Annotated in this window: 51 protein-coding genes (2 of these 51 running past the window's edge); 32 read left to right on the top strand and 19 right to left on the bottom strand. The window is 72.8% G+C overall.

All coding sequences use genetic code 11. The annotated features are described in order from the left end of the window. Positions 1-371: the 3' portion of an ammonium transporter gene (locus ACLBXO_RS04130; protein ID WP_331313517.1), read on the top strand. 1,129 nt of this gene lie to the left of the window's left edge; the window shows 371 of its 1,500 coding nt (coding positions 1,130-1,500); its start codon lies off the left edge, out of view; the stop codon is at positions 369-371. 141 nt (positions 372-512) lie between these two features. On the opposite strand, the gene ACLBXO_RS04125 is transcribed toward ACLBXO_RS04130, so the two are convergent. Next, entirely contained in the window at positions 513-1,682 is a 1,170-nt protein-coding gene (locus tag ACLBXO_RS04125; RefSeq protein ID WP_331313518.1) for a phosphoserine transaminase, read from the bottom strand. 352 nt (positions 1,683-2,034) lie between these two features. Beyond that, positions 2,035-2,799: a tRNA (guanosine(37)-N1)-methyltransferase TrmD gene (trmD, locus tag ACLBXO_RS04120; RefSeq protein WP_447684585.1), complete on the bottom strand. Its 765-nt coding sequence runs from the start codon at positions 2,797-2,799 to the stop codon at positions 2,035-2,037. Between the two features lie 74 nt (positions 2,800-2,873). Between trmD and ACLBXO_RS04115 the strand changes: the two genes are divergently transcribed. Beyond that, positions 2,874-3,602, top strand: a complete 729-nt coding sequence (locus ACLBXO_RS04115; RefSeq protein ID WP_447684584.1) for a class I SAM-dependent methyltransferase — start codon at positions 2,874-2,876, stop codon at positions 3,600-3,602. A 7-nt stretch (positions 3,603-3,609) separates the two neighbouring features. Here the strand turns inward: ACLBXO_RS04115 and ACLBXO_RS04110 are convergent, their stop codons facing one another. Both ACLBXO_RS04110 and ACLBXO_RS04105 read right to left on the bottom strand, forming a co-directional pair. After that, the gene (locus tag ACLBXO_RS04110) at positions 3,610-4,647 is read right to left on the bottom strand and encodes a Rieske 2Fe-2S domain-containing protein (protein WP_447684640.1); all 1,038 of its coding nucleotides are present in this window, start codon (positions 4,645-4,647) and stop codon (positions 3,610-3,612) included. Between the two features lie 480 nt (positions 4,648-5,127). Then, positions 5,128-5,757 carry an ATPase gene (locus ACLBXO_RS04105; protein ID WP_447684583.1) on the bottom strand — a complete coding sequence of 210 codons (630 nt, stop codon included), beginning with the start codon at positions 5,755-5,757 and terminating at the stop codon, positions 5,128-5,130. 301 nt (positions 5,758-6,058) lie between these two features. On the opposite strand from ACLBXO_RS04105, the gene ACLBXO_RS04100 reads away from it, so the two are divergent. Genes ACLBXO_RS04100 through rimM form a run of 5 tightly spaced genes read left to right on the top strand, consistent with a single transcriptional unit; the run spans position 6,059 to position 9,301 of the window. Next, a complete protein-coding gene (locus tag ACLBXO_RS04100) occupies positions 6,059-6,277 on the top strand; it encodes a glutathione S-transferase (protein WP_447684582.1) in 219 nt (72 codons plus the stop codon). An 18-nt stretch (positions 6,278-6,295) separates the two neighbouring features. Further along, a complete protein-coding gene (gene ffh, locus ACLBXO_RS04095; RefSeq protein ID WP_331313522.1) occupies positions 6,296-7,870 on the top strand; it encodes a signal recognition particle protein in 1,575 nt (524 codons plus the stop codon). Further along, on the top strand, positions 7,867-8,199 hold the full coding sequence (locus tag ACLBXO_RS04090; RefSeq protein WP_012320554.1) for a chorismate mutase: 333 nt from the start codon (positions 7,867-7,869) through the stop codon (positions 8,197-8,199). Before ffh ends, ACLBXO_RS04090 begins: the two co-directional genes overlap by 4 nt. Before the next feature lie 7 nt (positions 8,200-8,206). Then, on the top strand, positions 8,207-8,569 hold the full coding sequence (gene rpsP / locus ACLBXO_RS04085) for a 30S ribosomal protein S16 (protein ID WP_447684581.1): 363 nt from the start codon (positions 8,207-8,209) through the stop codon (positions 8,567-8,569). Positions 8,570-8,581: 12 nt separating this feature from the next. Further along, positions 8,582-9,301 (top strand): ribosome maturation factor RimM, encoded by a 720-nt coding sequence (gene rimM / locus ACLBXO_RS04080; protein WP_447684580.1) that lies wholly within the window; start codon positions 8,582-8,584, stop codon positions 9,299-9,301. Between the two features lie 52 nt (positions 9,302-9,353). Here the strand turns inward: rimM and ACLBXO_RS04075 are convergent, their stop codons facing one another. Together ACLBXO_RS04075 and ACLBXO_RS04070 are read right to left on the bottom strand one after the other, a co-directional pair. Next, positions 9,354-11,018 (bottom strand): DHA2 family efflux MFS transporter permease subunit, encoded by a 1,665-nt coding sequence (locus ACLBXO_RS04075; RefSeq protein ID WP_331313524.1) that lies wholly within the window; start codon positions 11,016-11,018, stop codon positions 9,354-9,356. Next, positions 11,015-12,292 (bottom strand): HlyD family secretion protein, encoded by a 1,278-nt coding sequence (locus ACLBXO_RS04070; RefSeq protein WP_447684579.1) that lies wholly within the window; start codon positions 12,290-12,292, stop codon positions 11,015-11,017. The genes ACLBXO_RS04075 and ACLBXO_RS04070 overlap by 4 nt, the downstream gene beginning before the upstream one ends. Before the next feature lie 193 nt (positions 12,293-12,485). Here ACLBXO_RS04070 and ACLBXO_RS04065 point away from each other — a divergent pair, with 193 nt between their 5' ends. Both ACLBXO_RS04065 and ACLBXO_RS04060 read left to right on the top strand, forming a co-directional pair. Continuing rightward, on the top strand, positions 12,486-13,148 hold the full coding sequence (locus tag ACLBXO_RS04065; protein ID WP_447684578.1) for an HdeD family acid-resistance protein: 663 nt from the start codon (positions 12,486-12,488) through the stop codon (positions 13,146-13,148). A 160-nt stretch (positions 13,149-13,308) separates the two neighbouring features. After that, entirely contained in the window at positions 13,309-15,771 is a 2,463-nt protein-coding gene (locus ACLBXO_RS04060) for a PBP1A family penicillin-binding protein (RefSeq protein ID WP_447684577.1), read from the top strand. A 4-nt stretch (positions 15,772-15,775) separates the two neighbouring features. Here the strand turns inward: ACLBXO_RS04060 and ACLBXO_RS04055 are convergent, their stop codons facing one another. Beyond that, positions 15,776-16,204 (bottom strand): DUF1810 domain-containing protein, encoded by a 429-nt coding sequence (locus ACLBXO_RS04055; protein ID WP_331313528.1) that lies wholly within the window; start codon positions 16,202-16,204, stop codon positions 15,776-15,778. A 114-nt stretch (positions 16,205-16,318) separates the two neighbouring features. On the opposite strand from ACLBXO_RS04055, the gene ACLBXO_RS04050 reads away from it, so the two are divergent. Continuing rightward, positions 16,319-16,696 carry a hypothetical protein gene (locus ACLBXO_RS04050; protein ID WP_447684576.1) on the top strand — a complete coding sequence of 126 codons (378 nt, stop codon included), beginning with the start codon at positions 16,319-16,321 and terminating at the stop codon, positions 16,694-16,696. A gap of 55 nt (positions 16,697-16,751) precedes the next feature. On the opposite strand, the gene ACLBXO_RS04045 is transcribed toward ACLBXO_RS04050, so the two are convergent. Continuing rightward, positions 16,752-17,021 carry a hypothetical protein gene (locus ACLBXO_RS04045; RefSeq protein ID WP_331313530.1) on the bottom strand — a complete coding sequence of 90 codons (270 nt, stop codon included), beginning with the start codon at positions 17,019-17,021 and terminating at the stop codon, positions 16,752-16,754. 205 nt (positions 17,022-17,226) lie between these two features. On the opposite strand from ACLBXO_RS04045, the gene ACLBXO_RS04040 reads away from it, so the two are divergent. Further along, on the top strand, positions 17,227-17,499 hold the full coding sequence (locus ACLBXO_RS04040) for a DUF2061 domain-containing protein (protein ID WP_331313531.1): 273 nt from the start codon (positions 17,227-17,229) through the stop codon (positions 17,497-17,499). A gap of 82 nt (positions 17,500-17,581) precedes the next feature. Then, positions 17,582-18,379, top strand: coding sequence for a 3-oxoadipate enol-lactonase (gene pcaD / locus ACLBXO_RS04035; protein ID WP_447684575.1), 798 nt, complete (start codon positions 17,582-17,584; stop codon positions 18,377-18,379). A 73-nt stretch (positions 18,380-18,452) separates the two neighbouring features. Here pcaD and ACLBXO_RS04030 read toward each other — a convergent pair whose 3' ends face one another. From ACLBXO_RS04030 to ACLBXO_RS04000, 7 genes are all read right to left on the bottom strand, one after another. Then, the gene (locus ACLBXO_RS04030) at positions 18,453-18,767 is read right to left on the bottom strand and encodes a hypothetical protein (RefSeq protein ID WP_447684574.1); all 315 of its coding nucleotides are present in this window, start codon (positions 18,765-18,767) and stop codon (positions 18,453-18,455) included. Between the two features lie 364 nt (positions 18,768-19,131). After that, positions 19,132-19,545 carry an EF-hand domain-containing protein gene (locus ACLBXO_RS04025; protein WP_331313534.1) on the bottom strand — a complete coding sequence of 138 codons (414 nt, stop codon included), beginning with the start codon at positions 19,543-19,545 and terminating at the stop codon, positions 19,132-19,134. A 195-nt stretch (positions 19,546-19,740) separates the two neighbouring features. Further along, complete coding sequence (locus tag ACLBXO_RS04020) at positions 19,741-19,986, bottom strand: hypothetical protein (RefSeq protein ID WP_447684573.1); 246 nt, start codon at positions 19,984-19,986, stop codon at positions 19,741-19,743. 98 nt (positions 19,987-20,084) lie between these two features. Continuing rightward, on the bottom strand, positions 20,085-21,704 hold the full coding sequence (locus ACLBXO_RS04015; RefSeq protein WP_447684572.1) for an ABC transporter substrate-binding protein: 1,620 nt from the start codon (positions 21,702-21,704) through the stop codon (positions 20,085-20,087). Between the two features lie 153 nt (positions 21,705-21,857). Beyond that, positions 21,858-22,919, bottom strand: coding sequence for an MBL fold metallo-hydrolase (locus ACLBXO_RS04010; protein ID WP_447684571.1), 1,062 nt, complete (start codon positions 22,917-22,919; stop codon positions 21,858-21,860). Positions 22,920-23,036: 117 nt separating this feature from the next. Continuing rightward, positions 23,037-23,273 (bottom strand): DUF6894 family protein, encoded by a 237-nt coding sequence (locus ACLBXO_RS04005; RefSeq protein ID WP_331313538.1) that lies wholly within the window; start codon positions 23,271-23,273, stop codon positions 23,037-23,039. A 592-nt stretch (positions 23,274-23,865) separates the two neighbouring features. Beyond that, entirely contained in the window at positions 23,866-25,092 is a 1,227-nt protein-coding gene (locus tag ACLBXO_RS04000) for a transglycosylase SLT domain-containing protein (RefSeq protein WP_331313582.1), read from the bottom strand. Between the two features lie 349 nt (positions 25,093-25,441). On the opposite strand from ACLBXO_RS04000, the gene ACLBXO_RS03995 reads away from it, so the two are divergent. The 11 genes from ACLBXO_RS03995 to ACLBXO_RS03945 all read left to right on the top strand — a co-directional run bounded on the left by ACLBXO_RS03995 (position 25,442) and on the right by ACLBXO_RS03945 (position 38,177). Beyond that, on the top strand, positions 25,442-26,632 hold the full coding sequence (locus tag ACLBXO_RS03995; RefSeq protein WP_331313539.1) for an inositol-3-phosphate synthase: 1,191 nt from the start codon (positions 25,442-25,444) through the stop codon (positions 26,630-26,632). 244 nt (positions 26,633-26,876) lie between these two features. Next, positions 26,877-27,806 (top strand): hypothetical protein, encoded by a 930-nt coding sequence (locus tag ACLBXO_RS03990; RefSeq protein ID WP_447684570.1) that lies wholly within the window; start codon positions 26,877-26,879, stop codon positions 27,804-27,806. Positions 27,807-27,850: 44 nt separating this feature from the next. Next, positions 27,851-29,032, top strand: a complete 1,182-nt coding sequence (locus ACLBXO_RS03985; protein WP_331313540.1) for a class I SAM-dependent methyltransferase — start codon at positions 27,851-27,853, stop codon at positions 29,030-29,032. Continuing rightward, on the top strand, positions 29,032-30,027 hold the full coding sequence (locus tag ACLBXO_RS03980) for a Gfo/Idh/MocA family protein (RefSeq protein ID WP_447684639.1): 996 nt from the start codon (positions 29,032-29,034) through the stop codon (positions 30,025-30,027). Before ACLBXO_RS03985 ends, ACLBXO_RS03980 begins: the two co-directional genes overlap by 1 nt. 182 nt (positions 30,028-30,209) lie before the next feature. Continuing rightward, entirely contained in the window at positions 30,210-31,811 is a 1,602-nt protein-coding gene (locus tag ACLBXO_RS03975; protein ID WP_447684569.1) for a YcaO-like family protein, read from the top strand. Next, the gene (locus tag ACLBXO_RS03970; RefSeq protein WP_331313543.1) at positions 31,808-32,680 is read left to right on the top strand and encodes a sugar phosphate isomerase/epimerase family protein; all 873 of its coding nucleotides are present in this window, start codon (positions 31,808-31,810) and stop codon (positions 32,678-32,680) included. The genes ACLBXO_RS03975 and ACLBXO_RS03970 overlap by 4 nt, the downstream gene beginning before the upstream one ends. A 310-nt stretch (positions 32,681-32,990) precedes the next feature. Then, a complete protein-coding gene (locus ACLBXO_RS03965) occupies positions 32,991-34,229 on the top strand; it encodes a glycosyltransferase family 4 protein (protein ID WP_331313544.1) in 1,239 nt (412 codons plus the stop codon). Positions 34,230-34,268: 39 nt separating this feature from the next. Further along, on the top strand, positions 34,269-35,027 hold the full coding sequence (locus ACLBXO_RS03960) for a PIG-L deacetylase family protein (RefSeq protein WP_331313545.1): 759 nt from the start codon (positions 34,269-34,271) through the stop codon (positions 35,025-35,027). Continuing rightward, positions 35,017-35,646 carry a uracil-DNA glycosylase gene (locus ACLBXO_RS03955; RefSeq protein WP_447684568.1) on the top strand — a complete coding sequence of 210 codons (630 nt, stop codon included), beginning with the start codon at positions 35,017-35,019 and terminating at the stop codon, positions 35,644-35,646. The genes ACLBXO_RS03960 and ACLBXO_RS03955 overlap by 11 nt, the downstream gene beginning before the upstream one ends. A 151-nt stretch (positions 35,647-35,797) precedes the next feature. Beyond that, positions 35,798-36,886, top strand: a complete 1,089-nt coding sequence (locus ACLBXO_RS03950) for a lysylphosphatidylglycerol synthase domain-containing protein (RefSeq protein WP_331313546.1) — start codon at positions 35,798-35,800, stop codon at positions 36,884-36,886. 19 nt (positions 36,887-36,905) lie between these two features. Next, positions 36,906-38,177 (top strand): ATP-binding protein, encoded by a 1,272-nt coding sequence (locus tag ACLBXO_RS03945; protein WP_447684567.1) that lies wholly within the window; start codon positions 36,906-36,908, stop codon positions 38,175-38,177. Here ACLBXO_RS03945 and ACLBXO_RS03940 read toward each other — a convergent pair. Next, positions 38,159-38,770: a glutathione S-transferase family protein gene (locus ACLBXO_RS03940; RefSeq protein WP_447684566.1), complete on the bottom strand. Its 612-nt coding sequence runs from the start codon at positions 38,768-38,770 to the stop codon at positions 38,159-38,161. The two genes, ACLBXO_RS03945 and ACLBXO_RS03940, sit on opposite strands and share 19 nt — an antisense overlap. Before the next feature lie 174 nt (positions 38,771-38,944). Here ACLBXO_RS03940 and ACLBXO_RS03935 point away from each other — a divergent pair, with 174 nt between their 5' ends. The 4 genes from ACLBXO_RS03935 to chrA all read left to right on the top strand — a co-directional run bounded on the left by ACLBXO_RS03935 (position 38,945) and on the right by chrA (position 44,455). Next, positions 38,945-41,422, top strand: a complete 2,478-nt coding sequence (locus tag ACLBXO_RS03935; RefSeq protein ID WP_447684565.1) for a heavy metal translocating P-type ATPase — start codon at positions 38,945-38,947, stop codon at positions 41,420-41,422. After that, entirely contained in the window at positions 41,419-41,877 is a 459-nt protein-coding gene (gene cueR, locus ACLBXO_RS03930; RefSeq protein ID WP_447684564.1) for a Cu(I)-responsive transcriptional regulator, read from the top strand. Before ACLBXO_RS03935 ends, cueR begins: the two co-directional genes overlap by 4 nt. 65 nt (positions 41,878-41,942) lie before the next feature. Continuing rightward, the gene (locus ACLBXO_RS03925; RefSeq protein ID WP_447684563.1) at positions 41,943-43,115 is read left to right on the top strand and encodes a M20 aminoacylase family protein; all 1,173 of its coding nucleotides are present in this window, start codon (positions 41,943-41,945) and stop codon (positions 43,113-43,115) included. Continuing rightward, entirely contained in the window at positions 43,073-44,455 is a 1,383-nt protein-coding gene (chrA, locus tag ACLBXO_RS03920; RefSeq protein WP_447684562.1) for a chromate efflux transporter, read from the top strand. The genes ACLBXO_RS03925 and chrA overlap by 43 nt, the downstream gene beginning before the upstream one ends. 37 nt (positions 44,456-44,492) lie before the next feature. Here the strand turns inward: chrA and ACLBXO_RS03915 are convergent, their stop codons facing one another. Then, complete coding sequence (locus tag ACLBXO_RS03915) at positions 44,493-45,893, bottom strand: leucyl aminopeptidase family protein (protein ID WP_331313549.1); 1,401 nt, start codon at positions 45,891-45,893, stop codon at positions 44,493-44,495. Between the two features lie 129 nt (positions 45,894-46,022). On the opposite strand from ACLBXO_RS03915, the gene ACLBXO_RS03910 reads away from it, so the two are divergent. From ACLBXO_RS03910 to ACLBXO_RS03890, 5 genes are all read left to right on the top strand, one after another. Continuing rightward, on the top strand, positions 46,023-46,838 hold the full coding sequence (locus ACLBXO_RS03910) for a tetratricopeptide repeat protein (protein ID WP_419539320.1): 816 nt from the start codon (positions 46,023-46,025) through the stop codon (positions 46,836-46,838). Positions 46,839-47,252: 414 nt separating this feature from the next. After that, positions 47,253-49,952, top strand: a complete 2,700-nt coding sequence (gene acnA / locus ACLBXO_RS03905; protein ID WP_331313551.1) for an aconitate hydratase AcnA — start codon at positions 47,253-47,255, stop codon at positions 49,950-49,952. Positions 49,953-50,263: 311 nt separating this feature from the next. Further along, positions 50,264-50,950: a metal ABC transporter permease gene (locus ACLBXO_RS03900; protein WP_331313552.1), complete on the top strand. Its 687-nt coding sequence runs from the start codon at positions 50,264-50,266 to the stop codon at positions 50,948-50,950. A 258-nt stretch (positions 50,951-51,208) separates the two neighbouring features. Then, positions 51,209-52,870: an OFA family MFS transporter gene (locus ACLBXO_RS03895; protein WP_447684561.1), complete on the top strand. Its 1,662-nt coding sequence runs from the start codon at positions 51,209-51,211 to the stop codon at positions 52,868-52,870. Positions 52,871-52,946: 76 nt separating this feature from the next. Further along, on the top strand, positions 52,947-53,864 hold the full coding sequence (locus ACLBXO_RS03890) for a LysR family transcriptional regulator (protein ID WP_331313553.1): 918 nt from the start codon (positions 52,947-52,949) through the stop codon (positions 53,862-53,864). A gap of 399 nt (positions 53,865-54,263) precedes the next feature. On the opposite strand, the gene rpmG is transcribed toward ACLBXO_RS03890, so the two are convergent. Both rpmG and ACLBXO_RS03880 read right to left on the bottom strand, forming a co-directional pair. Further along, positions 54,264-54,431, bottom strand: coding sequence for a 50S ribosomal protein L33 (rpmG, locus tag ACLBXO_RS03885; RefSeq protein ID WP_020092568.1), 168 nt, complete (start codon positions 54,429-54,431; stop codon positions 54,264-54,266). Positions 54,432-54,537: 106 nt separating this feature from the next. Then, a protein-coding gene (locus tag ACLBXO_RS03880; RefSeq protein ID WP_331313554.1) for an MFS transporter crosses the window boundary here: on the bottom strand, positions 54,538-55,508 show its 3' portion. 214 nt of this gene lie beyond the right edge of the window; only the last 971 of its 1,185 coding nucleotides appear in the window; its start codon lies beyond the right edge, outside the window; the stop codon is at positions 54,538-54,540.

The following is a 55,508-nucleotide window of genomic DNA, read 5'->3' as shown; positions in this document are numbered from 1 at the left end:
GCTTCGTGATGTGCTCCACCGTGAAGAACGCGCTGGGCTACGACGACTCGCTGGACGTCTTCGGCGTCCACTGCATCGGCGGCATCCTGGGCGCCCTGGCGACCGGCATCCTGGTCGACCCGAACCTCGGCGGCGTCGGCATCCCCGACTACACCTCGAAGCCGGGCGAGCTCGCGGTCGGTGCCTACGACATGATGAGCCAGCTCATCGTCCAGGCCGAGGCGGTCGGCCTGACCCTGCTGTGGTCGGGCATCGGCTCGGCGATCCTCTACAAGCTCGTCGACGTGACGATCGGCCTGCGCGTCACGCAGGAGGAGGAGCGCGAGGGTCTCGACATCGCCGATCACGGCGAGCGCGCCTACAACTACTGAGACGGACGGCGCGGCCCCGCGGGGCCGCGTCTCCCGCACGGAAAACCCCGGCTCCGAGAGGACCGGGGTTTTCTTTTGCGTCAGGCCGTCATCGCGAGCGGAGCGATGCGGGGCGGCGATCGGGCATCGAGCCCGAGGCCTTCACGCCGCCCGTGCCAGGGCCGCCTTCTCCTCCGCGAAGGCCCAGTCGAGCCAGGGCGTCAGGGCTTCCAGATCCGACGTCTCCACGGTGGCGCCGCACCAGATCCGCAGGCCCGCCGGCGCGTCGCGATAGGCGCCGATGTCGAGGGCGACGCCCTCGCGGTCGAGGCGCTCGACGATCCCCGCCGCGAAGGCCGAGACCGCCGCGTCGCCGCGGGCGAGCACGTCCGGATCGGCGATCACGAGGCAGACGCCCGTGTTCGAGTAGGTCGCGGGGTCGGCGGCCAGCGGCGCGATCCAGGGCGTGCGCGCGACCCAGTCGTAGACGGCCTTCGCGTTGGCGTCGGCCCGCGCGTGCAGCGCCTTCAGGCCGCCGATCCGCTCGGCCCAGTCCAGGGTGTCGAGGTAGTCCTCGACGGCCAGCATCGACGGCGTGTTGATCGTGTCGCCCTTGAAGATGCCCTCGATCAGCGTGCCGTCCTTCGTGAGGCGGAAGATCTTCGGCAGGGGCCAGGACGGCGTGTGGCTCTCCAGTCGCGCCACGGCGCGGGGGGAGAGGATCAGCATGCCGTGCGCCGCCTCGCCGCCCATGACCTTCTGCCAGGAGAAGGTCACGACATCGAGCTTGTCCCAGGGCAGGGGTTGGGCGAAGGCCGCCGAGGTCGCGTCGCAGATCGTCAGGCCGTCGCGGTCGGCCGCGATCCAGTCGCCGTCCGGCACCTTCACGCCGGCCGCGGTGCCATTCCAGGTGAAGACCACGTCGCTGTTCTTCGTGTCGATCGCCGCGAGGTCCGGCAGGATCCCGTAGGGCGTCTGGTGGATGCGCGGCGCGATCCTGAGCTGCTTCAGGGCGTCCGTGACCCACTCCTTGCCGAACGCCTCCCAGGCGGCGACCTCGACGGGCTTCGGCCCGAGCATCGTCCACATCGCCATCTCGACGGCGCCGGTGTCGGAGGCCGGCACGATGCCGATCCGGTAGTCGGCGGGCACCTGCAGGACCGCGCGGGTCAGGTCGATCGCCCGGCCGAGCTTGGCCTTGCCGAGGGGGGAGCGGTGCGACCGGCCGAGCGCGGCGTCGGCCAGGGCGGCCGGGGTCCAGCCCGGGCGCTTGGCGCAGGGGCCGGAGGAGAAGTGGGGCACGCGCGGGCGCTGCGTGGGGCGGCTGGTCATGGCGGATCCATCCTTGCAGAGGGCCGCGCTCCCGCGGGGAGGCGCGTCCCGGCTCGCGCATGCGCCGAAACCGGCCGGCTTGCAAGCGCCTGTCCGGACAGCAGTCTTCGCGGCGCTGCCCCCGGCCGGGACAGGGCCCCGGGCGGCGAGGAACAGTCGATTAATCCGGGCCCGTTAGCCTTAATGAGGTGCCGCGTAGCGTTTGAGGTGCGCCGATGACTTTCCACAGCGCCGCGATATTGGCGGTCTGGTCCGTTCTACTCTTGGTTATTGGAGCCTTAATTCCGCGATTCCTGCAGGCGAGCCGGACGCCGCGGCTGGTGCCGCAGCCGCTGCAGCTCGACCCTCTGGATTACGACCGCGACGGCCCGGTGATCGACCTCGAGCCGGCCTGACCGGGGCTGCCGTCGGGGCGCAGGTCCGGGCGCCGCTCGGCGGTGATCCGCTCCGCCTCCGCCCGCCGCCAGCGGGCGATGGCGGCGTGGTTGCCGCCGGAGAGGACGTCCGGGATCGCGCGGCCCTCCCAGTCGCGGGGGCGCGTGTAGTGCGGGTACTCGAGGAGCCCGCCCTCGAAGCTCTCCTCGACGCCGGATTCCATCCTGCCCATCACGCCGGGCAGGAGGCGCACGCAGGCATCGAGCACCACCAGGGCGGCGATCTCGCCGCCGGACAGCACGTAGTCGCCGATCGAGACCTCCTCCAGGCCGCGCCCGGCGATGACGCGCTCGTCGACGCCCTCGAAGCGGCCGCAGACGATCAGCGCGCCCGGTCCCGCCGCGAGGTCGCGCACCCGCGCCTGGGTCAGCGGCCGGCCGCGGGGTGACATGAGCAGGCGCGGGCGCGGGTCGACGGCCCCGGTCGCGGCGTCGACGGCCGCGGCGTCGATGGCGGCGCCGAGCACGTCGCAGCGCAGGACCATCCCGGCCCCGCCGCCGGCCGGCGTGTCGTCCACCGAGCGGTGGCGGCCGAGGCCGTGCGCGCGGATGTTGCGGGCCTCCAGGGTCCAGTCGCCCCGCGCCAGGGCGTCGCCCGACAGGGACAGGCCCAGCGGGCCCGGGAACATCTCCGGGTAGAGGGTGAGGATCGTGGCCCGCCAGGGCGTGTCCGCGCGCGTCATGGCGCTTGATGGCGCGCGGGGTGCGACACCGTCAACGGGCCCGGCACCGCCGGCGCGCCCGCCGGTTGTCGGCCATGATCCGCGCGCTCGCCCTCCTCACCGCCACCACTGCCATCCTGACCGGCCCGGTCCGCGCCGCCGAGCCCCTGGCGCCCCCGGGCGCGCCCGCCGCCGCCTTCCCCAGGCCCGACCGGCCCGTGGCCGAGATCGTCGCGCCGCGCTGGTCCTCGGAGGCCGAGCGCGACCGGGCCGGCGAGTTCGCGCAGGTGGCCGAGGGGATGGGCATCGCCCCCGGCGAGACGGTGGCGGATATCGGCGCCGGCAGCGGCTACTACGCGGTGCGGCTGAGCCCCCGGGTCGGGCCGCGGGGCCGCGTGCTCGCCGAGGACGTGACGCCGTCCTACCTCGCGGCCCTGGAGGCCCGGGTGAAGGCGCTCGGGAACGTCACGGTCGTGCGCGGCGAGCCGCACGACCCGCGCCTGCCCCCGGCCTCGGTGGACGCGGCGATCCTCGTCCACATGTACCACGAGATCACCCAGCCCTTCGGCCTGCTCCACAACCTCGCCGCCGCGATGCGCCCGGGCGGCCGGGTCGGGATCGTGGATGCCGACGCCATCCCGTCGCGGCACGGCACGCCGCCGGCGCTCCTGCGCTGCGAGCTGGCCGCCGCGGGCTACCGCGAGACCGGCTTCCGGCCGCTCACGGACGGGGCCTACCTGGTGGTGTTCGCGGCGCCCGCGCCGGAGGCGCGCCCGAGGCCGGAGACGATCCGGCCCTGCCGTGACGACGCCACGGCGCGGTAGCGGCGCCTCAGGAGCGCCAGCGCAGCTCGCGGCGCTCCAGCGGGTTGACGAACGGGCGCCCGTCGCGGGCCGATTCCAGGGCCTCGCGCTTCAGCCGGAAATACCATTGCGAGGGCAGGTCGCCCTGGCCGAACAGCACCATGGTGGGCTTGCGGTCGAGCCCGTCCTGCGCGTGCTGGAGCACCTGCTGGTCCTGGGTCAGGAACTGCCGCATCAGCGGGCGCGCGACCGGCTTGAGCAGGTTCAGGGCCGGCATGCTCCAGTAGAGGGCGTTGGTGAGCAGCGTCCGGTCCGGCGAGAGCGGTGTCGCGAAGGTGTAGTTCGCCACCCGCTTCCCCCCCGCGCGGATGCGCTCCAGGCGCACGCCGGGCAGGCGGAACTCGATCTCGACCTCGGGGACGCCGCCGAGCAGGCGGTAGACCGGCGAGCTCGTCGTGGTCGCGTGGCTCGTCATCACGAAGCCGTGGGGCACCGGCTGGAAGGTCTTCACCTTCTCGCGGAGCTGCTTCGAGGGCCGGAACCACCACGAATCGTGGACGAAGGCGACGTGCCCGGGATCGACGAGGCTCAGCGTCGTCAGGTCGAAGGAGGCCTCGACCTCCAGCGCGACCACGAGGGAACCGGCCGGCTCGAAATCCAGCGCCGGCACCTCCGGCACCGCGCCGCCGGCGGGGCCGAGATGCGGGTTGACCCAGAGGAAGCCGGCGCTCTCCCGGACGGGGAAGCGCTGCACCTGGATGCGCGAGAAGTCGGCCGCGTCGTGCTCCGACAAGGTCGGGACGTCGCGGCAGCGCCCGTCGGTGCCGAAGCGCCAGCCGTGGAACGGGCACATCAGGGTGTCGCCGTCGAAGCGGCCCTTCGACAGGGCCATGCCGCGGTGGGGGCAGCGGTCGCGCAGCGCGAAGGGCGCGCCGTCGGGGGCGCGGCCCAGCACGATCTGCTCGCCGTTCAGCGCCACGGCCCGCAGGGCCGATCGGCCGCCCGCCCGGCCGAGGCTCCGGGACGGCCCGACGCAGTACCACGCGTTGCCGAGCGGCTGGCGCATCGCGTCGGGGTCGAGCGCGGCCTCGTCGGCGGGGCGCGGCGGGTTGGCGAAGGGCGCGTTCAAGGCGGTTCGGGCAGACCTCGGGGCGCCCGTCATACGCCCGGCCGCCGGGACGGGGAAGCGCCGGGCCCTCGGAGCGCCCGGGCCGGCGCGGCGCCGGTTCCGCACCGACCCGGGGAGGACAAACGGGCGCAGGCGCGGGGCTTCACAAGCCGGCCGCGGCCACCTACCTTCGCCTCACCCGCAACCAACGAAAGGAGGTGATCCAGTGTCTCATTGTCATCAGCCGTGTGTCTCGGCTCATCGGACCTGGACCGTCGCCTCCGGCGCGTCGCTCTAAGACGCGTCAGAGACCCGATCTCGGGACAGTTCCGCCGGACAACACGGTTCGGCAATGGAAGGGCCACCCTCTCGGGTGGCCCTTCGGCGTTTCAGGGTCCGGTAGTGGGGCCGGCGCCGCCATGCGCCGCCCGGCGTCGCTCAGCGCCGCTGGGACTGGAACAGCGGCTGGGCCAGCGCCTCGGTCCGGGCGCGCCAGAGGTCGCGCTCCTCGCGCAGGGCGTCGCGCTCGCCCGCCAGGGCCAGCCGCTCCGCCCGCAGGGCGTCCCGCTCCGCGATCGCCCGGTCGCGCTCGGCGCGCAGCTCCTCGCGCTCGGCCCGGAAGCGCTCCCGCTCGCCGCGAAACTCCTCGCGCTCGATGCGGACGTCCTCCTGCTCGGCCCGGAGATCCTCCAGGGAGCCGATCTCGTCGCGGATATGCTCGCGCAGGGTCCGGATCTCGTCGGCCAGGAGGGCTTGAAGCTCGTCCTGGCGCTCGGCCTCGACGCGGAGCTTGGCCTTGAGCATCAGGTTCTCGGCCATCAGCTCGGCGATGTCGGGATCCTCGGCCGCGGCCCGCGGGGCCTCGGGGGCGGGAACGACGCGGGGCGACCACGCCGTCTCGCCGCCGCGGGCCCGCTTCACCTCGGGCAGGACCTCCGCCGGCCGCGGCTCGCCGCGGGCCTCGGACGGCGCCTGAGCCTTCATCGCCGTCAGCCAGTCGCGGAGCGGACCGGTCGCGGGAAAGCTGCCGGACTCGGTCGGCGAGTGAGAGCGGGCGGGTTCCGACATCGGCGGGCGTCCTGAGCGAATATGGCGTGAAGACAATCCCAACATGCTTAACGATCGGTAAAAAGTTAACACCGATCGGCCGCCCGTTCCGGCACCGCCGCGGCGCCGGCCGGGCCGAAAAATTGACTTTCCGGCCGGCTGCCGCTACGCCCCGGCCTCCCGATCCGTAGCAGATCGACCGATGCCAAGCCGACCGGTCCCGCGAGGCCGGAGGTCAACGCCCGACAGCGCGTCCGCGCCCTCGGGCGCGATGGGCGTTGGCCGATCTGCGGGGACGGGATCCGCCGGCCGAGGCACCCGCATGACGCGAGATCACGAAGCGTTGACCATCGAGGACGCGATCAACGAGACCTGCCCTTGGTCGGGCAAGCCGATCTCGGCCGACGCGCTGACGCTCTACAACGGCGCCGTGGTGGGCTTCTGCAACCCGGAGTGCCGGGACAAGTTCGCCAAGGCGGTGCGCAGCTTCGAGGCCGCCCTCCAGGCGCGCCGCGTCGAGCGCGCCGGGCTCGAGCAGTAACGGCGGGGCGTCTTTAACATGTTCGAAGGCCTGTCCGACCGCCTCTCCGGCATCCTCTCGGGGCTCACCCGCCGCGGTGCCCTGACCGAGGCCGACGTCACCGCCGCCATGCGCGAGGTGCGCCGCGCCCTGCTGGAGGCCGACGTCGCCCTCGAGGTGGTCCGCGGCTTCACCGACCGGGTGAAGGAGAAGGCCGTCGGCGCCGTGGTGCTCAAGTCGGTGACGCCCGGCCAGATGGTCGTGAAGATCGTCAACGACGAGCTCGTGGCGATGCTCGGCACCGACGCCGAGACCGTCGATCTCAACGCCCCCGCCCCGGTCCCGATCCTGATGGTCGGCCTGCAGGGCTCGGGCAAGACCACCACCACAGCCAAGATCGCCCGGCGCCTCTCCGACCGCGAGAAGCGCAAGGTGCTGCTCGCCTCCCTCGACACCCGCCGTCCGGCCGCCATGGAGCAGCTGGCGGTGCTGGCCAAGCAGGTCGGCGTGGAGAGCCTGCCGATCATCGCCGGCCAGTCGGCGGTGCAGATCGCCAAGCGCGCCATGGACGCCGCCCGCCTCGGCGGCTTCGACGTGGTGATGCTCGACACCGCCGGCCGCACCACGGTGGACGAGGGCCTGATGGCCGAGGCCGCCGAGGTGAAGGCCGCGACGAGGCCCCACGAGGTGCTGCTCGTCGCCGACGCGCTCACCGGCCAGGACGCGGTCAACACCGCCCGCGCCTTCGACCAGCGGCTCGGCGTCACCGGCATCGTGCTGACCCGCATGGACGGCGATTCCCGCGGCGGCGCGGCGCTGTCGATGCGCGCCGTCACCGGCAAGCCGATCAAGCTCGTCGGCGTCGGCGAGAAGGTCGACGCGCTGGAGGAGTTCCACCCGGCCCGCGTCGCCAACCGCATCCTCGGCATGGGCGACATCGTCTCGCTGGTCGAGAAGGCCGCCGAGACCATCGACCACGAGCAGGCGCTCCGCACCGCGGAGAAGATGCGCAAGGGCAAGTTCGATCTCGAGGACTTGTCGATGCAGCTCGGCCAGATGGAGAAGATGGGCGGCATCGGCGGCCTGATGGGCATGCTGCCCGGGATGGGCCAGATCAAGAAGCAGGTCGAGGGCGCCAACCTCGACGAGAAGATGTTCAAGCGCCAGCGGGCGATCATCTCGTCGATGACCCCGCAGGAGCGGAAGAACCCCGACCTCCTCAAGAACAGCCGCAAGAAGCGCATCGCGGCGGGCTCCGGGGTCGACGTCTCGGAGATCAACAAGCTCCTGAAGATGCACCGGACCATGGCCGACATGATGAAGGCGATGGGCCAGGGCAAGCGCGGGATCGGGCAGGCGCTCGGCTCGATGTTCGGCCTGGGCGGCGGCGGGATGGGCGGCGGCATGGGCGGTGGAATGCCCGGCCTCCCGCCCGGCATGCCGGAGCCGACGCCGGAGCAGATCGCGCAGCTCGAGAAGCAGTTCGGCGGCAAGCTGCCGCCGATGCCGCCGGGCCTGGGCGGGGGCGGGATGCCCAAGCTTCCCGGACTTCCGGGCCTCGGCGGCCCGAAGCTGCCGGGTCTCGGTGGGTTCATGCCGGGGAAGAAGAAATGAGCGTGCTCGCGGCCCAGGCCGTCGATCCCGAACTCGCGCGCCTGCGGGACAGCATCGACAATTTCGATGCGGCGCTGATCCATCTCCTCGCCGAGCGTTTCCGCTGCACGCAGCGGGTCGGCGAGCTCAAGGCCCGAAAGGGGATCCCCCCTTCCGATCCGGACCGGGAGGCCCGTCAGGTCGCCCGGCTCCGCAAGCTCGCGGTCGAGGCCAAGCTCGACCCCGACTTCGCCGAGAAATTTCTGGCCTTCGTGGTCAAGGAAGTCATTCGGCACCACCAGTCGATCAAGGCGGACCACGAGTCCCAGATCGAGCAACAGCGAAAGTAGTCAGACCATGGCCCTCAAGATCCGTCTCACCCGCGGCGGCGCCAAGAAGCGCCCCTACTACCGCATCGTCGTCGCCGACGCCCGCGCCCCGCGCGACGGCCGCTTCATCGACAAGGTCGGCGCCTACGACCCGATGAAGGCCAAGGACGACCCGGCCCGCATCGTGCTCGACAACGAGAAGATCCAGAGCTGGCTCGCCAAGGGCGCGCAGCCGACCGACCGCGTCCTGCGCTTCCTCGACCAGGCCGGCCTCGCCAAGCGCCCGTCCCGCAACAACCCGCAGAAGGCCGAGCCGGGCGAGAAGGCCAAGGAGCGCGCCGCCAAGCGCGCCGAGAAGGCCGCCGCCCCCGCCGAGGACGCCGCCGCGTAAGGCGCCCCGGTCATGGCGCGCCGCCCCGCAGGTCCCACCTCCCGCGACGGCGGCCGCCGAGGCCGCACGAGCTCGGCGATCGGCAAGATCGCGCCCGAAGCGTCGACCTCGCCCAAGGCACCGGGCCCCAAGCCGGGCCCCAAGCCGGGCCCCAAGCCGGCGCCGTCTCCCGTGCCGCCCGATCCGAATCTGGTCCTGCTGGGCGAGTTCGGGCGGGCGCACGGCCTCAACGGCGAGGTCCGGCTCAAATCCTACACCGGCGATCCGCAGGCGATCGCCGGCTACGGAACGCTCCAGACGGCCGACGGCCGGACGCTGACGCTCGCCGACGTGCGTCCCGCCCCCGGCCCGTCGCCCGACATGCTGATCGCCCGGGTCAAGGGCGTCTCGGGCCGCAGCGCCGCCGAGGCGCTCAACCGCGTCGCGCTGTACGTTCCCCGCGAGCGTCTGGCCGCGCCCGAGGACGACGACGAGGTCTACGCCGCCGACCTGATCGGCGCCGCGGCGGTGGACGAGGCCGGGACCCTCGTCGGGACGATCGTGGCCGTGCCGAATTACGGGGGCGGCGACCTCCTGGAACTGCGCCCGCCGAACGGCGGCGCCACCGCGCTCCTGCCCTTCACGAAGGCCTTCGTGCCGGTCCTCGACGTGGCGCAGCGCCGTGTCACCGTGGTCGCACCGGAGGACCTGTTCGCGGCGCCGGGCGAGAAGCCGGCCGACGATCCGGGCTAGGGACCGGGGGCCGGGCCGCGCGCCGGCGGCGCGTCCGGTGTCCGGGCGGGCCTCAATGCCCCCCGGCCGGCGCCCCGCCGCCGAGCTTGACGCTCTTCAGGCTCAGCGCCAGCGGGACCGCGCAGGCCGCGACGAGGCCGAGCACCCAGAACACGTCGATATAGGCCCAGTAGGCCACCTGCGTGCTGAGCACGCTCCCGATCCACGCCGTCGCCTGGTTCTGGGCCTCGATCCCGGCGTAGCCGTGCTCGGAGAAGTACTGCGTCGCCTGCCGCATGGTCTCCTGATAGGCCGGCGAGGCCGGGTTGACGCTCTCCACCAGGCGGCTCTGATGGAACTGGCTCCGGTAGGCCAGGATGTTCTGGGCGAGCGAGACACCCATCGAGCCGCCGACGTTGCGGGCGACGTTGATCAGCGCCGAGGCCTGGTCGGTCTGGTCCTTGCGGATCCCCTCGTACGAGGCCGAGGTGATCGACAGGAACACCATCGGCAGGCCGATGCCGATATAGACCCGCGACCACGCGAAGAACGCGAAGGTCGTGCTGCCGTCGATCCGCGTCAGGTCGTACATGCCCAGCGCCACGATGGTCATGCCGGTGGCGATCAGCCATTTGGGCTGGACGTAGGACGAGATCCGGCCGGTCAGGAACATCATCACCACCGTGACGATGCCGCCCGGGCCGAGGACGAGGCCCGACAGGGTGGCGGTGTAGCCGTAATATTCCTGCGTGATCTGCGGGATGAACTGCGTGGTGGCGATCAGGATCGCCCCGGTGAACATCATCACCAGGAAGCACGAGCCGAACTGGCGGTTGCCGATCAGCCGGAGGTCGACGGCCGGGTTCTCCCGGGTCAGCAGCCACGGGATCATGGCGATGAACGAGACGACCATCAGCGCGCCGGACACGTTCATCAGCGTCGAGGTGCCGAACCAGTCCTTCCGCTGGCCCTCGTCGAGGATCACCTCCAGCGAGCCGAGGAACAGGGCGACGAGCACGAAGCCGACAATGTCGAAGCGGATGCCCTTGCGCACCAGGGCGCGGCGCTCCTTCTTGGCCGCCTCGCTGTCCTCGATCAGCCAGTACATCAGCCCGAGCGCGACGACGCCCACCGGCCCGTTGATCAGGAAGCACCAGTGCCAGGAGGCGTTGTCGGAGAGCCAGCCGCCCAGCGTCGGGCCGATCACCGGCGCCACCACGATGGCGACCCCGTAGAGCGCGAAGGCCTGGCCGCGCTTCTCCGGCGGGAAGGAGTCGGCGAGGATCGACTGCGCGAGCGGCGCCATGCCGCCGCCGCCGAGGCCCTGCATCACCCGGAACAGCAGCAGCGATTCCAGGCTCCAGGCGAAGCCGCACAGGATCGACGAGACGGTGAACAGCGCCACCGACCACATGAAGAAAGCCTTGCGGCCGTAGCGCTTGGCCAGGAAGCTCGACGCCGTCAGGGTGATCGCGTTGGCGACGAGGTAGCTCGTCACCACCCAGGCCGCCTCGTCCGGACCGACCGCGAGGCCGCCCGAGATGTAGCGCAGGGCCACGTTGGCGATGGTGGTATCGAGCACCTCCATGAAGGTCGCCAGCGCGACCACGCCGGCGATCAGCCACGGATTGTGGCCGCCCGGCGCCTTGCCGGACCCGGCCCCGCTTCCTCTGGCCTTGCCCCCACCCGACCCGCGCCCGGGCGCGGCCGCGCTCCCCTGGCCGGCCACGGCGCTCACCGCACCGTGACGGTCGGGACGATCGACATGCCCGGGCCGATCGATACGTCCGTCGGCCAGCTCTTGACCACGATCTTGACCGGGATGCGCTGGGTCACCTTCACGTAGTTGCCGGTGGCGTTCTGCGCCGGCAGCAGGCTGAAGGCGGTGCCCGAGCCCGGCTGCACCGAGGCCACCGTGCCCTGGATCTTGCGGCCGGGATACGCGTCGATCTCGATGGCGACCGGCTGGCCCGGCCGCATGTCGGTGATCTGCGTCTCCTTGAAGTTCGCCGTCACCCAGATGTCGTCGGGCACGAACATCGCCAGGGTCTGGCCGGCCTGGGCGAGCTGGCCGACGCCGCCGGTGAGCCGCACGACGCGGCCGGCCTGCACGGCGCGGACCGTCGTGTAGCCGAGGTTCAGCTCGGCCTGCTCGACCTGGGCCCGGTCGCGGCCGAGCTGCGCCTGGGTCGAGGCCTTCTGGGCCTGGAGCGAGCCGACCTGCTTCTGCGCGGCGACCACGCTGGCATTGGCGCTCTGCACGGCCGCCTGCCGCTGCTGCAGCGTCGAGGTCGCCGACTGCGACTGCTGGACCGAGCCGGAGCCGCGCTCGGCGAGGTCCTTGTAGCGGGCCGCGTCCTCCTGGGCGAACTTCAGCGCCGCCTCGGCGGTGGCGACCTGCGCCTTGGACACCTCGATGTTGGCGTACTGCGCCTGGATCTGCGCGTCGATGTTCTTGATGCCGGCCTCGTCGGCGGCGACCTGCGCCTTCGCCTGGTCGAGGGCGATGTCGTAGTCGCGCTGGAAGACCTGGAACAGGATCTGGCCGGCCTCGACGTGCTGGTTGTCGGTGACCGGCACGTCGACGAGGTAGCCGCCGACCTTCGGCTGGATCGAGATGCTGCGGGCGTCGACGAAGGCGTCGTCGGTGCTCTCGTACGGGTGCATGTAGAGCAGCCAGTAGAAGAACACCCCGACGCAGAGCGCGACGACCGCGAGCCCGCCGAGCAGGAACGCGAGCGGGTGGCGCCGCAGGACGTTGGGGCGCCGCGCCTCGTCCCCGTCGTCGTCGGATCCCGCCGCGTCGTCGTCGGCCTGCCCGTCCTGCGCCTCGGACGCGTCGCCGGCCTCGTCCGCGCCGGGCTCGCGCGCGGTCTCGCGGTCGGTCCCGCGGTCCGCGGCCGGCGCGGCGCGGCCGAGATCGAGCACGTCGCGCTCGCGCGCGACGGCCCGGCCGTCGGCAGGCCGCGGGCGCGCCTCGTCCTCGGAGAGGTGCCGCTGATCGTCAAACATGGGAAGTCGTCGCCCGATGGGCCGGCCACCCGAAAGTGACCGGGCTTGTCGCATCGCCCGCCTCAGGCAGCAAAAGCCGGCCGCAGGCTCAAGGTTCCATGCGCAGATCAGCCCGCCTAGGAACGCATGCCGCACTGCGGCGTTCTGCGCCCGGAACCTTTGCCGTTCCCGGCCCAAGGCCCAGGAGTTCGCCATGACCAGCAGCCCGTCCCCGACGCCGAACCGCCCCGGATCCGGTCCCGCGACCACGCCCTCCGGCATCCCGCTCGTCGGGGTGGCGCGCCTCGACGCGATGAGCGCGGCGCTCGCGCGGAACTGGTGGCTCGTCGCCCTGCGCGGCGTCATCGCGATCCTGTTCGGCGCGGTCGCGTTCATCGCCCCGGGCGCCTTCGTGCTCTCCCTGGTGCTGTTCTTCGCCGCCTACATGCTCGCCGACGGCGTCTTCGCCGTCGTGGGCGCGGTCCGGGCCGCGCAGCGCCACGAGCGGTGGGGCTTCCTGCTGATCGAGGGCCTCGTCGACATCGTCGTGGGCGTCGCGGCAGTGCTCATGCCGGCCGCCGCCGTCTGGGCGTTCGTGCTGCTGCTGGCCGTCTGGGCGCTGGTGACCGGCGGCCTGATGATCGCCGCGGCCTTCCGCCTGCACCTCCATTACGGGCGCTGGTGGCTGGTCCTGGGCGGCGTCGTGTCGATCCTGTTCGGGCTCGCGCTGCTCATCAACCCGGGCATGTCGGCGCTGGTGCTGACGTGGTGGATCGGCTCCTACACCTTCGCCTTCGGCATCCTCCTGCTGATCCTGGCCTTCAAGCTGCGCAGCCAGCACGGGGCCGTCGGTCCGGGAGCGCCGCTCGGCCGGTGAGCCGGCCGGGACCGGATCGGCCGCCGTGGCCCGATCCACACGGTCGCGGCGCGATCGACGCCCCGCCGGTCCCGCGACCCCGCACCGGCGGGACACCGGGACGGATGCGGCTTAGAAGGCTCGGTCGGCCGGATCGGCCGGTCCCGGAACACGCACCACGATGACGCCCGACGCGCCGGAACGCGCCCCGGCCGACGGGCCGAAACCGCCGAAGCCGGATCCCGCCGCCGATGCCCCGGACCCGCGGCTCGCCGCCCGGGAGGCCGGCCGCGCCGCGCGCGACCTCGCGCGCCATCTCCGGACCCTCCTCGCCGCGGCCGGGCTCGGCCTCGCGCGGGCCGGCCGGGCCCTGTCGGCGCGCGCGGCGGAGCGCGCGACGCGGACGCGACCGGCCCCGGCGGAGCGCCCGTCTCCCGTCGCCGGGACGGACGCGCGCGTCCTGAACCGGCGCGCGCGCCCGCTCCTCGGCCGCCGGCACCCCGTCCTGCTCGCCGCCGCCGCGGTGGTCCTGCTGCCGGTCCTGGCGCTGGCGATCTACCTGTTCGCGGCCTTCGTGAGCCTGCCGCCGCTGGGCGGCGCCGTGGTCGAGACCGGCCAGAGGGCGATCACCGTCGAGGCCGACGACGGCCGGGTCTTCGCCACCCGCGGCAGCTTCCGCGGCGAGAAGCTCACCGCGGCCGACCTGCCGCCGCACCTCGCCCAGGCGATCGTGGCGATCGAGGACCGCCGCTTCTACAGCCACTGGGGGATCGACCTGCGCGGCCTCGCCCGGGCGGCGTGGCGCAATCTCCGCGGCGGCGGCGTGCGGGAGGGCGGCTCGACCATCACCCAGCAATATGTCCGCCTGATCTCCCTCAACCAGGAGAAGACGCTCTGGCGGAAGGTGCAGGAGGCCTTCCTGGCGCTGCGGGTCGAGTCGACGATGAGCAAGGACGCGATCCTGCTCGGCTACCTCGACGCTGCCTATTTCGGCGCCGGCGCCTACGGCGCCGACGCGGCGGCCCGGCGCTATTTCGGCAAGCCCGCCAAGGCGCTGAACCTGCCGGAATCGGCCATGCTGGCCGGGCTGGTGCGCGCGCCCTCGCAGCTCGCCCCGACCCGCAATCTCGGCGGCGCCAAGGAGCGCGCCGACGTGGTGCTCCAGGCCATGGTCGAGACCGGCGCCATCACGCAGGGAGAGGCCGACGCCGCGCGCAAGCAGAGCGTCACCCTGAAGTCGCCCCCCGAGGCGCCGCCCGGGACCAACTACTTCCTCGACATGATCGCGGGCGACGTGAAGCGACTCGCCGGCACCGACGGCGACATGACGGTGCGCTCGACCCTCAACCTCGACCTGCAGAGCCTCGCCGAGGGCGTCGTGGCCCGCCGCCTCGACAAGGACGGCGCCCGCCGCAAGGTCGGCCAGGCCGCCATGGTGGTGCTGTCGAAGGAGGGCGCGATCCTCGCCATGGTCGGCGGCCGCGACTACGAGGACAGCCAGTTCAACCGCGCCGTCCAGGCCAAGCGCCAGCCCGGCTCCCTGTTCAAGCTGCTCGTCTACCTGACGGCCTACGAGAAGGGCTACACACCGGAATCCGTGATGGTCGACCGCCCGGTCCAGATCGGCGACTGGCAGCCCGAGAACGACGACGGGCGCTATCGCGGGCCCGTGCCCCTGCGGACCGCCTTCGCGCTCTCGATCAACACCGTGGCGGCCCAGCTCGGGCAGGATGTCGGCATCCCGGCGGTGATCGCCACCGCCCGCAAGCTCGGGATCCAGTCGGACCTGCCCAACGTGCCGAGCCTCGTCCTCGGCTCGGGCGCCGTGAGCCTCCTGGAGATGACCCGCGCCTACGGCTCGGTCCTGTCCGGACGCACCCCGCTCCAGGCCTACGGCATCCAGGCGATCCGCGGGGCCGCGCCGCAGCCGCTCTACGTCCGCGCCGACGCGGCCCCGGGCCCGATGCTGGCTCAGGAGCCGCGCACCATGATGCTCGACTCGCTGCAGGCGGTTGTGGAATCCGGCACCGGCCGCGCCGCGCGGGTGCCGGGCCAGATCATCGGCGGCAAGACGGGCACGAGCCAGGATTTCCGCGACGCGTGGTTCGTCGGCATGACGCCGGACCTCGTGGTCGGGATCTGGGTCGGCAACGACGACGACAGCCCGATGAACCGCATGTTCGGCGGCGAGATGCCGGCCGGGATCTTCCACGACTTCGTCCAGCGCGCCGCCGAGAAGCTCGCGAAGGGCAAGCCCCGCCCCTCGGCGGAGCGGGCCGAGCCGGCCCGGGCGGCGGCACCCGCGCCCGCGGCCGAGCCGGCCGCCGTCGGCGAGGTCCGCGGCGTGCCCGAGGTGATCGATACCGGCACCCTCAACCTGCGCGGGCGGGTCGTGCGCCTCCTCGGCGTGGTCGGCGAGCGCGGTCACCTCGCCCGCCAGCTCGCCAGCTACCTGCGCCGCCGCGAGGTGGTGTGCACCGGCCTGTCCGACGGGCCCACGGCCCGCTGCCGCATCGAGGGCGACGACCTCGCCGGGCTGATCCTGGCGGCGGGCGGCGCCCGCGCCTCGGAGGACGCGCCGCCGGACCTCCTGGGCGCGGAGGAGCAGGCCCGCGCCGAGCGGGTCGGCCTGTGGGGCCGGTGAGATCCTAGTCCGCCCCGAGCGCCGCCATGGTCCGCGGGTCGGGAACGCCGTCGAAGTAGCGCGCCAGCGCCTCGGCGAAGAGCGGCTCCCCCGGCACGGCGCGGGCGAACAGCGTCATGCTGGAGCGGAACTTCAGGTCGTCGGGCGAGCCGAAGATCGCGTGGGCCGAGCGCCCGGCGACGGCGTTGACGGCCGCCGTGCAGGCGCGCAGGCGCGCGCCGAGCACCGGGTGCGCCGCGTAGGCCTCGGCCTCGGCGAGGGACCCGATGGCGTAACGCTGGGCCATCGGGCTCGCGCCGAGCCCGGCGATCTGCGGGAAGACGAACCACATCCAGTGGCTGCGCTTGTCGCCGGCCTCCAATTCCGCCAGGGCGCGCGCGTAGACGCCCTCCTGCGCGGCGACGAAGCGGCCGAGTTCGTAGGTGTCGGTCATGCGCGGCTCCGATGCTCCGGTCCTGCCCGGTCAACCGCGCGGCGCCGGTCGGGGATGCAGGCGCGCGGCCGCGCCGCCGCAGACGCCGTCCCGGGATTGGTGTATGCGCCGCCCATGCTCGGAGCGCTCGTCGCCTTCATGGTCGCGAACCCGGCGGTGAGCCACGCGCTGACGGCGATCCCCGAGACCGCCGGAGTGGCGGCCGCGCTGATCCTGCTGCGCAGTCCCCGCCCGGAAGGCGTCGCGGCGCTCGTGGTCTCGACCTACTATTACGGCCGCGAGGCCGGGCAGCGGGAGCACGACATCAAGCACGCCGGCTGGGACGCCGTGCAGGCGCATCTCGGCGCCGAGTTCCTGTACGGCTGGTCGCTGCCGAACCTGCAGCAATGGGTGGCGCCGACCTGCGCGGCCTGGGCGGTCGCGGCAACGATCTACCTGATCCGGTCGCGGACGGCCCGTGCGGCGCCCCTTCGGCCGCCGGGGTGCCGGTGATCCTGACGGGCAGCTCGCCCGGCCCGGCGCGCGATCGCGTGCGCCGGTGCCAGGTTCAGGCGCGGGTGAACGGCCCGTCCGACGGCCCGATCTCGCTCCGGTCCCCGAGCAGCCGCCGGCCCGAGGCGATGATCTGGACCGTCTCGCGGCTGCTGCACTGCCGCCGTGCCAGGGCCTCCAGGTCGCGCAAATAGTCGATCACCGGGCTGCGCTGCCTGTCGGCCCGGCCGATCACCGGCTCGACCTTCGCGGTTACCAGACCGCCGACCGTGTCCCAGAACTCCGCCGGACGGATCGCGGCGTCGCCGATCGCGGGCTCGTGCATCGCTGACCTCCTCTGGCCTCGTCACCGCACTTGTCGAGCGTTTCGGCCGGCGGTGCATTAGCCCATGTTGGAGACGGTCCTCCGGATCGCCGGGCTCGCGGCATCGTCATCCGCGCGCCCGGAGATCCGGCGGGGCGGCCTCGGGTGCGTGCCCCTCATCGACCGCGCCGCCGCCGGTGTTTCGAATGGACAGCAGGGAGCCCGCATGCCCGCAGACGACGTCCCGACCCAACACGTCCGCGCGCCCGAGCCCGCGCGGACGCGCGCGCCTCCGGCCGGGGAGAGCCGCCTCCGCTCGATCGCGAAGGCCGTGAGCTGGCGCGTCGTGGGGAGCCTCGACACGCTGCTGCTGTCCTATCTGTTCACCGGAAGCGTGCTCGTCGCCGGTTCGATCGCCTCGACCGAGACCGTGACCAAGACCGTGCTGTACTACCTCCACGAACGCGGCTGGGGGCTGATTCCCCTGGGGCGCACCTGAGAGCCGTTCGGGCGGCCGCGAGGCCGGCCCGCTCAACCCCGCCGCCGCGACATCCTGAAGAGCCCGGACCGGAGAGAGCCGTATGCCGCAGATCACCGTCGGAGGACTCGGCCTCCGCTACCACCTCGACGGGCCCGAGGGCGCCCCGGTCGTCGCCTTCTCGAACTCGCTGGGCGCGACCCTGGAGATGTGGGACGCGCTGATGCCGGCGCTCGCGGGACGTTACCGGACGCTGCGCTACGACACGCGCGGCCACGGCGGATCGGAAACGCGCGACGGGCCCGCGGCGATCGCGGACCTGGCCGGAGACCTCGCGGGCCTGCTGGACGCCCTCGGTCTCGGCCGGGCCCATCTGGTCGGGCTGTCGCTCGGCGGGATGACCGTGCAGGCGCTCGCGAGCGCCGACCCGGGGCGGGCGCTCAGCGCCACCCTGATGGCGACGGCGGCCTGCTTGCCGAGCCGCCAGAGCTGGGACAAGCGCGCCGCCACCGTGCGCGCGCAGGGGACGGCGGCCGTGGTCGAGGCGACGCTGGGACGGTGGTTCACGCCGGATTTCGCGGCGCGCGACCCCGAGGCGGTGCGGGCGGTCCGCGCGCGCTTCCTGGCCTGCGATCCGGCCGGCTACGCGGTGTGCTGCGGGGCGATCGGGCGGATGGATCTCCGGCCGGCGCTCGCCGCCATCACCGCGCCGACCCTGGTGATCGCCGGCCGCGACGATCCCTCGACGCCCCCGGCCATGGCCGAGGAGATCTGCGGCGGCATCGCCCAGGCCGAGCTCGTCGTGCTGCCCCGCGCGGCCCACCTGCTCGCCGTCGAGCGCGCCGACGCGGTCGGCGGCTACCTGCGCGCCTTCCTCGACCGCGCCGCCCCGGGCACGTAGCCGGGGGGCTTCTCGGCATCGACCGCGCGGTCGCCTCAGGGGCGGGGATCGCGCGCCGCGAGCGCGCCGCGCCTCAGTGACAGGCGATCCCGACATCGGCGGGCGACATGCCGTGCGCCAAACGCCGCCCAGTGCGCAGCAGCGCCTGTCCGAGCAGCGCGACGGTCAGCCGGTCTCCGTCCTGCTCGGCCAGCCGATAGGCGGCGAGCAGCGCGTCGCCGAGTTCGCCGAGCAGGTCTGACGATTCCGCATCCGCGGCCTCGGCGTCGCTCGCGGCACCCGGGTCGCGCGCGTCGACCGCCGTCGAACCGTGAGTCCCGTCCGCCAGCGCGCACAGTTCCGCGCGGCGCCGCGCGTTCGCTTCGTCCTCGGGTGAGCCGTTGCGCATCGTGTTGGTCCCTCAACCGTCGCGAGGGTGCACCTACAGGTTGCGAACCGTCAACTCCCCCCGAAGGTGCAGGGCGAGCGGTCGAGCGTCGCATCTCCCCGGGGGGCTCAACAACGCGCCGGACGCTTCGCCGATCTGTTCGCCGGCGCGCCCGACCGGACGCTGCGGCGCTGCCGCCCGGCGTCCGGTCGCGGCGGGAGCCGGATCGGAACAGTCGCGGCAATCCACAACTTTTACGTGAAAAACCGACGGGTTCGCGCGGCTCGACGAAGGTGAAGGGTCGGTCAAGACGCAGCGAGGCCCCCGCGATCAGCGCCGCGGGGGCCTCGCTCATCGACGCTCCATCGGGAACGTCCGGTCGGTTTTACTTGATCAGGGCGAGGAGAGCCTTGCCGGCCTTGGAGTTCAGCTCCTTGGCGTCGAGCGTGCCGTCGTTGTCCGGGTCGGCCAGCTTGAAGCGCTCGGCGACGGCCGCGAGGTACTCCTTCTTGTCGAGGGTGCCGTCGCTGTCCGGATCGGCCTGCTTCACGCCGGCCGCGCTCAGGCGGCCCTTCAGCTCCTTGGCGTCGAGCGTGCCGTCCGAGTCTTTCTCGAGGCGGTCGAAGGTCGCCGAGGCCACCGCCTCCACCTCCTTCATGTCGATCGTGCCGTCGCTGTCGGTGTCGATCATCTTGACGGCGCTCGCCCCGCTCATCGGCTTGGCGAACGCGGCCGGAGCAGAGAAGCCGCACACCGCGAGGGTGACCGCCGCGAAGCCACTGATGAAACGAAGGGTCATTGCCAGATGCTCCCGAAATTTGATGCTTGATCTTCCTAGTCGCCGATTCGCCGTGCTGCAAGTGCGAAATGCGGCCTGTGGGCGGCGCGCGCTGTCTCGGGCCGATCGCCGGCGGATCGGCAAAGAGAAGGGGGCCGGCGCGAGCCGGCCCCCGAAGAGGGCGCACAATCGCCGCGCGGCGCGGCGGGCGGCGAATCAGTATCCGTAGCCGCGCCGCATCACCGGGCGGTCGTCGTCGAACCGCTGGCGCCTGTAGAGGCGATCCTCCTCGTAGCCGCGGTCGCGCCGATACTCTTCGCGGCGGAAGTCGCGCTCCCGCTGGCCGCGGGAGCGCAGGTCGACGCTCGGCCCGTCTGGGCCGATCTCGATACGCTGCGCCGCGGCGGGGACGACGCTCGCGAGGGAGGCGGCCAGGACGGCGCCGGCAAGCAGGGTCTTCATGGGACACTCCGTCGTGCGTTCGAGGTCAAACCCGTCTCCGCACCGATCGTTCCCGATGTTGTCCTGTTCTCCCCGCGCCCGTCACAGGTCCGGCCGGATCAGGCGAGCGTCGCGAGGTCCTGAAACCAGTGCTGCGCCTGGACGTAATTCTTGACCCGCGGTGACAGCGCGTGCGGATTGGTATCGTGTACCACCCAGACCTGGACGGCGTCGTCGACGACGATTTCGTGGATGCGCGCGAGCAGCCGGTTCTGCTCGGCCACGTCGAGGCTCGCCTTCACCTTGTCGCAGAGGGCATCGACCTCGGGATTGCGGTAGTGGCTCCAGTTCACGCCGTTCGGCGCGATCTGCCGCGAATCGTAGAAGCGCAGGATGGCGTAGAACGGGTCGGAGGTGACGTAGGCGATGTTGCCGGCGCTGATCCCCTTGAGGCTCGGATCCGCGGCGCCCTGGCGCCACGCCGTGTAGGCCACCTCCAGCTCGACGGTCTTGAACTCCACCTGGATGCCGATCTCGGCCCAGCTCTGCTGGACGAACTCGTTGATCGGCAGCGACAGCATCTGCCCGGTGCCGCCGGTCGGGATCAGGACCGTGGCCTTCACGGGGTTCTTCACCGAGTAGCCGGCCTCCTCGACGAGCTTGCGCGCCGCCTCGACGTCGGTCCGGATCTTGAAGCCCGGCTTGCCGAACCACGGGCTCGATTCCTGGACCTGACCGACGGCCGGCTGGGCGAGGCCGCCCATCAGCTCGACGACGCCCGCGCGGTCGATGGCGAGGTTGGCGGCCTTGCGCAGGCGCAGGTCGCGCCAGGGCGATCCCTCCAGCATCGACAGATGGTAGTTCCAGACATGGGGCGTGTCGTTGCCCACGACCCGCATGCCGGCCCCCTTCAGGCGCGGCACCGCGTCGGGCGCGGGCGCCTCGATCAGGTCGACGCTGCCGGACAGGAGCGCGTTCACCCGGGCGAGGTCCTCGGGCACGCAGCTGAGGGTCAGCTTCGCGAGCTTCGGGACCCGCTTCGGGTTCCAATAGCCGACGTTCGGCAGCAGCTCGAGGCGCACCCGCGGCACGAGCTGCCCCATCCGGAACGGCCCGGTCCCCGAGGGCTCGAAGGCGAACTTCGCCCAGTCCTTCCCGACCTTCTCGTACTGCGCCGGCGACGAGATCAGGAACCAGAGCATCTGGTAGGGGAACAGGCTGTCGGGCGTCTTGGTGACGACCTGGACGGTCTTGGCGTCGAGCTTCCGGTAGCTCGCGACCCCGGGCAGGCGCGGGCGGACCTGGGCCGCCTGCCGCTGGTCGAAATGCGGCGCCTCCTTGTTCAGCACCTTGTCGAAGTTCCAGATCACCGCGTCGGCGTCGAAGGCCGAGCCGTCGTGGAAGGCCACGCCCTCGCGCAGGTGGAAGGTCCAGACCTTCGGGTCGGCCGGGTCGGCCTCCCAGGCGGTGGCGAGGCCGGGCACCATCTTGCCGGGCCGGTCGGCGACGTCGAGTTCCCAGGCGACCAGGGGATCGTAGAGGGTGAGCCCGGTGAACTGGTAGCCGCCCGCGCCCCGGTCCGGCTGGCCGGTGGTCAGCGGCAGGTCGGTCATCGAGATGCCGTAGGTCAGGGTGCCGGGGGCCGCGCCCTGCGCGCCGGCCCGGCCCGCCGCCCCCAGTGCCGCCAGGGCGACGCCCCCGGCCATCAGGGATCGGCGTGTCGGCTTGATCGGGTCCATCGTGTCTCTCGGCTGAAGGCGCGGGCGCCGCACGGAACGGCACCCGTCCTCGGGCGCGCGGCGGCGCTGCCCGGGCCTCCACCCCATGCTGCATACAGAATGATGCACGCATCGTGCCCAATGACCGTCGGCGCGTCCGGACGGCCGCCCGGGTCAGGCCTCCCAGACCTGGCCGGGCCGCAGGGCCAGGAAGCGCTCGGCCGGGATGCCGGCCCCGCCGAGGGCCGCCGCCAGGGCCTCGGCGGGCCGCTCGACGCCCTCGTCGGTGAGCTGGAACGTGCCCCAGTGGTGGCCGAGGGCCTGCTCGGCGCCGAGCAGGGTGAGGACCTTCACGGCCTCGGCCGGGTCGACGTGCTGCGCCTGCATGAACCAGCGCGGCTCGTAGGCGCCGATCGGCAGCGTCGCGAGGCGCGGCGGCCCGAAGCGGGCCCTCACGTCGGAGAAGAGCGCGCCGTCGCCGAAGCCGGTGTCGCCGACATGGTAGTGCACGCCGCGGGGCGAGGTGATCACGAAGGCGCACCACAGCGCCATCCGCCGATCGTTGACGCCCCGGGCCGACCAGTGGTTCGCGGGCGTCAGGTGGATCTGCAGCCCGTCGCCGAGATCGACCGACTGCCCCCAGTCGCGGGTCTCGACGTGCATCGTGTCGTCGTAGCCGCGCAGGATCGTGTCGTTGCCCAGCGGCGCCACGATCAGCGGCTGGTGCGCCTGCCAGAGCCGGGCGAGGCTCGGCCCGTCGAGATGGTCGTAGTGGTTGTGGGTGATCAGCACCGCGTCGATCGGCGGCAGGTCGGCGAAGGCGATGCCCGGCGGGTTGACGCGCTTCGGCCCCGCGAAGCGGACCGGGCTCGCCCGCTTGGCGAAGACCGGGTCGATCAGGATGTTCCGGCCGGCGACCTGCACGAGGTAGCTCGCGTGGCCGATCAGCACGACCCGCAAGCCTTCGACGCGCTCGGGCGGCCGGTCGGCCGGGTAGGGGCTGGGGAAGCTCTTCGGCCAGGGCTCGCGCTGCCGCTTGGCCTGCCAGCGCAGGACGTCGGGGAGCGCCTTGTCGGTCGACTGACCCGGCCGGAAGAAGCGCAGCCCGTCGAAATGGTCGGAGGTCGGGCCGCGGTAGTAGGGATTCCGGCCGCGCCGGTGCGCGGCGTAGCCGACGCCGCCGAGCGTCATGACCGTGGCCGCACTCGCGACCGTGAGCAGGCTGCGCCGTTTCATGGATCCGAGATGGCCGGAACCGGGGGGCGGTCAAGCGCTGCCCCGGCGCGGCGGCGCGCCTCAGGGCGGGCTCGGCGCGGTCTCAGGTGGACGACGGCCGCGCGGAGCGGGTCCCTCTCACTCCACCATCTCGGCGGCGAGGGACAGGCGCGCCCGGTAGACCACCTTGCCGACGCCGTCGCGGACGCAGGCCACGTAATCCTGACGCTCGACGTCCGGCAGCATGTCGCGGGCGATCGCCGACATGATGCGCGTGACCTTCGCGCGCGCCGCCGGCAGGTCCGGCAGGTCGAACCCGACCTCATCGTGGATCGGCTGCGCGCCGTCGTGCAGGTCGATGAAGTAGCGGGGCATCGGCGCCAAGCATCTCTAAGAGAAGTAGTCTGCCGACAGGATTGGTCTTGCTATGGTTAACAGTGCCTTAAAAGCCGAGCTTTGAGGCCGCGCGGTGGTCCCTCGGCGGCCGGTCGGGATCCGGTGTCCAGGCCCCGATGGGACTCACCCGATCCGCCCCGTCGCGCCGGGGGGGCGCCGCGGGCCAGCCCGGGATCCGGACTCGGCGTGGACCTGTCTCCTGTGCGGGTGGCGGTTGGGGTGAGGGATCGGGTCTTTCCGGAGAGGTCGCACCCCTCGCTCGGTCGCTCTCCGGAGGGATCACGGGCCGGCCCGCGCTGCTCATCGAGGAGCCCGACTCGGCCAGGGCCGATTCGGGAGGAGAGGGGGCCTCGCGCCCGATGCGCCACGGGGTGGGCGACCGCCCCGATCCGAGTCGGGCGGGCTCCGGGTCCCGCCGCTTCGGCGCGTCCGGGTCCGGCGACGAAGCCCGGGATGATGCCCGGGCGACTTCGTCGGGAGATCGAGCGGGAAGGGCGGGCGATCCGACGAATCCGGCGCACCGAGGCGCCGATCCGACGGGCTCAGGAAAGCCGGCAGCCCGGCGGGGTCCTCACACCCCGTCCGGCGGCAGCGCCTCCGTCACCTCGACGCGGCGATTGCCGGCCACCGGAGCCGTCTCCTCGGTGGCGGCGACGTCGCTCTGGGCCGGCGCCTTGTCGAGGGCCTCGGCGACCGCCGCCACGCCCTGATATCGGGTCAGCCGCCGGTCGATCATGCCGTCGATCCGGTCGTGCAGCTCGGACACGGTCAGGCTGCGGCGCTTGCCGCCCGTCTTCTCGGTGAACAGGCCGCGATTGGCCCGCGCCGCGGTGCGGAACTCGCGGCCGGCGACCTCGTCGGGCTTCTCGGAGGAGAGCGACAGGAAGCGCCCGGCGCTCGCCGTGCCGAGGAAATGGGCGAGGTACAGCTCGGTCGTGGTGAGCGCGCGCCCGACCCGGGCCTCGATCCGGTCGCGGTCGCGCTTGATCAGCTCGGCCGCCATCAGGGCGGCGACGCGCGGGTCGTTGCGCAGGCCGAGCACCCGGGCGCGCATGCTGCCCGTCACGGTGATCGCGGCGCCCCGGCCCTTCACGGCCGCGGCCTCGTCGGCGAGCCCGTAGCGCGCGCCGTAGTCGCGGATCATCTCCAGCCAGGTGCGGGCGACGAACTGGAACAGGCCCTGCGCCGAGGAGGTCGCGGCCTTCGCCTGGGTGTCGAAGCTCGATTCCTTGTCGGCCAGCGCCATCATGTAGACGGGATCGACGCCAGCCTCGTCGGAGGCCTTGACGATCGTGTCGACCACCGTGCGCGGCACGCTGCGCTCGCCGAACTTGACCGCGTCCTGATCCTGCGTCACCCGCGGCAGGGCCGCGAGGTCGTCCTGGATCAGGGCCGTGGTGGCCGGTTCCTGCTCCGGCACGGGCAGGCCGTTCCAGGCAGCCTCTGCCGGGGCCGCGGGCGCCTCGGCGGGAACCGCGGGCTCGGATGCGGGTTGAGCGAGGGCCTGCGCGGCGCGCGGGCTGGTGTCCACCCGGTCGTGGGCCTGGGCGGCCGGCGCGAAGTAGGCGGGCGCGAAGGCGGCCTGCGGCAGGCCGAACCCGGCGACGAGCCCGAGGGCCAGCGTCCCGGAGATCCGGCCGAGGCCGGTGCGGCGAAGTGACCGGCGCCCTGCTCTGCGCCCGGCCCGCGGCAGCCACGCCACGGCTTCGTCCTCGAAAGCGCCCGTGCCGGTCAGGGTCCGCGGCACGAGTCGGTTCACGTCGTCGGCGCGACGCGCCGGCTCCGGGAAAACCCCCATCATTGGTCCTCTTCAGATCGGTCCTTGCGTCCGCCCGGCTCTGTCGGCCGGGTTTCTTCTGGAAGCGGCGGCCCTATCGACGCCCGCCGTGACCAGAATGGGACGGCCCCGTGATCCAAGCGTGGCACGGTCAAGGAAGGGTTAACCCTGCCCCTTAGGGCCGCGTTAACGCCGCCCGCGCGCCGGCGGCCGGCCGCGCGCGGGACGACGGCGGGGCGATGTTGTCGCATTCGGCTTGGAACGGAGCACCGCGGAGCCAGTTAGGTACGGCCCCGGGGGGGGCGAACTTCCGTCCTCGGACGGACCCTTCAAGACGCCACCCGCGTCCCCACAAGGACATCATTTTCCGATGAGCATGCAGTCCGGTCGCCGCGTCGGTGTCGCCTTCGTTGGCATGGGGGGCGCCGTCGCCACCACCGCCATCGCCGGCATCGAGATGATCAAATCCGGCTCCAACCGCCTCGACGGGCTGCCGCTCGCCGGTCTCTCCGTGGCCGGCATGGCCGACTACAAGGATCTCGTCTTCGGCGGCTGGGACCTGAACGGCGACGACCTCGCCTCCGCGGCGGGCGGGCACGGCGTGCTCTCGAAGGACGACATCGAGACCGGCGCGCAGGCGCTCAAGGGCATCACGCCGTGGCCGGCGGTCGGCAGCGCCAAGTTCTGCAAGAACATCGACGGCCAGAACCGGATCGTCGCCAAGGACCACCGCGAGGCGGTCTCGGTGATCGCCAACGATCTCCGCCGCTTCCAGAAGGAGAGCAACCTCGACGACGTGGTCGTTGTGAACCTCGCCTCCACGGAGCGCTGGCCCGACCTCAACGACCCGACCCTCAACTCCACCGCCGCCTTCGAGAAGGGCCTGGATTCGAGCGACGAGGCGATCTCGCCGGCGATGCTCTACGCCTACGCGGCGATCAAGAGCGGCATCCCCTACGCCAACTTCACCCCGAGCGTCGCCGCCGACGTCCCGGCGCTCCTGGAACTCGCCAAGGAGCTGAACGTCCCGGTCGCCGGCAAGGACGGCAAGACCGGCCAGACCATGATGAAGACCGTGCTGGCGCCCGCCCTGAAGGCGCGCGCCCTGCACGTCGACGGCTGGTTCTCGACGAACATCCTGGGCAACCGCGACGGCCTCGCGCTGAACGACCCGAACTCGCTGCAGTCGAAGCTCAACACCAAGGGCACGGTGCTCGACTCGATCCTCGGCTACCCGGTCGAGGACCACCTCGTGCACATCCACTATTACCGCCCGCGCGGTGACGACAAGGAGGCCTGGGACAACATCGACGTCACCGGCTTCATGGGCCAGCGGATGCAGATCAAGGTCAACTTCCTCTGCAAGGACTCGATCCTGGCGGCGCCGCTCGTCATCGAGATCGCCCGCGTCCTCGACCTTGCCCACAAGCGCGGCGACGGCGGCGTGCAGGAGCAGCTCTCGACCTTCTTCAAGGCGCCGATGGTCAAGAACGGCCACGGCCCGGAGCACGCCTTCGGCAAGCAGGAGCAGATGCTCCGCGACTGGCTGGGCGTGCACTGAGGCATCCCGCTTCGACGACCACGGCACGATCTCGGTCCGGCCGCGTCGTCGACGACGGGCCGGAGCCGGCCCCTCTCCCGTGCGGGAGAGGGTTCGGGTGAGGGACCCGGTCTTTCCGGAGAGGTCGCATCCCTCACCCTGTCCCTCTCCCGCACGGGAGAGGGGACCCGCGTCCGACCGGACGACGGGCGCGTCCGCCCCAGCCGCCTGTGAGGCCCCGAGCCTCATCCGGCCGAGAGAAATGATGCTCCGCGAGAACCACCCGTCGCAATCCGGTGCCGCAGCGCCCGAGGCGCTGCGCGACCTCATGGTCGAGATGAACGACCTCAAGCGCGTCCGCTCGGCGGGCCGGCAGGGGTCGATCGCCGAGCGGCTGTTCGCCCAGGGCTGGGGGCTGCTCACCGGCGGCGCCGCGCCCGACGACGTCGCCCTCGACATCGCGGCCGTCACGCTGGCGGCGACGCGCCTCTGCGACCTCGACGCGGCCTTCCTGACCGCGGCGGGGCTCTCCGACGCGGACGCCTCCGCGGTGCTGGTCGCGGGCTTCGACGCCGTCACCGGAGACCTCGATCCGGACCTCCGCGACCGCCTGCGCGCGCGGCTCGCGCCGCGTCCGGCGGGCCGGCCCGGCCCGCTGCCGGGCTTCGTCGCCGCCCTGGCACAGCAGCCGCGGGCGGGCGTCACCTGTCCCGGTCGCGCCCGGATCCTGCTGGAGCCGCCGGAGAACCACGCCGAGCACTGCCTGATCGTGGCGGTCTACGGCGTCTGTCTCAGCCCGTTCTACCGGGCCGATCCCGGCACGGTCTTCCTGGCCGCGATGGCCCACCACTTCCACAACGCCGCGATGCCGGATGCCGGCTTCACCGGCGAGATGCTGCTCGGCGACCATCTCGGGCCGATCATGGCGACCACCACCGCCTGGGCGCTCGCCGAACTCGCCGAGCCCCTGCGGGCCCAGGTCGAGCGCGCCCGCGCGGTGCTGCCCGACGACGCCACGGCCGAGGGCCGCGCCTTCCACGCGGCCGACTGCATCGACCGCGTCCTCCAGATCGCCCAGCATCTCCGCGGGGCCTCGACCACGATGGCGATGGTGCTCGACGAGTGGGAGCTGGTCCATGCCGGCCCGGTGAAGGGCTTCCACGATCGTGTCCTCGCCGACATGCGCATCCCTTGATCGCCGGACCCGGTCGCCCATCTGCCCGGGCGGCCCCGAGAACCATGATCCCGTTCGACATCCTCTCGCCGGATACCGGCAACCCGCTGAAGGCCGACGGCCCGCACGCCCTCCGCGACGCGGAGACCGGCGCGCGCTGGCCCGTGATCGACGGCATCCCGTACCTGCGGATCGACCGCGCGGCCCTGGTCGAGCGGGTGCTCGCCCATCTCGACGCCGGCGAGCCCGACGAGGCGCTGGCCGCCCTGCTGGTCGATCAGGACGATTGGTGGAACGGGCCGCCGGCCGATCCCGCCGGGATCATCCGGCTGATCAGGACGCGCCGCGAGGCGACCCTGCGCGACGCGGTCGACCTGCTCGGCTGGGGCCGCGTCGGCGACTACTTCCTGCACCGCTGGAGCGACCCGACCTTCCTGGCCGGCCTGTCGCTGCTGGAGGCGCACTGGAACGAGCCCGTCTGCGTCTTCGAGTTCGCCTGCGGCATCGGCCACTACCTGCGCGAGCTGCAGCGGCGCGGCTGCAGGGTCGCCGGCGCCGACGTGGTCTTCGCCAAGCTCTGGGTCGCGCGCCACTGGGTCGTCGGCGAGAAGGCGCAGCTCGTCTGCTTCGACGCCGGCTCGCCCCACTGGCCGATCCCGGGGGCGCCGGTCGACCTCGTCGTCTGCAACGACGCCTTCTACTTCCTCGACGACAAGGCGGCGCTCCTCGAGAGCCTCCGCCAGAACGCCGGCGACGACGGCTGGCTGGCGCTCAGCCACATCCACAACCGCGACTGCCCGGGCTTCTCGGCCGGCAGGGCCGTGACCGCGGAGGAGATCGCCGAGTTCTTCCCCGACGCCCTGGTCTACGACGACGCGGAGCTGACCCGGGCGCTGGTGGAGGCGCGGGCGCCCGGCCCGCAGGATCCCGCCGCCCTGCGAACCTGCGAGGCGTTCTCGGTGGTCTGCGGCCCCGGGATGCGCCCGGCGCCGCGCGCCCTGGTCGACGGCCTGACCCTGCCGAAGCCCGGCACGGTTCTGCGGCTCAACCCGCTCTACGTGCCCGAGGGCGACGGCTACGTCGTCCGCTGGCCCTCGGAGCGCTACGAGGCGGAATACGCACCCCGCGCCACCTATCCGCTGCACTCCCCCGGCCCCGAGCACCTGACCTTCACCGAGGACCTCGACGTGCAGGAGACGCAGCGCGTCCGCGTCCGCGAGTTCGTCGACCTGCCGGAGCGCTGGTGATGGACGCGGTCGGCTGGGGCATCGTCGGCTACGGCTGGGTCGCCCGCGACTACATGGAGCCGGGCATCCGTGCCGCCGGGCACCGGCTGGTCGCGGTCAGCGATCCGAACCCGGAGAGCCGCGCCGCGGCCGAGCGAACGGGGGCGCGCGCCCATGCCGATCTCGCCGGCCTCATCGCGGAACCCGACGTCGAGGCCGTCTACGTGGCGACGCCCAATCACCTGCACCGGGGCGCCGTCGAGGCGCTGGCCGCCGCCGGCAAGGCGATCCTGTGCGAGAAGCCGATGGCCGCGACGCTGGGCGACGCCGAGGCCATGGTCCGCGCGGTCGAGTCGGAGGACATCCTCTACGGGACGGCGTTCGACCAGCGGCACCACCCGGCGCATCGGATGATTCGCGCTCAGGTCGAGGCCGGGCGGCTCGGCACGGTCACGGCGGTGCGGATCGTCTACGCCTGCTGGCTCGGGCGCGACTGGTCGGAGGCCGGGCAGCCCAACTGGCGGATCGACGCCGCCCAGGCCGGCGGGGGTGCGCTGATGGACCTCGCCCCGCACGGGCTCGACCTCGTAGATTATCTGCTCGGCGAGCCGATCGCCGACCTCGCGGCCCTGACCCAGACCAAGGCCCAGGATTACGCGGTCGACGACGGCGCCCTGCTGATCGGGCGCACGCCGAGCGGCGCGCTGGCCAGCCTGCACGTCGCCTACAACTGCCCCGACGCGCTGCCCCGCCGCCGCCTGGAGGTTGTCGGCACGAAGGGCCTGCTCGTGGCCGAGAACACAATGGGCCAGACCGCCGGCGGGTCGCTGACCTTCGTCGACGGTGCCGGCGGGCGTTCCGAAGCGCTCGCCTTCGACGCCGACAGCTCACCCTTCACCGAGCAGGTGCGCGCCTTCGGCTCGGCCCTGCGCCGGCCCGAGGAGCGGGTCGCGTATTCGGCGCCCCGAGACCTTCACACGATGCGGCTCGTCGCCCGCGCCTACGGGCAGGGGTAGCGGACAGGACATTCGATCACGCGACCGACTCAAGCATCTCCCACTCACCCCCTCATCCTGAGGTGCCGGAGCGCGGCGGAGGCTGCGAAGGAGCCCTCCTTCGAGGCCCGCTTCGCGGTCACCTCAGGACGAGGGGGGACGGAGCCGGGAAGGCAGGCGGTCGCGGCAGACGGGAACACGACGTGAGCAACGCAGACGCCTTCCACGACCAGGACGACCGGGCGCGCCACGCGCGGATCAAGGCGCCGCGCCCCTATCGGTTCGGCGCCGCGCGGCCGATCGAGGGCCTGCCCGGGACCCTGCCCGATCCCGTCAGGGCCTATCTCGACGTCCTGCCGGAAGGGCGCGTCGTCGGCTTCCCCCTGGCGCCCCTGGACCGCACCGGCATCCCGGTCTGGTTCGTGGCTTTGTTCCTCGACGACCCGTTCTTCGTCGGCGCGATGCCCTCCGGCATCGGCTACGGCGCGACCGACGACGAGGCGCTGATCGGTGCCGTCGCGGAGATCGCCGAGAACCTGATGCCGTCCCTCGCGGTGCTGCCGCGGGCCAAGGAGCGGGCGAGCTACAATGATCTGGCTCGCGTCTACGGCACGAAATCCGTCGCGGATCCGCTGACCCTCTGCCTGCCCGCCGGCTCCCCGGTCGGCCGCGACACGGAGCTGGAATGGACGCCGAGCGTCCGCCACGCCACCGGCGAGATCGTGCTGATGCCGCTCGACGTCGCGGCGACCGATTATTTCGAGCTGTCGGAGGGCTACAAGCCCTTCACCAACCTGATCACCAACGGCCTCGGCGCCGGGCCCGACGTGCCCTTCGCGCTCGGCCACGGCGTGCTGGAGCTGCTCCAGCGGGACGGCAACGGCCTGCTGTTCCGGGCCCTCGACCAGGGCGTGATGCTCGATCTCGACGGCATCGGCCCGGAGAACGCCGCGATGCTGGCCCGTCTGAAGGAACTCGGCATCCGGGCGCTGCCGAAATTCGCCACCGACCAGTTCGGCCTGACCAATCTCTACGTCGTCGGCTACGACGAGGATCCGGCGCGCACCCCGGCGCCGATCGCCCTCTCGGCCTGCGGCGAGGCCTGCGACCCGGACCGGGAGCGGGCTCTGCGCAAGGCGCTCCTGGAGTTCCAGGCCGCCCGGGTGCGCAAGACCTTCGGCCACGGCCCCCTCGACATGGCCGCCACGGTAACCCCACCGGGTTACATCGACGCCTTCATCCAGAAGGCGCTGCCCAGCCTGGACCTCGAGGAGAGCCGCGCCCTGCAGGCGATGCTCGAATGGATCGAGATGCCCGCTGCCGACCTGCGCGGCGTGCTGGCCGACACCGTGTATTCGGAGCGGAGCACCAAGCGGTTCTCAGAGCTGCCCTCCACCCAGGCCCCGGACGGACACGCACGGGGGAAGATCGCCTGCGACCGTCTGCTCGAGGCCGGGTTCGACGTGCTCTACGTCGACTGCACGCCGCCCGGCGGCGGGGTCGGCGTCGTGAAGGCGATCGTGCCGGGGCTCGAGGTCGAGACCATGAGCTACTACCGGATCGGCGAGCGCAATACGCGCAAGCTCCTCGACCGCGACCACCCGCTGATCCAGTTCGGCGCCGAGAGCGAGACCCTGCGGCCGGTGCGCCTCACGCCGGAGGCCCTGGAGCGGTTCGGCGGCCAGCCGCTGTTCGACGTGGCCCTGGCCGAGCGGATCGTCGGGCGGCACTATCCGCTCTACCGCGAGCCGGAATCGCACCACGCGCCGTTCCGCCTCGCCCAGCGGAAGGGGAGGGCGGCGTGACGCTCCGGTTCGCCTACAACACCAACGGCGCGGCCAATCACCGCCTCGACGACGCGATCCACCTGATCAAGGCGGCGGGCTACGACGGCGTGGCGCTCACGCTCGACATCCACCACCTCGACCCGTTCTCCGACACCTGGGCGGCGGAAGCCGGCCGGGTCGCGAGCCTGCTGGAGAAGCTGGAGCTGACCTGCGTCATCGAGACGGGCGCCCGCTTCCTGCTCGATCCCTCCGCCAAGCACGAGCCGACGCTGGTGACCGCCGACGCCGCGGGCCGCGCCCGGCGCGTGGGCTTCCTCAAGCGGGCGATCGAGATCGGCGCCATGCTCTCCGCCGAGGCGGTCTCGTTCTGGGCCGGCGTGCCGAAGCCCGGCGTCGATCACGGCGAGGCCCGGCGCTGGCTGGAGGAGGGGCTGCACGAGGTCGCTGCCTTCGCGACCGAGTCCGGCGTCGTGCCGTGCCTGGAGCCCGAGCCCGGCATGCTGATCGAGACGCTCGACGATTACGCGGCGCTCGACGTGCCGGGGCTGAAACTCGCCCTCGACACCGGCCACTGCCTCGTGACCGGCGAGCGCGAGCCGGCGGCGGCCGTGCGGGAATTCACCGACCGCATCGGCACTGTGGCGATCGAGGACATGAAGCGCGGCAGCCACATCCACCTGCCCTTCGGCGAGGGCGACATGGACGTGCCGGGCGTGCTGGAAGCCCTGGAGGAGGTCGGCTTCGGCAAGCTGATCTGCGTCGAGCTGTCCCGCGAGAGCCACCGGGCCGACGTGATGATCCCGCAGGCGCTGGAGTACCTCCGCGGCTGCCGGCGCCCCGGGCCGGTGCTTGCCGGCGAGCAGGAGACCCGGCGGCAATGGCAGTGAACATGGCCGTTTCAGCTGATCACACGCAGACCACCGTCTCGGCATGGCGCGGGCCTCGGCTCCCGTCGGGCGTGCTGATGCTGGTGTCCGTTGCGACCACGCTGCTTCAGGAGCGGGCGCAGGTCCCCTCTCCCGCGCGGGAGAGGGACAGGGTGAGGGGTGAGAACTGTCCGAATGAAGCGCGACCGGCGCAGACGTCGTTGGTGCGCTTTGTCCTGAGATCTCTCGTCACTCACCCTAACCCTCTCCCGCACGAGAGAGGGGGCAGGTCGTGCTCCGCCACCAACGGACTGCGCCCCACGGTGCAACGATGAGAATCCTCTTCCTCAGCCGCCGCTACTTCCCGGCGATATCCGGCATGAGCGTCTACGCGCAGAACCTGCTGCGCGAGCTGGTCGGCGCCGGCCACGACGTCACGATGATCTCGCAGTACCGGGGCGACGCCTTCGGCACCCGGGTCTACGGGGGCGGGCCGCCCCCGCCGGTGCCGGGCGTGCGGGTGATCGGCCTGGAGCAGCTCGGTGAGCAGGCGTCGGGCGATTTCGAGCGCGACATCGCCGCGATGGTGGACGCGATCTGCCGCGAGCACGCTCGACAACCCTTCGACATCTTGCACGCCCAGTACGGCTACCCCACCGGCTGGGCCGTCCTGCTCGCCGCGCGCGAACTCGGCGTGCCGAGCGTCGTCTCGATCCAGGGCGGCGACGGCCACTGGGTCGGCTCCTGCTGCGAGACCCACCGGGTCGCCATGTGCGAGGTGCTGGCCCACGCCAACGCGCTGCTGATCGGCGGCGCCTCCTTCGTGGACGAGGTCTGCGAGCGGCTCGGGTCGGACCCCGCCCGCTTCACGATCGTGCCCGGCGCGGTCGACACCGACCGGTTCGCGCAGGGCACGCCCGACGGGCTGCCGGCGCCCCATGCCGGCCCGGTGCGGCTGTTCTACCACGGCCGGGTCGACCGCCGGAAAGGCGTGCTCGACTTCATCGAGGCCCTGGCGATCCTGCGCGCGCAGGGCACGCCGTTCGCCGCCACCATCTCGGGGATCGGACCCGACGTGGACCCGGCCAAGGCGCTCGCCGCCGAGCGCGGCTTCTCGGAGCGCGAGATCGCCTTCACGGGCTACGCCGAGTACGGCTCCGTGCCCGACCTCTACCGCCACGCCGACGTGTTCGTCTCGCCGACCTACGCGGAGGGCTTCTCCAACACGATCCTGGAGGCGCTCGCGGCCGGGCTCGCCACCGTCTCGTGCCACGCGGTCGGCGTCTCGGACTGCCTGCGCGACGGGGAGAACGGGCTGCTGGTCAACCCGGGCGACGTCCCGGCGCAGGCCGCCGCGCTCACCCGGGTCATCGCGGACGCGGATCTGCGCCGCCGCATCGCGACGGCCGGCCTGGAAGAGTGCCGACGGGTCTACTCGTGGCACGCGGTCGGGCGGCAGATCATGGACGTCTACGCCCGCGTGCGCGGCGAGCGGCCGGCCACCGGCTTCTCGCCGGACCTGCCCCACGATCCGACCTGCCGCTTCCGCGCCGAGCCGCACCTGCTCTGAGCGCGGGTTGGAAACCATCGAGACCGTCGCACCCGAACGATGCCCACCGCGCTCGCCCTCTCGCCCCATCTCGACGACGCGGCCTTCTCGTGCGGCGGCCTCCTGGCAAGCCTCGCGCAAGCTGACTGGCGCGTGGTGATGGCGACCCTGTTCACCGGCAGCGTCGCCGAGCCGAGGGGCTTCGCGCTCGCCTGCCAGCTGGACAAGGGGCTGGGACCGGAGATCGACTACATGGCCCTGCGCCGGGACGAGGATGTCCGCGCGGCCGCGGCGCTCGGCATCGCGCCGCCCGTCCACCTGCCGTTCCGGGAGGCACCGCACCGAGGCTACGGCTCGGCGCCGGAGCTCTTCGCCGACACCCGCGCCGACGATTGCGTCGCGGCCGATCTGGCGCCGGCCATCGCGGGGCTGATCGCCGCGGAGGGCCCTGACCTCCTCCTCGCCCCGCAGGCGATCGGCGGCCATGTCGATCACGTCCAGGCGGTGCGGGCGCTGCGCGGCCTCGCGCCGGCGCAGCCGATCCTGTGGTGGCGCGACTTCCCCTACACGGTGCGGGAGGCCGCCCCGAAGGAACCCCTCGCCGACCTGTTCGCCGACCTCGCCGAGCCCGCGATGCGCCTCGCCCCGGACGCGCAGGCCCGGAAGCGCGCCGCCTGCGCGGCCTATGCCAGCCAGATCGGCTTCCAGTTCGGCGGCGTGGCCGGCCTCGACGCGCGCCTCGCCCGGGAACAGGGCACCGAGCGCTTCCGCCGGTCCGGCCGCCTCGGCCCCGCGATCCCCGGTCTCGATGCCGGCTGAGCCGCGGGCGCCGAAGGCGCTGGCCGATCCGGAAGCCCTCGCGGCCCGCCGCGCCCTGATCGACAGCCCCCACATCGCCCCGATCCGGGCGCTGGCGGCGACCATCGCGGCCGAGCGCGGCGCCCCGGTCCCGGCGCCCGACCCCTTGGACGGCGGCGTCGGCGCGCGGATGCTCCTCCTCCTCGAGACCCCCGGCCCGGCGGTCCTGCGCACCGGCTTCGTCACCCGCGACAGCGCGAACGGCACCGCCGCCAACCTGTTCCGCTTCCTCGCCGAGGCCGGGCTCAGCCGGGCCGACACGCTGATCTGGAACGCGGTCCCCTGGCTCATCCACGCCGAGGGCGCCCGCAACCGGGCGCCCCGCCGGGCGGAGGTCGCGGCGGCCGCGCCCTACCTGGCCCCGCTCCTCGACCTGCTGCCGCGCCTCGCCGTGGCGGTGCTGGCCGGCCGCTTCGCCGGGGAGGCGGCGCCCGCCCTCGCGGTTTTCCGCGCCGACCTGCCGGTCATCCGCGTGCCGCACCCGAGCCCGACCTATGTCTGCACCGCGCCGGAAGTGCCCGCGCGGATCCGGCGCGGCCTCGCGGAGGCGGCCGCGATCCTCGGACGAACCTCCGGCTGAGGATAGATCGCCCGTCACGGGCCTGCCTTCCCTGGCCTTGCGCCCCGGTTCGGCCTACATGCGGGGCAACGGGCCGCGGTCCGGGAGATTCCGGCACGGGCTGACGGCCTTCGGCCGGGCCGCGCAGCCGGAAGGGCGGACGCCGATCGGCATGAATTTTCAGGGACAGCACCGGGGACCGGCCGAGCCGGTCGAGCCGGTCCAGCACGATGCCGAAGGGGGCTCGAAGCGGAAGAGCCTGAGCAGCCGCTATGCCTGGATCGGCACGGCGGCCAGCATCGTGCTGTTCGCGGTCTCCCTCGGCGTCCTGTGGAAGCTCGTGCAGAGCGTCAGCTGGGCGGAGGTGCGCAGCGCCATCGCGGCCGCGACCGCCGAGCAGCTCGGCCTCGCTTTCCTATTCGTCGGCGTCAGCTACCTGTTCCTGACCGGCTACGACGCGCTGGCCCTGCGCCAGCTCAAGATCAAGGTGCCCTACCGGATCACCGCGCTCGCCTCGTTCACGAGCTACGCCGTGAGCTTCACCCTCGGCTTCCCGCTGCTCACCGCCGGGACGATCCGCTACTGGATCTACGCCCGGCAGGGGCTCTCGACGGCCAAGATCGCCGCGCTCACCGTCATCGCCGGCTTCACCTTCTGGCTCGGCATGGGCGTGGTGCTGGGCCTGAGCCTCATCATCGAGGCCGGCCAGCTCGCCGGGCTCGCCTTCACGTCGATCCGGATCAACCAGGGCGTCGGCCTCGCGGCGCTCGCCCTGGTGCTCGGCTACCTCGCCTGGGTCTCGGCCAAGAAGCGCAGCATCACCGTCAAGCAGTGGCGCCTGGAGCTGCCCGGGGCCTCGGTCTCGATCGGCCAGATGATCGTCGGCATCGGCGACGTCTGCGCGGCGGCGGCGGTGCTCTACGTGCTGCTGCCCCAGGAGACGACGCTCGGCTTCACCACGTTCCTGGCGATCTACGTGCTCGCCGCCATGCTGGGCATCGCGTCCAACGCGCCGGGCGGCATCGGCGTGTTCGAGGCGACGATCCTGCTCGCGCTGTCGAGCCTCCCGCGCAACGAGGTGCTGACCTCGCTGCTGCTGTTCCGGGGCTGCTACTACGTCGTCCCGTTCGTGACCGCCCTGGCGATGCTCGGCCTCTACGAGATCGTGAAGCGCGCGGGTGGCGCCCGCGATCCCGGCCCGCCGGAGGGCACGGCCGGACCGTCCGGCCGCGCGTGGCACGACGAGTCCGAGCCCCGCTGATCGGCCGGCCGCGCCCGCCATGTCCGGCCGCCTGCGCAGCTCCCCCGCCTGGACCGGCGCCGCCATCGCCGCGGGCCTGTTCGGGCTCGCCGCCGCCCTGTCCGGCCGACTCGACCTCCCGCTGATCCTGATCGGCCTCGCGGCGGTCTGCCTGGGCGGCTGGCTCGGCGGCCGCGGCCGCGAGGCCCCCGTCCCGCGACCGGCCGCCACCACGCCGCGCCACGCCGTCGCGGAGGCGCTGCTCGCCCACGTGCCGGATCCGGTCATCCTGGTCGACCGGCGGACCCTGGTGCTGGAGGCCAATCCCGCCGCCCGCGCGCTGCTGCCGGCCCTGCATCAGGCCCGGCCGCTGTCCTTCGCGCTCCGCGACCCGGAGGTCCTCGACGGCATCGAGGCGGTGCTGAGTTCCGGCCTCCCGCGCCGCGTCGCGCTGTCGACCCGGGTGCCGCTGGAGCGGACCTTCGACGTCCAGATCGGCGCCCTGCCGATGCCCGACGGCTCCGGCGTCAGCGCGCTGCTGTTCCTGCGCGACCTCACCTCGGCCCGGCGCCTGGAGGCGATGCGGGTCGATTTCGTCGCCAACGCCAGCCACGAGCTGCGCACGCCGCTCGCTACCCTGATCGGCTTCATCGAGACCCTGCAGGGGCCGGCCCGCGACGACGCGCGGGCCCGGGAGCGCTTCCTGGAGATCATGCGCGTCCAGGCCCTGCGGATGACGCGGCTGATCGACGACCTGCTGTCGCTGTCGCGGATCGAACTGCGCGAGCACGTCGCCCCCACAGCGGTGGTCGATCTCAAGGCACTCGCCCGCCAGATGGTCGACGCCCAGGGGCCGCCGGCCGAGGCGCGGGGCGCCGCGATCCGGCTGGAGGAGGGGGCGGGCCCCTACGCGGTCCCCGGCGACGCCGACGAGCTGGCGCGGGTGATCGAGAACCTGATCGAGAACGCGGTGAAGTACGGCGGCGGGCGGATCAGCGTCGGGCTCGCCCGCGAGGACGACCCCCGGCTCGGCCGCCGCGTCGTCCTGTCGGTGGCCGATGACGGGCCGGGCATCCCGCCCGAGCACATCCCGCGGCTGACGGAGCGCTTCTACCGGGTCGACGTGGCCTCGAGCCGCGCCCGCGGCGGCACGGGGCTGGGGCTCGCCATCGTCAAGCACAGCCTCAACCGCCACCGCGGCCGCCTCGCCATCGAGAGCGTGGCCGGCGAGGGGACGACCGTGCGGGTCAGCCTGCCGGAATACGGCGCCGCGCCGCCGCAGCCCGCGGCCGATCAGGCCGGCCCGGCGTAGGGGCCGATCCCGAGCCCGCCCTCGACGCGCCCGACCCAGGCGCGGATCGCCGGGTACGCCGCCAGGTCGAAACCGCCCTCGCGGGCCATGCGGGTGTAGGCGACGAGGGCGACGTCCGCGAGGGTCAGGGTCTCGCCCGCCATGAACGCCGAGCGCGAGAGGGTGTCCTCCATCAGCCGCAGGGCGTCGGCGCCGCGCTCGGCGAGCTTCGGGTCGAGATCCTCGGGCGCCCGCCCGAGATAGTGGATCTGGTAGCGGCCAACCGCGATGTAGGGCTCGTGGCTGTACTGCTCCCAGAACATCCACTGCAGCATGCGGGCGCGCGGCAGGCGCTCCGCGGGCACCAGCGCGGAGCCTTCCGCGAGGTAGACGATGATCGCGTTCGATTCCGACAGCACGGTGCCGTCGGGCAGGACGACGATCGGCACGCGGCCGGCGGGGTTCAGGGCGAGGAACTCGGGTCTGCGCGTCCCGCCGCCCGGGACGTCGACGTCGCGCCAGACCGCCGGGATGCCGAGATGGGCCGCGACCCACTTGACCTTGAGGCAGTTCCCGGAACCCGGGTCGCCGTAGATCGTCAGCGGTTCGCTCATCCGTGTCCCCGTCGCTCCGGCAGGGCGGCGACCTTGGCCGGGCGCGCGCGATTCGACAACGGCGTCTCTGCCTCCGCCGGACCGCTCCGGAGCGTCGCCCGCGGACCCCTTGACCTTCCCATTATGGGAAGCCCCATCTGACCGGGCATGGATGCCTCGAACCGGATCACCGCCATGTCGCGATCGGTCGCCCTGACCCTCCCCGTCGAGGGTATGTCCTGCGCCTCCTGCGTCGGCCGCGTCGAGCGCGCCCTCGCGGCGCTGCCCGGCGCGCGGGACGTGGCGGTGAACCTCGCCACCCACCGCGCCAGCCTCGTCCTCGACGGGGCGACGAGCCCGGGCGACGTCGCGACGGCGCTCGCGGAGGCCGGCTACCCCGTGCCCGAGACGCAGAGCCTGCTGGCCGTCGAGGGGATGTCCTGCGCGAGCTGCGTGGGCCGCGTCGAGCGGGCGCTGGCCGCCGTGCCGGGGGTGACCGGGGCCGGCGTCAACCTCGCCGCCGGCCGGGCCGCGATCCGCCATCCCGAGGGCGTGGTGTCGATGGAGGCGCTGGTGGCGGCCGTGGAGACGGCGGGCTACGAGGCCCGGCCGGTCGACGCCGGCCACCCGGTCGACCCCTCAGCCCGTCAGGCCGAGGAGGGGCGCGCCCTGCGCCGCGACCTGATCGTCGCCGCCCTGCTGTCGGCGCCCGTCGTGGTCCTCGACATGGGCGGCCACCTCCTGCCCGCCCTGCACGCTGGCCCGGTGACGGCCCTGGTCCAGGCCGCGCTGGCGACCCTGGTCCTCGCCGGCCCCGGGCGGCGCTTCTTCCTGCGGGGCGTTCCGGGCCTGCTGCGCGGCCATCCCGACATGAACGCCCTGGTCGCCCTCGGGGCCGGCGCCGCCTACCTGTACTCGCTGGTCTCGACCCTGGCGCCCGACCTTCTGCCGGCGGGGGCGGCGCACCTCTATTTCGAGGCGAGCGTCCTGATCGTCACGCTGATCCTCCTCGGCCGGACGCTGGAGGCCCGCGCCAGGGGGCGCACGGGTCAGGCGATCGCGCGGCTGATGGACCTGACGCCGAAGACCGCCCGGGTCGTCCGCGACGCCGCGGAGACCGAGGTTCCCCTCGACACCCTGCGCCTCGGCGACGTCGTCCGGGTGCGTCCGGGCGAGCGGGTGGCGGCGGACGGCGCCGTGGTCTCCGGCACCAGCCATGTCGACGAGAGCATGGTGACGGGTGAGCCCGCGCCGGTGCGCAAGGGCCCGGGCGATTCCGTGGTCGGCGGGACGCTCAACGGCCGCGGCAGCCTCGACCTGCGGGTCGAGGCCGTCGGCGGCGCTACCGTGGTGGCGCAGATCGCCGCCATGGTGGAGCGCGCCCGGGGCGGCAAGCTGCCGATCCAGGCGCTGGTCGATCGCGTCACCGGGCGGTTCGTGCCGGCGGTGATCGGCATCGCCGCGGTGACCTTCCTGGCCTGGCTGATCCTGGCGCCGGCCCCGGCGCTGGGTCCGGCCCTGGTCAACGCCGTCGCGGTGCTGATCATCGCCTGCCCCTGCGCCATGGGACTCGCGACGCCCACCGCCATCATGGTCGGCACCGGGCGCGCGGCGGCGCGCGGCGTGCTGTTCCGCGACGGCGCGGCGCTGCAGGGTCTGCGCGACGTGCGGGTGGTGGCCCTCGACAAGACCGGCACCCTGACCGAGGGCCGCCCGCGCCTCACCGAGATCGTCCCGGCCGAAGGCGTCGCGGAGGATGCGGCGCTGGCCCTCGCCGCCGCTCTGGAGACCCGCTCCGAGCACCCGCTGGCCGGCGCCGTCGTGGCGGCCGCCCGCGAGCGCGGCCTCGACCTGCCGGAACCGGACAGCTTCGAGGCGGTGGCGGGCTTCGGGATCGCCGGACGGGTCGAGGGCCGGGCCGTGGCCCTCGGCGCCCCGCGCTACCTGGAGCGCCTCGGCATCGCCCTCGACCCGGATCTCGCCGCCCGTGCCGAGGCGGTGGCGGGCGCGGGGCGGAGCCCGATCCACCTCGTCCTCGACGGCCGCCACGCCGCGATCCTGGCGGTGGCCGATCCCGTGAAATCCGGCGCCCGCGCGGCGGTCGCGGCCCTGAAGGCGCGCGGCCTCGCGGTGGCGATGGTCACGGGCGACGATCCCGTCACCGCCGCCGGCGTGGCGCGCAGCCTCGGCATCGACGCCGTGGCCGCCGGCGTGCTGCCCGGCGGGAAGGTCGAGGCGGTCCAGCGGTTCCGGGCACAGCACGGGCCGGTGGCCTTCGTGGGCGACGGCATCAACGACGCGCCGGCCCTGGCCGAGGCCGATGTCGGGCTGGCGATCGGCACCGGCACCGACATCGCCGTCGAGAGCGCCGACGTGGTGCTGATGTCGGGCGATCTCGAGGCCCTGGTCGAGGCTCTGGCGCTGTCGCGGGCGGTCATGGCCAATATCCGCCAGAACCTGTTCTGGGCCTTCGCCTACAACGCCGCGCTGATCCCGGTGGCGGCCGGCGTGCTGGTGCCTTTCGGCGGCCCGGCCCTGTCGCCGGTCCTGGCCGCCGGCGCCATGGCGTTCTCGAGCGTGTTCGTCCTCGGCAACGCCCTGCGGCTGCGGCGGGCCGGCGGGCGGCCTGCGGTCGCCGAGGCACCCGCCCGCGCCGCGACGAGGCCGGCATGACCGGGGCGATCCTGACGATCGGCGAGGCGGCGCGCCGGACGGGCGTCTCGGCCAAGATGATCCGCTGGTACGAGGCGACAGGCCTGCTGCCGCCGGCCGCCCGGTCCGAGGCCGGCTACCGCCACTACGGCGAGGCGGACCTGCACACGCTCCGCTTCATCCGCCGCGCCCGCGACCTCGGCTTCAGCGTGGACGCGATCGCGGATCTCCTGGCGCTGTGGCGCGACCGCGCCCGGCCGAGCGCCGGGGTGAAGGCGATCGCGCAGGAGCAGATCGCCGATCTGCGCCGCCGCATCGCCGAGATGGAGGGCATGGCCCGGACGCTGGAGCATCTGGCGGAGGCCTGCTGCGGCGACGCGCGTCCAGAATGTCCGATCCTCGATGACCTCGCGGCGCCGGATCACCGGCCGACGCCGCAGCGGGCGATCCGCGCGCTCGCCAAGCGTGGCCGTTGACGGCGGCTCTGGCCCCGGCTTTGCTGGTCCGGCCCACCCGCAAAGGCCACGAGAGCCCCGACCCGATGCCCGTCCTCGAACGGATCCGCGCCTTCGCCGACACGATGACGGCGTGGCGGCACGAGATGCACGCTCATCCCGAGCTGCTCTACGACGTCGACCGCACCGCCGGCTTCGTCGCCGAGACGCTGCGGTCCTTCGGTTGCGACGAGGTCGTCACCGGTATCGGCCGCACCGGGGTGGTGGGCGTCATCCGCGGCCGGGGACGCAGCTCGAACCGCGCCATCGGCCTGCGCGCCGACATGGACGCCCTGCCGATCCAGGAGGTGCGCGACCTGCCCTACCGCTCGACCGTGCCGGGCAAGATGCACGCCTGCGGCCACGACGGGCACACCGCCATGCTGCTCGGCGCCGCCAAGTACCTCGCCGAGACCCGGGATTTCGACGGGGCGGCCGTGCTGATCTTCCAGCCCGCCGAGGAGGGCGGCGGCGGCGGCGAGGCCATGGTCGACGACGGCCTGATGGAGCGGTTCGGGATCGAGTCGGTCTACGGGATGCACAACATCCCCGGGATGGCGGTCGGCACCTTCGCGATCCGGCCGGGGCCGATCATGGCCTCGACCGACCGCTTCACGGTCACGATCGAGGGGCGGGGCGGGCACGCGGCCCTGCCGCAGAACGCCGTCGACAGCGTGCTCGTGGCGAGCCACGTGATCATCGCCCTGCAGAGCATCGTGTCGCGCAACCTCGACCCGGTGCAGTCGGCCGTGGTCTCGGTCTGCGCGCTGGAGGCCGGCGAGGCCTTCAACGTCCTGCCGCAGACCGTCACCATGCGGGGCACGATGCGCACCCTGTCGCAGGCCGTGCGCGGCCAGATCAAGGCGCGGATCGAGTCCCTGGTGGCCGAGATCGCCGGCGGCTTCGGCGCGCGGGGCCGGGTCGCGTACGGGGCGAGCTACCCGGTGACCGAGAACCATCCGGCCGAGACCGACTTCATGGCCGGCGTCGCCGAGGCGCTGGTCGGTGGGGAGAACGTCGACCGGGCGGTGGCGCCGATGATGACCGCCGAGGACTTCTCCTACATGCTCGGCCGCCGCCCCGGCGCGTACATGTTCATCGGCAACGGCGACAGTGCCTCGCTCCACCACCCGCACTACGACTTCAACGACGCGGCCGCGCCGTACGGGGCTTCCCTGTGGGCGCGCCTGATCGAGACCGGGCTGCCGCGGACCGCCTGAGCGCGCCGCCCGCCGCCCCGTCGCTGGCCGAGGCCGTCCCGGTCTGGCTGCGGGTGGCGGCGCTCTCCTTCGGCGGGCCGGCCGGGCAGATCGCCGTGATGCACCGCATCCTGGTGGAGGAGCGGCGCTGGATCTCCGAGCGGCGCTTCCTGCACGGTCTCGGGTTCTGCACCCTGCTGCCGGGGCCGGAGGCGCAGCAGCTCGCCACCTATATCGGCTGGCTGATGCACGGGTCGGCGGGCGGCCTCGTCGCCGGGGGGCTGTTCGTCCTGCCGGGGCTCCTCGCCCTGATGGCCCTGAGCTGGCTCTACGTGCTCTACGGCCATGTCGACGCGGTCGCCGGGCTGTTCTTCGGCCTCAAGGCGGCCGTGCTCGCCGTCGTGCTGCACGCCCTCTGGCGGCTCGGCGGCCGCGCCCTCCGTGACCGGGCGGACCGGCTCGTGGCGCTCGCCGCCTTCGTGGCGATCTTCGCCCTCGCGGTGCCGTTCCCGCTGGTGGTGATCGCCGCCGGCCTGCTCGGCCTCGCCCGCGGCCGGCGCCCGGCCGCCGAGAGCGCGGCCGATCCGGCCGCGGAGGCGGACGTCCTGATCGGTGAGGCGGCGCTGCCGCGGGAGCGCGTCGGCGCCGCGTCCTCCCTGCGGACGGCGGCGCTCTGGCTCGCGGTCTGGCTCCTGCCGGTGGCGGCGCTGCTCATCCTGCCCGGCGTGCCGCCGGTCTTCGGGCAGGTGGCGCTGTTCTTCTCCAAGATGGCCCTGGTGACCTTCGGGGGCGCCTACGCGGCGCTCGCCTACGTGGCGCAGCAGGCGGTGGAGCAGTTCGGCTGGCTCAAGCCCGGCGAGATGCTCGACGGGCTCGGCCTCGCCGAGACCACGCCCGGCCCGCTGATCATGGTGCTCCAGTTCGTGGGTTTCCTGGCGGGCTTCCGGGCGCCCGGCGCCCTGCCGCCGCTGCTCGCCGGGACGCTCGCCGGGCTGCTGACGACCTGGGTCACCTTCGTGCCGTGCTTCCTGTGGATCTTCGCGGGCGCCCCGCTGATCGGGCGCCTGCGCGGCAGCCGCCGGCTCGCGGGGGCGCTCTCGGCGATCACCGCCGCGGTGGCGGGCGTGATCCTCAACCTCGCGGTCTGGTTCGGGCTGCGGACGCTGTTCGCCCAGGTCGAGACGGTGCCGCTCGGGCCGCTCAGGCTCGACCTGCCGGTGCCGGGCAGCCTCGATCCGGCCGCCCTGCTGCTCACCCTGGCGGCGCTCCTCGCGGTCTTCCGGTTCGGGCTCGGGACGCTCCAGACCCTGGCCCTGTGCGCCGGGGCCGGGATCGTGCTGCGGCAGGCGGGGCTCGCCTGAGCCGCACCGTCATCGGGCGCGCAGCGAGGAGCGGTGGTCAGCCGCCGTAGCGGGCCTTCAGCAGCGCGTAGGTCAGCCGCGCGGTCTGGACCTCGCCGCCCTCCGGCCGGCCGGGCTTGGTCGAGGGGTTCCAGCCGTAGAGGTCGAAATGGCCGTGCGCCTTCGTGTTCGGCGCGAAGCGGCGCAGGAACAGGGCCGCGGTGATCGCCCCCGCGAACGGTCCGCCCGAGACGTTGTTGAGGTCGGCCACCTTGGAGTCGAGCAGGCTCGCGTAGGGCGCGTGCAGCGGCATGCGCCAGACCGGGTCGATCGCCGCCCGCCCGGCCCGCGCCACCGCCTCGGCCAGCGCGTCGTCCTCCGTGAAGAAGGCCGGCAGGTCCGGTCCGAGGGCCACCCGGGCCGCGCCGGTCAGGGTCGAGAAGTCGAGGATCAGCGCGGGCGCGTCCGCGTCCGCGAGGGCGAGGGCGTCGGCGAGGATCAGCCGGCCCTCCGCGTCGGTGTTGCCGATCTCGACGCTGAGCCCGGCCCGGCTCGGCAGGACGTCGCCGGGGCGGAAGGCGTTGCCGGCGACCGCGTTCTCCACCGCGGGGATCAGCAGGCGCAGGCGCAGGCGCAGGCCGGCGCCCATGACCATGTCGGCGGCGGCGAGCGCCGCGGCGGCGCCGCCCATATCCTTCTTCATCAGCAGCATCGCGGCCGACGGCTTGAGGTCGAGGCCGCCGGTGTCGAAGGCGACGCCCTTGCCGACCAGCGTGACGCGCGGCGCGTCCGCCGGCCCCCAGGTCAGGTCGATCAGCCGCGGTGCCCGGGGCGAGGCGGCGCCGACCGCGTGGATCAGCGGGTATCCCTCGGCGAGGGCCGCGCCCTGCGTGACGGTGACGGAGGCGCCGTGGCGGTCGCCGAGCGCCCGGGCGGCGGCCTCGATCTCGGCGGGTCCGAGATCGTTGGCCGGCGTGTTGACGAGATCCCGGCCCAGCGCCACCGCGGCCGCGATCCGCTCCACCTCGGCCGCGTCGATGCCGGCCGGCGCCGCGAGCCGGGCCTTGGTCCCGCCGCCGGTCCGGTAGCGGCCGAAGCGGTAGCTCCCCATCAGCCAAGCGAGGGCGGCCTCGGCCGGCTCGGGGGCGTCGTCGAGGCGGAAGGTCCCCTCCGGCAGCAGGCCGGGCAGCTTGCCGGCGAGCAGCCGGTCGTAGGCCGGGGCCTCAGGGTCGCCGAGGCCGAACAGGACCCGCGCGAGGCCGCCGTCCGGGCCGGGCAGGAGCGCGAGGCTGCCCGCCTTCGGCTTGAAGCCGATGGCCTGGGCGAAGCTCCGCTGGGCCGGCTCCAGGCCGGGTTCGACCGTCGCCCAGCTCCCGGTGGTGACCAGCGTCACCGGTACGGCCGGCGTGTCGCCGGGCAGGAGCCCGCGGGTCGTCGCCGGAATCTCGGCCTGGGTCATGTGCCTCTCGCGTGCCGCCCGGACCGGCGGCTTAACCGGTGATTAGGGTTAACGCTCTATCACCGGCCGGCCGGGAGCGTGAAGCGCGTGCCATCGCGCCCGGTCCAGATGCCGGCGGAGCGCACCATGATGACGGCCCTGTACCGGGTCACCCAGTCCCAGGCCCGCGCCGGACGCCGCGCCGCCCTCGCGGTCGCCGTCGTCGCGCTGGGCCTCGCCGGCTGCAACACCAGGTCGCCGGAGACGACCGGCTCGATCGGCCCCCTCGGCGGCCCGTCCGCCGCCGCGGCGCCGTCGCGGCAGGACATCGACCGGCTGGCCGAGCGCTTCAACGCCGACCCCGCCGACGCGCGCGCGGCGCTGGCCTACGCCCGCGCCCTGCGCGCCACCGATCAGATCAGCCAGGCCTCGGCGGTGCTGCAGCAGGCCGCCCTGCGCAACCCGCAGGATCGGGCCCTGCTCGGTGCCTACGGCAAGTCGCTGGTCGAGGCGGGCCGCTTCCGCGAGGCGATCGACGTGCTCGCCAACGCGCACACCCCCGCCAACCCCGACTGGCGCATCCTGTCGGCGCAGGGTTCGGCCTCCGCCCAGCTCGGCGAGCAGGCCCGCGCCCAGGGCTTCTACGAGGCCGCCCTCAAGATCCGGCCGAACGAGCCCTCGCTCCTGTCCAATCTCGGCCTGTCCTACGCGCTGTCGCGCAACCTCGACCAGGCCGAGCAGACCCTGCGGCTCGCCGCCGACCAGCCCGGGGCAGACGCCCGGGTGCGGGCGAACCTCGCCATGGTGCTCGGCCTCAAGGGCCGCTTCGCCGATGCCGAGGCCGTCCTGCGCCGCGACATGAGCGCCGAGGAGGCGGCGACCAACGTCGCCTCCCTGCGCCGGCTCGCGGCCCAGCCGAATCGGTCGAAGGCGCTGTCCGGCGCTGGCCTGCCGGGGCAGGGGTGATCGGGCGACCCGCCCGGCCCTGCGCGGCTCAGCCATGCCGGCCCTCACGCCGGCTCGACACCCCCGGTCCCGGCTCCGCGCCCCGGATCGGTGCTGCGCCGTCGCGCAGGACGCCTTCCGGACGCGTCCCAGCGCCCGGCCGCTGACCGCGCTCGCGCCCTCGCGCTCCGGGCCCGACAGGAAAACGCACCTGTCATGACGACCCGGTAGCGGCCAGATTCGAAAAGTTCTATATCCCTCCGCGGCTGCGCCGCGCGGCATCACGGGCGTCCAAATCGCCCCCGCGCATCGTCCTGCCCGGGCACTCCCGGGGCGGCGCGCGCCCGTCGGGCGCTAAACAGGCCGAACACGGATCTCGTAGCGCAGGTCTTGCCTGCGCGTGTTCGACAACCCGCAGCGAGGATAGAACCAGCCGTGCCCTCACTCGACAGCTTCAAGGCCCGCCAGACGCTCGAAGCCGGCGGCAAGACCTACACCTACTATTCCATCCCCGCGGCCGAGAAGAGCGGCCTCGCCTCGGCGGCCGCGCTGCCCTTCTCCATGAAGGTGATCCTGGAGAACCTGCTGCGCTACGAGGACGACCGCTCGGTCAAGAAGGCCGATATCGAGGCCGCCGTCGGCTGGCTCGACCAGAAGGGCAAGGCCGAGGTCGAGATCGCGTTCCGCCCGTCGCGCGTGCTGATGCAGGACTTCACCGGCGTCCCGGCCGTGGTCGACCTCGCCGCCATGCGCGACGCCATGGTGGCCCTCGGCGGCGACCCGCAGAAGATCAACCCGCTGGTGCCGGTCGATCTCGTCATCGACCACTCGGTGATCGTCGACGAGTTCGGCACCCCGAAGGCGCTGGCCGACAACGTCGCCCTGGAATACGAGCGCAACGGCGAGCGCTACACCTTCCTGAAGTGGGGCCAGTCGGCCTTCGACAACTTCTCAGTGGTCCCCCCGGGCACCGGCATCTGCCACCAGGTGAATCTGGAATACCTCGCCCAGACCGTCTGGACGAAGTCCGAGGACGGCTCCGACGTCGCCTACCCCGACTCGCTCGTCGGCACCGATTCGCACACCACCATGGTCAACGGCATGGCGGTTCTGGGCTGGGGCGTCGGCGGCATCGAGGCCGAGGCGGCCATGCTCGGCCAGCCGCTGTCGATGCTGATCCCCGAGGTCGTGGGCTTCAAGCTGTCGGGCAAGCTGCCCGAGGGCACCACCGCCACCGACCTCGTGCTCACCGTCACCCAGATGCTGCGCAAGAAGGGCGTGGTCGGCAAGTTCGTGGAGTTCTACGGCCCCGGCCTCGACGACATGGCGGTCGCCGACCGGGCCACGATCTCCAACATGGCGCCCGAGTACGGCGCGACCTGCGGCTTCTTCCCGGTCGACCAAAAGACCATCGACTTCCTGAAGGTCACCGGCCGGTCCGACGACCGGATCGCCCTGGTCGAGGCCTACGCCAAGGCGCAGGGCATGTGGCGCGACGCTCAGACCCCCGACCCGGTCTTCACCGACACGCTGGAACTCGACATGGGCCAGGTCCGGCCCTCGCTCGCCGGCCCGAAGCGCCCGCAGGACCGGGTGCTGCTGGACGGCGCCAAGGCGGGCTTCGCCGCCTCGATGGAGAGCGAGTTCAAGAAGGCCGCCGACCTCGCCCGCCGCTACCCCGTCGAGGGCACGAACTTCGACATCGGGCACGGTGACGTGGTGATCGCCGCGATCACGAGCTGCACCAACACGTCGAACCCCTCGGTGATGATCGGCGCGGGCCTGCTCGCCCGCAACGCCGTCGCCAAGGGCCTGCGCTCCAAGCCGTGGGTGAAGACCTCGCTCGCGCCCGGATCGCAGGTGGTCGGCGAGTACCTGGAGAAGTCCGGGCTTCAGGAGCCGCTCGACGCGCTCGGCTTCAACCTCGTGGGCTTCGGCTGCACGACCTGCATCGGCAATTCCGGCCCGCTGCCGGAGGCGATCTCGAAGGCGATCAACGACAACGACGTCGTCGCCGCGGCGGTGCTCTCGGGCAACCGCAACTTCGAGGGCCGCGTGAATCCCGACGTGCGGGCGAACTACCTCGCCTCGCCGCCGCTGGTCGTCGCCTACGCGCTGGCCGGCTCGCTCCAGATCGACATCACCACCGAGCCGCTCGGCCAGGGGTCGGACGGCAAGCCCGTCTACCTGAAGGACATCTGGCCGTCCTCCGCCGAGGTCCAGCAGTTCATCGAGGAGAACATCACCTCCGCGCTGTTCAAGTCCCGCTACGCGGACGTGTTCGGCGGCGACCAGAACTGGAAGGACGTCGAGGTCACCGAGGCCGAGACCTTCGCGTGGAACCCGGGCTCCACCTACGTGCAGAACCCGCCCTACTTCGTCGGCATGGAGAAGACCCCGAAGCCGGTCGAGGACATCGAGGGCGCCCGGATCCTCGGCCTGTTCCTCGACTCGATCACCACCGACCACATCTCGCCGGCGGGCAACATCCGCGCGGCCTCTCCGGCCGGCGAGTACCTGCAGTCGCATCAGGTGCGCGTGCAGGACTTCAACCAGTACGGCACGCGGCGCGGCAACCACGAGGTGATGATGCGGGGCACCTTCGCCAACATCCGCATCAAGAACCAGATGGTGAAGGACGCCTCCGGCGGCGTGGTCGAGGGTGGGTGGACGCACTTCCAGCCGTCCGGCGAGAAGATGTTCATCTACGACGCGGCGATGAAGTACGCCGAACAGGGCACGCCGCTCGTCATCTTCGCCGGCAAGGAGTACGGCACCGGCTCGTCGCGCGACTGGGCCGCGAAGGGCACGAAGCTGCTCGGCGTCCGCGCCGTGGTGGCCGAGAGCTTCGAGCGCATCCACCGCTCGAACCTCGTCGGGATGGGCGTGGTGCCGCTCGTCTTCCAGGGCGACACGAGCTGGCAGTCGCTGGGCCTGAAGGGTGACGAGACCGTCACGATCAAGGGCCTCGCCGGCGAGCTGAAGCCCCGCCAGACGCTCACCGCGGAGATCAAGTCCGCCGACGGCTCGGTGAAGCAGGTCCCGCTGACCTGCCGCATCGATACGCTCGACGAGCTCGAGTACTTCCGCAACGGCGGCATCCTGCCCTACGTGCTGCGCTCCCTCGCGGCGTGAGACCCCGGAGGGCAGCGTTCCCGCTGCCCGTGCAGACTTTAGGCGGCGCCCACCGGGTGCCGCCTGACTCGTTCTCGGTCGGAGCCGTCGTCCGACGCGCCACCCCGTCTTCGCGAGCGCAGCGAAGTCACCCAGGGGAACGCGACAGAGGAAGTCCTGGCGCCGGCTGGATCGCTTCGCTCCGCTCGCGAAGACGGCCGTGTCTGACGGCGCCGGTTCTGTCGTCGATCACGTCATTTCGCTTGCGCACAACCTTGTTTCGCGCGCGGGCCGCCCCATAACCCGGCTCCTGAAGCCAGGATGGGACCCCGATGAAGCATCTCAGCAAGACCCTCGTCGCCGCCGGCCTGACAGCCCTGCTGTCGAGCGCGGCCCTCGCCGCGCAGGTCGAGCGCGTCCGCGGGACCGTCGACAAGGCCGACGGCAGCACGCTCACGATCAAGACCGACGACGGCAAGTCCGAGACGGTCGACGTCGCCGGCGCCAAGTTCGCCTGGGTGGTCCCGTCGAGCCTCGACCAGATCAAGGACGGCGTCTTCATCGGCACCGCCACCAAGGGCGAGAACCCGATGACCGCCCTCGAGGTCGTGCTCTTCCCCGAGTCGATGCGCGGCACCGGCGAGGGCCATTACGGCTGGGACACGATCACCGACCAGACCGCCGGCGCCGGCGCCAAGGTGAAGAGCGCCATGACCAACGGCACCGTCAAGGCCGAGACGTCGAACGCCCCGAAGGTCAAGAGCGCCATGACCAACGGCACCGTGAAGGCCGACAAGGCGGCCTCGGGCGGCGAGCGCACCCTGACGGTGAGCTACGGCAAGGACGGTTCCAAGGAGATCGTGGTGCCGTCCTCGGCGCCGATCGTCGCCTTCGAGCCCGCCGACAAGGCGATCCTGACGCCGGGCGCCAAGGTCTTCGCCGTCGTCGCCAAGGACGGCGCCAAGGCCGACGGCAAGCTCATCGCGGTCGGGAAGGACGGCCTGACCCCGCCCATGTGAGCCCATCGCGGGGCCGGGCACCGGACAGGACCGGTGGCCGGCCCCGCACCGCGGCGCCTCCTCCGCGGCCGGCGTGATGCGGCGGCTCCGGTCGCCGACCGCGCCCGATGGCCCGTGCACACGCAATACGCATACAGCCGGCGCCGAACGGGATTAAAATCACCGTCTCAGCGTGGCGCGCGCTGGCACCCTGCACACAAATCGCGCATGGTCGCCCGCCAGCGGCCCCCCAACGAGGCCGCGGCGGAGGAGTCCATCATGGGTGCTGGAGTGGCAGGCGCGATCGCGCCTGGGGGAACGCCGAGTCTGCTGTCGCGCGAGCGGATCGTCGCAAGGCCGGGCTTCAACCGGTGGCTGGTGCCGCCGGCGGCCCTGGCGATCCATCTCTGCATCGGGATGGCCTACGGCCTGTCGGTGTTCTGGCTGCCGCTGACCCGGGCTCTCTCCGTGGGCAAGCCGGCGCCGGCTGCCTGCCCGGACATGGGCGTGATGACGGCCCTGTTCACCACCACCTGCGATTGGCGCGTCAGCGACCTCGTCACGGTCTTCTCCATCGGCATCGTCGTCCTCGGCCTCTCGGCCGCCCTGTTCGGCGGCTGGCTGGAGCGCGCGGGCCCGCGCAAGGCCGGCATCGTCGCCGCCCTCTGCTGGGGCGGCGGCTTCCTGATCGGCGCCTTCGGCGTCTACATCCACCAGCTCTGGCTGGTCTGGCTCGGCATGGGCCTGATCGGCGGCATCGGGCTCGGCCTCGGCTACATCTCGCCGGTCTCGACGCTGATCAAGTGGTTCCCGGACCGCCGCGGCATGGCGACCGGCATGGCGATCATGGGCTTCGGCGGCGGGGCGATGATCGGCTCGCCCCTGGCCGACAGCCTGATCAAGAGCTTCCGGACCGCGGATTCAGCCGGCGTCTGGCAGACGCTGGCGGTGATGGGTGTCGGGTACATCCTGTTCATGCTCGGCGGCGCGTTCGGCTACCGGGTGCCGCCGGCCGGCTGGCGCCCGGACGGCTGGACCAGCCCGACCGCCAAGAACGCGATGATCGCCTCGGGGCACGTCCACCTGCGCGACGCCCACAAGACCGTCCAGTTCTGGATGATCTGGCTCGTCCTGTTCCTCAACGTGTCCGCCGGCATCGGCGTGCTGGCGCTCGCCTCGCCGATGCTCCAGGAGATCTTCGGCGGCGAACTGATCGGCCTGCCCGGCACCGGCTTCTCGGCCCTCGACGCCGGCCAGAAGGCGCAGGTCGCGGCCATCGCGGCGGGCTTCGTCGGCCTGCTGTCCCTGTTCAACATCCTGGGCCGGTTCTTCTGGGCCTCGATGTCGGACCGGATCGGGCGGAAGGGCACCTACGCGATCTTCTTCGCGCTGGGCGGCCTCCTGTACGCGGCGGCGCCCTGGGCCGCCGGCATCGGCTCGCAGGCGCTGTTCGTCGCGATCTTCTGCGTGATCCTGTCCATGTACGGCGGCGGCTTCGCGACGGTGCCGGCCTACCTCGCCGACGTGTTCGGCACGCAGTTCGTGGGTGCGATCCACGGGCGCCTGCTCACCGCGTGGTCGATGGCCGGCATCGTCGGGCCGTTCGTGATCACCAAGATCCGCGAGGCGCAGGTCGCCGCGGGCGTGCAGGGGGCCGACCTTTACGGCCGGACCATGTACGTGCTGGCGAGCTTCCTCGCGGTCGGCTTCCTCTGCAACCTGCTGGTCCGGCCGCTGGCGCAGAGCTGGTTCATGTCCGATTCCGAGCGGGCTTCCCTGGACGTCCGCGCGGGCGCGACGGCCTCGGGGCCGGCCGGCTCCTTCGGCATCGGCCGCGGCGGCTTCAGCGCCGGGGCCGCCCTGGCCTGGGCGGTGGTCGGCATCCCGATCGTCTGGGGTATCGGCATCACGCTGTCGAAGGCGTTCATCCTGTTCCGCTGAGCGGGCGCGCTCGGTTGTGGCCGGCACGGCGGGTCGCTAGGCTTCCGGCGCCTCGCCGTGCCGGGATGCCGCCGTCGTGATCGACAAGCTGGACTTCCTGCTCGCGCTCGCCCGCGAGCAGCATTTCGGGCACGCCGCCGAATCCTGCGGCGTGACCCAGCAGACCCTCTCGGCCGGCGTGAAGCAGCTGGAGAACCGCTTCGGCGTGCAGCTCGTGCTGCGCGGCTCCCGGTTCCAGGGCTTCACCCCCGAGGGCGAGCGGGTCCTGGAATGGGCGCGGCGCATCGTGGCCGACGCGCGGGCCATGCACGAGGAGGTCACCGGCCTGCGCCGGGGCCTGACCGGCCACCTGCGCATCGCCGCCATCCCCACGGCGCTGCCGATGATCGTGAACCTCACGACGCCCTACCGCGAGCGGCACCCGGACGTGCGGCTGACAGTCGAATCCGCCACCTCAGCCGACATCTTCTCCCTGATCGAGAACCTGGAGGCGGATGCGGGCCTGACCTACCTCGACAACGAGCCCCTCGGGCGGGTGATCTCCGTTCCCCTCTACCGGGAGCGCTACCGCCTGGTGACGGCGATCGGCGGGCCGTTCGATGATCGCGCCAGCGTCACCTGGGCCGAGACCAGCCGCCTGCCCCTCTGCCTGCTCACGCCGAACATGCAGAACCGGCGGATCATCGACCAGCAGATCCGGGAGGCCGGCGCGGACCCCGCCGCGACCCTCGAATCGAACTCGATGATCGTGCTGCTGACCCATGTGCGCACCCTGCGCTGGGCCTCGATCATGCCGGAGATCCTGGTCGACGCCCTGGGGCCCATGGAGGGCGTGCGCACCATCCCGATCACCGCGCCGGACCTGGAGCACACGATCGGCCTCGTCGCCCCGCGGCGCGAGCCGTCCACGCCGATGGTGACGGCCCTCGTGGCTATCGCGCGGTCCCTGGCGCGGACACTCGATCCGGATCTGGCCGCGTCGAGCCCCGGCTGAGCGACCGGCTCCGGGCGCGGGCCGGGACGCGGCGCTCCGGGAGCAACCCGCGGGTCGCCCGGAGCGCGTGCGCCGGCAGCGTCAGGACGAGCCAGATCGCGAGGATTGTCGCGGTGATGAAGATCGCCAGCAGGATCCGCTGCATCGAACCCGCCCTCCGCCCGCAAGGCTGGCCGAGACCGCCGGCCGGAGATCGGCCGGAGAATCGCACCGCGTCCGGGACGCGTGACGGTTAACGAGTCGGGCTGGTGCCAAGCTGTCGGCCGCCCGAGCGGCGGCCGGGTGGCCGCCGGGAACGCGCGCCATCGCCCCGCGCGGGGCAGTACCGGACAGAGAAAAGCCGCCCCGTCTCCGGAGCGGCTCCCTGTCGGCGGTCGGGCTGCGAGGCAGCCCGCCGCCTTACTTGATCTTGGTTTCCTTGAAGTCGACGTGCTTGCGCGCGACCGGGTCGTACTTGCGCATCGTCAGCTTCTCGGTCTGCGTGCGGGAATTCTTCTTCGTGACGTAAAAATAGCCCGTGTCGGCGGTGGAGACGAGCTTGATCTTGACGGTGACGGCCTTGGCCATGGCGCGGCGCTCCTGCAGGGTGCGGCATTCCGCGTGAGCGAAACGCAAATGGCCGGGAGGGCCCGGCCGAATACGGGCGGGTGAATGCCCGATCGGGCCCGGCAGGTCAAGAGCGGACGCGCCGGCGCTCCGTCGCGGCGAGCCAGCCGGCGAAGGCCAGGAACAGGGCGAGCAGCGCCAGCGCGAATCCGTTCGGCGGCACCAGATCGAGCCCGCCGCCGATCACCGGCGGCCCCAGCATCAGCCCGACATTGTAGAGCACCACGAAGGCCGCGTTGGCGCCCGCGAGATCGTTCGGCGGCGTGCGGTCGCCCAGCATCGCGAGGCCGACCGTGTAGAGGGTGCCGGCGATGCCGCCCCAGACGAGGAGCAGCAGGCCGAACGCCGCCGGATGGCCGGCCGCGAGGGGGATCAGGGCCGAGCCCGCCGCCCCCGCGAGGCCGGCGCCGAGGAGCACCGCGCCCCGGTCGAGGCGGTCGGCGAGCCAGCCGAACGGGATCTGGAACAGCACGTTGCCCAGCGCGATCAGGCTGACGAGGCCGGCCGCGCCTTGCGCGTCGTAGCCGAGGCGCAGGCCGTAGAGGGGCAGGATCGCGAAGATGCCGGTCTCCACCGCCCCGTAGGCCAGGGCCGCCGCCAGGGCGCCGGGGGCGAGCCGGACGTAGCCGAGGATGCCGCGGCCGGAGCCCGTCTCGATCGTGGGCGACAGCCCGCGGGCCAGGGCGATGGGCAGGCCGCCGGCCAGCATGAGGGCGGCCCCGGTCGCGTAGGGCGCCAGCCCCTCGGTCCCGACCAGGGCCAGCAGCAGCGGTCCGACCGCGAAGCCCGCCGCCAGGACGGTGGCGTAGATGCCCATCACGAGCCCGCGGCGCTCCGGCGGGGCGGCGGCGTTGATCCAGTACTCGGAGAGGACGAACAGCGCCCCGAGCGTCGCCGAGAACACGAAGCGGAGGGGGAACCACAGGGCGATGCCCGGCAGCAGCGGGAACAGCGCGAGGCTGATCGCCCCGACGAGGAGCGCCAGCCCGAGCAGCGGGGCGACGCCGACCCGCGCGGCGAGGCGCGGCACGAACGGCA

Source organism: Methylobacterium sp. C33D, from assembly GCF_053345825.1.
Note: the sequence above shows the minus strand (reverse complement) of the source record. Positions and strands in the feature narration are given on the sequence as shown.

Bases quoted from the DNA above. Each gene is read 5' to 3' on its own strand.
- ACLBXO_RS04125 (WP_331313518.1), bottom strand. From the start codon at position 1,682: ATGACCAGCCGCCCCACGCAGCGCCCGCGCGTGCCCCACTTCTCCTCC.
- trmD (WP_447684585.1), bottom strand. From the start codon at position 2,799: ATGACGCGCGCGGACACGCCCTGGCGGGCCACGATCCTCACCCTCTAC.
- ACLBXO_RS04115 (WP_447684584.1), top strand. From the start codon at position 2,874: ATGATCCGCGCGCTCGCCCTCCTCACCGCCACCACTGCCATCCTGACC.
- ACLBXO_RS04110 (WP_447684640.1), bottom strand. From the start codon at position 4,647: ATGCGCCAGCCGCTCGGCAACGCGTGGTACTGCGTCGGGCCGTCCCGG.
- ACLBXO_RS04105 (WP_447684583.1), bottom strand. From the start codon at position 5,757: ATGTCGGAACCCGCCCGCTCTCACTCGCCGACCGAGTCCGGCAGCTTT.
- ACLBXO_RS04100 (WP_447684582.1), top strand. From the start codon at position 6,059: ATGACGCGAGATCACGAAGCGTTGACCATCGAGGACGCGATCAACGAG.
- ffh (WP_331313522.1), top strand. From the start codon at position 6,296: ATGTTCGAAGGCCTGTCCGACCGCCTCTCCGGCATCCTCTCGGGGCTC.
- ACLBXO_RS04090 (WP_012320554.1), top strand. From the start codon at position 7,867: ATGAGCGTGCTCGCGGCCCAGGCCGTCGATCCCGAACTCGCGCGCCTG.
- rpsP (WP_447684581.1), top strand. From the start codon at position 8,207: ATGGCCCTCAAGATCCGTCTCACCCGCGGCGGCGCCAAGAAGCGCCCC.
- rimM (WP_447684580.1), top strand. From the start codon at position 8,582: ATGGCGCGCCGCCCCGCAGGTCCCACCTCCCGCGACGGCGGCCGCCGA.
- ACLBXO_RS04070 (WP_447684579.1), bottom strand. From the start codon at position 12,292: ATGTTTGACGATCAGCGGCACCTCTCCGAGGACGAGGCGCGCCCGCGG.
- ACLBXO_RS04065 (WP_447684578.1), top strand. From the start codon at position 12,486: ATGACCAGCAGCCCGTCCCCGACGCCGAACCGCCCCGGATCCGGTCCC.
- ACLBXO_RS04060 (WP_447684577.1), top strand. From the start codon at position 13,309: ATGACGCCCGACGCGCCGGAACGCGCCCCGGCCGACGGGCCGAAACCG.
- ACLBXO_RS04055 (WP_331313528.1), bottom strand. From the start codon at position 16,204: ATGACCGACACCTACGAACTCGGCCGCTTCGTCGCCGCGCAGGAGGGC.
- ACLBXO_RS04050 (WP_447684576.1), top strand. From the start codon at position 16,319: ATGCTCGGAGCGCTCGTCGCCTTCATGGTCGCGAACCCGGCGGTGAGC.
- ACLBXO_RS04045 (WP_331313530.1), bottom strand. From the start codon at position 17,021: ATGCACGAGCCCGCGATCGGCGACGCCGCGATCCGTCCGGCGGAGTTC.
- ACLBXO_RS04040 (WP_331313531.1), top strand. From the start codon at position 17,227: ATGCCCGCAGACGACGTCCCGACCCAACACGTCCGCGCGCCCGAGCCC.
- pcaD (WP_447684575.1), top strand. From the start codon at position 17,582: ATGCCGCAGATCACCGTCGGAGGACTCGGCCTCCGCTACCACCTCGAC.
- ACLBXO_RS04030 (WP_447684574.1), bottom strand. From the start codon at position 18,767: ATGCGCAACGGCTCACCCGAGGACGAAGCGAACGCGCGGCGCCGCGCG.
- ACLBXO_RS04025 (WP_331313534.1), bottom strand. From the start codon at position 19,545: ATGACCCTTCGTTTCATCAGTGGCTTCGCGGCGGTCACCCTCGCGGTG.
- ACLBXO_RS04020 (WP_447684573.1), bottom strand. From the start codon at position 19,986: ATGAAGACCCTGCTTGCCGGCGCCGTCCTGGCCGCCTCCCTCGCGAGC.
- ACLBXO_RS04015 (WP_447684572.1), bottom strand. From the start codon at position 21,704: ATGGACCCGATCAAGCCGACACGCCGATCCCTGATGGCCGGGGGCGTC.
- ACLBXO_RS04010 (WP_447684571.1), bottom strand. From the start codon at position 22,919: ATGAAACGGCGCAGCCTGCTCACGGTCGCGAGTGCGGCCACGGTCATG.
- ACLBXO_RS04005 (WP_331313538.1), bottom strand. From the start codon at position 23,273: ATGCCCCGCTACTTCATCGACCTGCACGACGGCGCGCAGCCGATCCAC.
- ACLBXO_RS04000 (WP_331313582.1), bottom strand. From the start codon at position 25,092: ATGGGGGTTTTCCCGGAGCCGGCGCGTCGCGCCGACGACGTGAACCGA.
- ACLBXO_RS03995 (WP_331313539.1), top strand. From the start codon at position 25,442: ATGAGCATGCAGTCCGGTCGCCGCGTCGGTGTCGCCTTCGTTGGCATG.
- ACLBXO_RS03990 (WP_447684570.1), top strand. From the start codon at position 26,877: ATGCTCCGCGAGAACCACCCGTCGCAATCCGGTGCCGCAGCGCCCGAG.
- ACLBXO_RS03985 (WP_331313540.1), top strand. From the start codon at position 27,851: ATGATCCCGTTCGACATCCTCTCGCCGGATACCGGCAACCCGCTGAAG.
- ACLBXO_RS03980 (WP_447684639.1), top strand. From the start codon at position 29,032: ATGGACGCGGTCGGCTGGGGCATCGTCGGCTACGGCTGGGTCGCCCGC.
- ACLBXO_RS03965 (WP_331313544.1), top strand. From the start codon at position 32,991: ATGAGAATCCTCTTCCTCAGCCGCCGCTACTTCCCGGCGATATCCGGC.
- ACLBXO_RS03960 (WP_331313545.1), top strand. From the start codon at position 34,269: ATGCCCACCGCGCTCGCCCTCTCGCCCCATCTCGACGACGCGGCCTTC.
- ACLBXO_RS03955 (WP_447684568.1), top strand. From the start codon at position 35,017: ATGCCGGCTGAGCCGCGGGCGCCGAAGGCGCTGGCCGATCCGGAAGCC.
- ACLBXO_RS03950 (WP_331313546.1), top strand. From the start codon at position 35,798: ATGAATTTTCAGGGACAGCACCGGGGACCGGCCGAGCCGGTCGAGCCG.
- ACLBXO_RS03945 (WP_447684567.1), top strand. From the start codon at position 36,906: ATGTCCGGCCGCCTGCGCAGCTCCCCCGCCTGGACCGGCGCCGCCATC.
- ACLBXO_RS03940 (WP_447684566.1), bottom strand. From the start codon at position 38,770: ATGAGCGAACCGCTGACGATCTACGGCGACCCGGGTTCCGGGAACTGC.
- ACLBXO_RS03935 (WP_447684565.1), top strand. From the start codon at position 38,945: ATGTCGCGATCGGTCGCCCTGACCCTCCCCGTCGAGGGTATGTCCTGC.
- cueR (WP_447684564.1), top strand. From the start codon at position 41,419: ATGACCGGGGCGATCCTGACGATCGGCGAGGCGGCGCGCCGGACGGGC.
- ACLBXO_RS03925 (WP_447684563.1), top strand. From the start codon at position 41,943: ATGCCCGTCCTCGAACGGATCCGCGCCTTCGCCGACACGATGACGGCG.
- ACLBXO_RS03915 (WP_331313549.1), bottom strand. From the start codon at position 45,893: ATGACCCAGGCCGAGATTCCGGCGACGACCCGCGGGCTCCTGCCCGGC.
- ACLBXO_RS03910 (WP_419539320.1), top strand. From the start codon at position 46,023: ATGACGGCCCTGTACCGGGTCACCCAGTCCCAGGCCCGCGCCGGACGC.
- ACLBXO_RS03900 (WP_331313552.1), top strand. From the start codon at position 50,264: ATGAAGCATCTCAGCAAGACCCTCGTCGCCGCCGGCCTGACAGCCCTG.
- ACLBXO_RS03895 (WP_447684561.1), top strand. From the start codon at position 51,209: ATGGGTGCTGGAGTGGCAGGCGCGATCGCGCCTGGGGGAACGCCGAGT.
- rpmG (WP_020092568.1), bottom strand. From the start codon at position 54,431: ATGGCCAAGGCCGTCACCGTCAAGATCAAGCTCGTCTCCACCGCCGAC.